General features: G+C 59.0%; 50 protein-coding genes, 4 tRNA genes and 1 pseudogene (1 of these 55 cut by a window edge). 25 read left to right on the top strand and 30 right to left on the bottom strand.

Annotated elements, in window-relative coordinates; genetic code table 11:
* Together miaA and dapF are read left to right on the top strand one after the other, a co-directional pair.
* A protein-coding gene (miaA, locus tag ABRP98_RS06260; RefSeq protein WP_349858111.1) for a tRNA (adenosine(37)-N6)-dimethylallyltransferase MiaA crosses the window boundary here: on the top strand, positions 1-505 show its 3' portion. It extends 395 nt beyond the left edge of the window; 505 of the gene's 900 nt are visible here — the last part of the coding sequence; the start codon falls outside the window, past its left edge; its stop codon occupies positions 503-505.
* A 10-nt stretch (positions 506-515) separates the two neighbouring features.
* The gene (gene dapF / locus ABRP98_RS06255) at positions 516-1,361 is read left to right on the top strand and encodes a diaminopimelate epimerase (protein WP_349858109.1); all 846 of its coding nucleotides are present in this window, start codon (positions 516-518) and stop codon (positions 1,359-1,361) included.
* A gap of 5 nt (positions 1,362-1,366) precedes the next feature.
* Here dapF and ABRP98_RS06250 read toward each other — a convergent pair whose 3' ends face one another.
* Positions 1,367-1,915 carry a hypothetical protein gene (locus tag ABRP98_RS06250; protein WP_349858108.1) on the bottom strand — a complete coding sequence of 183 codons (549 nt, stop codon included), beginning with the start codon at positions 1,913-1,915 and terminating at the stop codon, positions 1,367-1,369.
* Between the two features lie 10 nt (positions 1,916-1,925).
* The gene (locus ABRP98_RS06245) at positions 1,926-2,735 is read right to left on the bottom strand and encodes a hypothetical protein (protein WP_349858107.1); all 810 of its coding nucleotides are present in this window, start codon (positions 2,733-2,735) and stop codon (positions 1,926-1,928) included.
* Positions 2,736-2,810: 75 nt separating this feature from the next.
* On the opposite strand from ABRP98_RS06245, the gene hflX reads away from it, so the two are divergent.
* The 3 genes from hflX to ABRP98_RS06230 all read left to right on the top strand — a co-directional run bounded on the left by hflX (position 2,811) and on the right by ABRP98_RS06230 (position 6,802).
* A complete protein-coding gene (gene hflX, locus ABRP98_RS06240) occupies positions 2,811-4,319 on the top strand; it encodes a GTPase HflX (protein ID WP_284796044.1) in 1,509 nt (502 codons plus the stop codon).
* A gap of 32 nt (positions 4,320-4,351) precedes the next feature.
* The gene (locus ABRP98_RS06235) at positions 4,352-5,632 is read left to right on the top strand and encodes a uracil-xanthine permease family protein (RefSeq protein ID WP_349858106.1); all 1,281 of its coding nucleotides are present in this window, start codon (positions 4,352-4,354) and stop codon (positions 5,630-5,632) included.
* 126 nt (positions 5,633-5,758) lie between these two features.
* Positions 5,759-6,802, top strand: a complete 1,044-nt coding sequence (locus tag ABRP98_RS06230) for an HNH endonuclease signature motif containing protein (protein ID WP_349858105.1) — start codon at positions 5,759-5,761, stop codon at positions 6,800-6,802.
* 129 nt (positions 6,803-6,931) lie between these two features.
* Here ABRP98_RS06230 and ABRP98_RS06225 read toward each other — a convergent pair whose 3' ends face one another.
* Genes ABRP98_RS06225 through ABRP98_RS06215 form a run of 3 tightly spaced genes read right to left on the bottom strand, consistent with a single transcriptional unit; the run spans position 6,932 to position 10,337 of the window.
* The gene (locus ABRP98_RS06225; RefSeq protein ID WP_349858103.1) at positions 6,932-7,201 is read right to left on the bottom strand and encodes an HPr family phosphocarrier protein; all 270 of its coding nucleotides are present in this window, start codon (positions 7,199-7,201) and stop codon (positions 6,932-6,934) included.
* A gap of 55 nt (positions 7,202-7,256) precedes the next feature.
* Positions 7,257-9,356, bottom strand: coding sequence for a PTS fructose transporter subunit IIABC (locus ABRP98_RS06220; protein ID WP_349858102.1), 2,100 nt, complete (start codon positions 9,354-9,356; stop codon positions 7,257-7,259).
* 18 nt (positions 9,357-9,374) lie between these two features.
* Positions 9,375-10,337, bottom strand: coding sequence for a 1-phosphofructokinase family hexose kinase (locus ABRP98_RS06215; protein ID WP_349858100.1), 963 nt, complete (start codon positions 10,335-10,337; stop codon positions 9,375-9,377).
* A 209-nt stretch (positions 10,338-10,546) separates the two neighbouring features.
* On the opposite strand from ABRP98_RS06215, the gene ptsP reads away from it, so the two are divergent.
* A complete protein-coding gene (gene ptsP / locus ABRP98_RS06210; RefSeq protein WP_349858098.1) occupies positions 10,547-12,235 on the top strand; it encodes a phosphoenolpyruvate--protein phosphotransferase in 1,689 nt (562 codons plus the stop codon).
* A gap of 69 nt (positions 12,236-12,304) precedes the next feature.
* Here the strand turns inward: ptsP and sugR are convergent, their stop codons facing one another.
* Entirely contained in the window at positions 12,305-13,087 is a 783-nt protein-coding gene (gene sugR, locus ABRP98_RS06205; protein WP_005278900.1) for a transcriptional regulator SugR, read from the bottom strand.
* Between the two features lie 482 nt (positions 13,088-13,569).
* Positions 13,570-14,280, bottom strand: coding sequence for a transcriptional repressor LexA (gene lexA, locus ABRP98_RS06200; RefSeq protein WP_349858096.1), 711 nt, complete (start codon positions 14,278-14,280; stop codon positions 13,570-13,572).
* Positions 14,281-14,533: 253 nt separating this feature from the next.
* Here lexA and ABRP98_RS06195 point away from each other — a divergent pair, with 253 nt between their 5' ends.
* Positions 14,534-14,938 (top strand): hypothetical protein, encoded by a 405-nt coding sequence (locus ABRP98_RS06195; RefSeq protein WP_139027189.1) that lies wholly within the window; start codon positions 14,534-14,536, stop codon positions 14,936-14,938.
* A 207-nt stretch (positions 14,939-15,145) separates the two neighbouring features.
* A complete protein-coding gene (gene nrdR / locus ABRP98_RS06190) occupies positions 15,146-15,604 on the top strand; it encodes a transcriptional regulator NrdR (protein ID WP_023017363.1) in 459 nt (152 codons plus the stop codon).
* A 192-nt stretch (positions 15,605-15,796) separates the two neighbouring features.
* Here nrdR and hrpA read toward each other — a convergent pair whose 3' ends face one another.
* A complete protein-coding gene (gene hrpA / locus ABRP98_RS06185) occupies positions 15,797-19,699 on the bottom strand; it encodes an ATP-dependent RNA helicase HrpA (RefSeq protein WP_349858093.1) in 3,903 nt (1,300 codons plus the stop codon).
* Positions 19,700-19,820: 121 nt separating this feature from the next.
* Here hrpA and ABRP98_RS06180 point away from each other — a divergent pair, with 121 nt between their 5' ends.
* The gene (locus ABRP98_RS06180; protein ID WP_349858092.1) at positions 19,821-20,738 is read left to right on the top strand and encodes a hypothetical protein; all 918 of its coding nucleotides are present in this window, start codon (positions 19,821-19,823) and stop codon (positions 20,736-20,738) included.
* A gap of 109 nt (positions 20,739-20,847) precedes the next feature.
* Here the strand turns inward: ABRP98_RS06180 and ABRP98_RS06175 are convergent, their stop codons facing one another.
* The gene (locus tag ABRP98_RS06175) at positions 20,848-21,795 is read right to left on the bottom strand and encodes a LysR substrate-binding domain-containing protein (RefSeq protein WP_349858090.1); all 948 of its coding nucleotides are present in this window, start codon (positions 21,793-21,795) and stop codon (positions 20,848-20,850) included.
* A 162-nt stretch (positions 21,796-21,957) separates the two neighbouring features.
* Here ABRP98_RS06175 and ABRP98_RS06170 point away from each other — a divergent pair, with 162 nt between their 5' ends.
* Both ABRP98_RS06170 and ahpD read left to right on the top strand, forming a co-directional pair.
* The gene (locus ABRP98_RS06170) at positions 21,958-22,551 is read left to right on the top strand and encodes a peroxiredoxin (RefSeq protein ID WP_023017366.1); all 594 of its coding nucleotides are present in this window, start codon (positions 21,958-21,960) and stop codon (positions 22,549-22,551) included.
* Between the two features lie 99 nt (positions 22,552-22,650).
* On the top strand, positions 22,651-23,175 hold the full coding sequence (gene ahpD, locus ABRP98_RS06165; protein ID WP_349858089.1) for an alkylhydroperoxidase, AhpD family: 525 nt from the start codon (positions 22,651-22,653) through the stop codon (positions 23,173-23,175).
* A gap of 119 nt (positions 23,176-23,294) precedes the next feature.
* Here the strand turns inward: ahpD and ABRP98_RS06160 are convergent, their stop codons facing one another.
* Together ABRP98_RS06160 and ABRP98_RS06155 are read right to left on the bottom strand one after the other, a co-directional pair.
* The gene (locus tag ABRP98_RS06160; protein ID WP_349858087.1) at positions 23,295-25,838 is read right to left on the bottom strand and encodes a DEAD/DEAH box helicase; all 2,544 of its coding nucleotides are present in this window, start codon (positions 25,836-25,838) and stop codon (positions 23,295-23,297) included.
* A gap of 34 nt (positions 25,839-25,872) precedes the next feature.
* Positions 25,873-26,886, bottom strand: coding sequence for a PAC2 family protein (locus tag ABRP98_RS06155; protein WP_349858085.1), 1,014 nt, complete (start codon positions 26,884-26,886; stop codon positions 25,873-25,875).
* Positions 26,887-27,146: 260 nt separating this feature from the next.
* On the opposite strand from ABRP98_RS06155, the gene ABRP98_RS06150 reads away from it, so the two are divergent.
* Positions 27,147-28,232, top strand: coding sequence for a DUF4192 domain-containing protein (locus tag ABRP98_RS06150; RefSeq protein WP_349858083.1), 1,086 nt, complete (start codon positions 27,147-27,149; stop codon positions 28,230-28,232).
* A gap of 9 nt (positions 28,233-28,241) precedes the next feature.
* Here ABRP98_RS06150 and galE read toward each other — a convergent pair whose 3' ends face one another.
* The 9 genes and pseudogenes from galE to ABRP98_RS06105 all read right to left on the bottom strand — a co-directional run bounded on the left by galE (position 28,242) and on the right by ABRP98_RS06105 (position 37,901).
* The gene (galE, locus tag ABRP98_RS06145; protein ID WP_349858081.1) at positions 28,242-29,225 is read right to left on the bottom strand and encodes a UDP-glucose 4-epimerase GalE; all 984 of its coding nucleotides are present in this window, start codon (positions 29,223-29,225) and stop codon (positions 28,242-28,244) included.
* A gap of 3 nt (positions 29,226-29,228) precedes the next feature.
* Complete coding sequence (locus ABRP98_RS06140) at positions 29,229-29,906, bottom strand: metal-dependent transcriptional regulator (RefSeq protein ID WP_023017369.1); 678 nt, start codon at positions 29,904-29,906, stop codon at positions 29,229-29,231.
* Between the two features lie 234 nt (positions 29,907-30,140).
* The gene (locus tag ABRP98_RS06135) at positions 30,141-31,154 is read right to left on the bottom strand and encodes a sigma-70 family RNA polymerase sigma factor (protein ID WP_349858080.1); all 1,014 of its coding nucleotides are present in this window, start codon (positions 31,152-31,154) and stop codon (positions 30,141-30,143) included.
* A 191-nt stretch (positions 31,155-31,345) separates the two neighbouring features.
* Positions 31,346-32,110 carry a helix-turn-helix transcriptional regulator gene (locus tag ABRP98_RS06130; protein ID WP_502878786.1) on the bottom strand — a complete coding sequence of 255 codons (765 nt, stop codon included), beginning with the start codon at positions 32,108-32,110 and terminating at the stop codon, positions 31,346-31,348.
* 129 nt (positions 32,111-32,239) lie between these two features.
* Positions 32,240-33,613: an L-serine ammonia-lyase gene (locus ABRP98_RS06125; protein WP_349858076.1), complete on the bottom strand. Its 1,374-nt coding sequence runs from the start codon at positions 33,611-33,613 to the stop codon at positions 32,240-32,242.
* Positions 33,614-33,650: 37 nt separating this feature from the next.
* Positions 33,651-35,045, bottom strand: coding sequence for an SLC5/6 family protein (locus ABRP98_RS06120; RefSeq protein ID WP_349858074.1), 1,395 nt, complete (start codon positions 35,043-35,045; stop codon positions 33,651-33,653).
* 362 nt (positions 35,046-35,407) lie between these two features.
* Positions 35,408-35,850, bottom strand: a pseudogene (dtd, locus tag ABRP98_RS06115) (D-aminoacyl-tRNA deacylase).
* Between the two features lie 41 nt (positions 35,851-35,891).
* Positions 35,892-37,469: a DUF7782 domain-containing protein gene (locus ABRP98_RS06110; RefSeq protein ID WP_349858072.1), complete on the bottom strand. Its 1,578-nt coding sequence runs from the start codon at positions 37,467-37,469 to the stop codon at positions 35,892-35,894.
* A 48-nt stretch (positions 37,470-37,517) separates the two neighbouring features.
* Positions 37,518-37,901: a DUF3099 domain-containing protein gene (locus tag ABRP98_RS06105; RefSeq protein ID WP_349858071.1), complete on the bottom strand. Its 384-nt coding sequence runs from the start codon at positions 37,899-37,901 to the stop codon at positions 37,518-37,520.
* Positions 37,902-38,039: 138 nt separating this feature from the next.
* Between ABRP98_RS06105 and ABRP98_RS06100 the strand changes: the two genes are divergently transcribed.
* Both ABRP98_RS06100 and ABRP98_RS06095 read left to right on the top strand, forming a co-directional pair.
* Positions 38,040-38,291, top strand: a complete 252-nt coding sequence (locus ABRP98_RS06100) for a DUF3039 domain-containing protein (protein ID WP_349858069.1) — start codon at positions 38,040-38,042, stop codon at positions 38,289-38,291.
* Positions 38,288-40,051, top strand: coding sequence for a DEAD/DEAH box helicase (locus ABRP98_RS06095; protein WP_349858067.1), 1,764 nt, complete (start codon positions 38,288-38,290; stop codon positions 40,049-40,051). Before ABRP98_RS06100 ends, ABRP98_RS06095 begins: the two co-directional genes overlap by 4 nt.
* Positions 40,052-40,197: 146 nt before the next feature.
* Here the strand turns inward: ABRP98_RS06095 and ABRP98_RS06090 are convergent, their stop codons facing one another.
* Positions 40,198-41,676 carry an RNA polymerase sigma factor gene (locus ABRP98_RS06090; RefSeq protein ID WP_284769679.1) on the bottom strand — a complete coding sequence of 493 codons (1,479 nt, stop codon included), beginning with the start codon at positions 41,674-41,676 and terminating at the stop codon, positions 40,198-40,200.
* A 196-nt stretch (positions 41,677-41,872) separates the two neighbouring features.
* On the bottom strand, positions 41,873-42,631 hold the full coding sequence (gene ppgK / locus ABRP98_RS06085; RefSeq protein WP_349858064.1) for a polyphosphate--glucose phosphotransferase: 759 nt from the start codon (positions 42,629-42,631) through the stop codon (positions 41,873-41,875).
* On the opposite strand from ppgK, the gene ABRP98_RS06080 reads away from it, so the two are divergent.
* On the top strand, positions 42,630-43,517 hold the full coding sequence (locus tag ABRP98_RS06080) for an inositol monophosphatase family protein (protein WP_349858062.1): 888 nt from the start codon (positions 42,630-42,632) through the stop codon (positions 43,515-43,517). The two genes, ppgK and ABRP98_RS06080, sit on opposite strands and share 2 nt — an antisense overlap.
* A gap of 111 nt (positions 43,518-43,628) precedes the next feature.
* Positions 43,629-43,919, top strand: a complete 291-nt coding sequence (locus ABRP98_RS06075; RefSeq protein WP_023022651.1) for a DUF4193 domain-containing protein — start codon at positions 43,629-43,631, stop codon at positions 43,917-43,919.
* A gap of 705 nt (positions 43,920-44,624) precedes the next feature.
* On the opposite strand, the gene ABRP98_RS06070 is transcribed toward ABRP98_RS06075, so the two are convergent.
* Positions 44,625-45,095 carry a DUF3093 domain-containing protein gene (locus ABRP98_RS06070; RefSeq protein WP_284771497.1) on the bottom strand — a complete coding sequence of 157 codons (471 nt, stop codon included), beginning with the start codon at positions 45,093-45,095 and terminating at the stop codon, positions 44,625-44,627.
* Between the two features lie 103 nt (positions 45,096-45,198).
* On the opposite strand from ABRP98_RS06070, the gene dut reads away from it, so the two are divergent.
* From dut to dxs, 5 genes are all read left to right on the top strand, one after another.
* Complete coding sequence (gene dut / locus ABRP98_RS06065; RefSeq protein WP_349858060.1) at positions 45,199-45,672, top strand: dUTP diphosphatase; 474 nt, start codon at positions 45,199-45,201, stop codon at positions 45,670-45,672.
* Between the two features lie 13 nt (positions 45,673-45,685).
* Entirely contained in the window at positions 45,686-46,657 is a 972-nt protein-coding gene (locus ABRP98_RS06060) for a DUF3710 domain-containing protein (RefSeq protein ID WP_349858058.1), read from the top strand.
* Between the two features lie 25 nt (positions 46,658-46,682).
* Positions 46,683-47,390 (top strand): DUF3159 domain-containing protein, encoded by a 708-nt coding sequence (locus tag ABRP98_RS06055; protein ID WP_349858118.1) that lies wholly within the window; start codon positions 46,683-46,685, stop codon positions 47,388-47,390.
* Positions 47,383-48,639, top strand: a complete 1,257-nt coding sequence (locus tag ABRP98_RS06050; protein WP_349858056.1) for a class I SAM-dependent RNA methyltransferase — start codon at positions 47,383-47,385, stop codon at positions 48,637-48,639. Before ABRP98_RS06055 ends, ABRP98_RS06050 begins: the two co-directional genes overlap by 8 nt.
* Before the next feature lie 106 nt (positions 48,640-48,745).
* On the top strand, positions 48,746-50,644 hold the full coding sequence (dxs, locus tag ABRP98_RS06045) for a 1-deoxy-D-xylulose-5-phosphate synthase (RefSeq protein WP_349858055.1): 1,899 nt from the start codon (positions 48,746-48,748) through the stop codon (positions 50,642-50,644).
* On the opposite strand, the gene ABRP98_RS06040 is transcribed toward dxs, so the two are convergent.
* Together ABRP98_RS06040 and ABRP98_RS06035 are read right to left on the bottom strand one after the other, a co-directional pair.
* Positions 50,641-51,861, bottom strand: a complete 1,221-nt coding sequence (locus ABRP98_RS06040) for an HRDC domain-containing protein (protein ID WP_349858052.1) — start codon at positions 51,859-51,861, stop codon at positions 50,641-50,643. The two genes, dxs and ABRP98_RS06040, sit on opposite strands and share 4 nt — an antisense overlap.
* Position 51,862: 1 nt before the next feature.
* Positions 51,863-52,537 (bottom strand): DUF3000 domain-containing protein, encoded by a 675-nt coding sequence (locus ABRP98_RS06035; RefSeq protein ID WP_349858050.1) that lies wholly within the window; start codon positions 52,535-52,537, stop codon positions 51,863-51,865.
* Positions 52,538-52,687: 150 nt separating this feature from the next.
* Between ABRP98_RS06035 and hemQ the strand changes: the two genes are divergently transcribed.
* Positions 52,688-53,389: a hydrogen peroxide-dependent heme synthase gene (gene hemQ / locus ABRP98_RS06030; protein WP_349858048.1), complete on the top strand. Its 702-nt coding sequence runs from the start codon at positions 52,688-52,690 to the stop codon at positions 53,387-53,389.
* Positions 53,390-53,480: 91 nt separating this feature from the next.
* Here hemQ and msrB read toward each other — a convergent pair whose 3' ends face one another.
* The 5 genes from msrB to ABRP98_RS06005 form a co-directional block, all read right to left on the bottom strand.
* Positions 53,481-53,897, bottom strand: coding sequence for a peptide-methionine (R)-S-oxide reductase MsrB (msrB, locus tag ABRP98_RS06025; RefSeq protein ID WP_023022629.1), 417 nt, complete (start codon positions 53,895-53,897; stop codon positions 53,481-53,483).
* A gap of 10 nt (positions 53,898-53,907) precedes the next feature.
* Complete coding sequence (locus tag ABRP98_RS06020) at positions 53,908-55,059, bottom strand: glycosyltransferase family 87 protein (protein ID WP_349858046.1); 1,152 nt, start codon at positions 55,057-55,059, stop codon at positions 53,908-53,910.
* Positions 55,060-55,065: 6 nt separating this feature from the next.
* Positions 55,066-55,764, bottom strand: a complete 699-nt coding sequence (locus ABRP98_RS06015) for a pyrimidine reductase family protein (protein WP_349858044.1) — start codon at positions 55,762-55,764, stop codon at positions 55,066-55,068.
* Positions 55,765-55,809: 45 nt separating this feature from the next.
* Positions 55,810-56,712: a DMT family transporter gene (locus ABRP98_RS06010; protein WP_349858042.1), complete on the bottom strand. Its 903-nt coding sequence runs from the start codon at positions 56,710-56,712 to the stop codon at positions 55,810-55,812.
* 87 nt (positions 56,713-56,799) lie between these two features.
* Positions 56,800-56,874 (bottom strand) — tRNA-Val (locus ABRP98_RS06005).
* 255 nt (positions 56,875-57,129) lie between these two features.
* On the opposite strand from ABRP98_RS06005, the gene ABRP98_RS06000 reads away from it, so the two are divergent.
* The 3 genes from ABRP98_RS06000 (at position 57,130) to ABRP98_RS05990 (ending at position 57,445) form a co-directional block, all read left to right on the top strand.
* A tRNA-Gly gene (locus ABRP98_RS06000) sits at positions 57,130-57,205 on the top strand.
* Between the two features lie 54 nt (positions 57,206-57,259).
* Positions 57,260-57,331: transfer RNA gene (locus tag ABRP98_RS05995), tRNA-Val, on the top strand.
* A gap of 38 nt (positions 57,332-57,369) precedes the next feature.
* A tRNA-Gly gene (locus ABRP98_RS05990) sits at positions 57,370-57,445 on the top strand.

Below are 57,445 nucleotides of genomic sequence, written 5' to 3'. Positions count from 1 at the left end.
GGACGCACTCCACACCGAGCTGGCGCGCGTCGATCCAGCTGCGGCCGCAATCATTGAGGATAAAGACCCTCGCCGCACCGTCCGGGCGCTGGAAGTCATCGAGCTGACCGGCAAGCCTTTTAAGGCCAGCCAGCCGCCGAAGAACGGCCCGCCCCGGTGGGGGATGCAGCTGCTGGGGCTGCGGACGGATAGCGAGTGGTTGAACCCGCGCATCGAAAAGCGCACGCGCCTCATGTTTGAGCAAGGCCTCGTCGAAGAAGTAGAGCGCCTGCAGGATAAGGGGCTTGTGGCCGATTCCACCGCGGGCCGCGCGATTGGCTATGCGCAGGTGCTACAAGCCCAGCGCGGCGAACTGACGTGGGAGGATGCGGTAGAACGCACGATTACTGGCACCCGCCGGTACGTGCGCCGCCAGCGTTCCTGGTTCAACCGCGATAAGCGCATTACCTGGCTCGATGCCGCGGGCGATACTACCGCCGAGGCTTTGCACGCGCTTCGGCGCTAGGGTAGAAGGCATGAAATTTGCCAAAGGCCATGGAACCGAAAATGACTTCGTCATCGTAGAAGACTTTGACGCCGAGGCGCCGCTCTCACCAGAGCGCGTGGCGGCGCTGTGTGACCGCCGGGCGGGCATCGGCGGCGATGGCCTGTTGCGCGTTGTGCGCGCCGGCGCCCTCGTGGACGCGGACGAGTTGGCGGCACTTCCGGACGGGGTGGATTCCGCCGATTGGTTCATGGATTACCGCAACGCCGATGGGTCCGTGGCGGAAATGTGCGGCAATGGCACCCGCGTCTTTGCCCACTGGCTGCGCTCGCACGACTTGGTAGGCGAGGACGCATTCACCATCGGTACCCGGGCGGGCGCCAAGCAGGTGACGGTGCATTCCTGTGACGCTACCGACGCTAGCGTCACCGTGGAGATGGGCCCCGCGCGCGTGACCGGGGTATCTACCGCGTCCGTGGACGGTGAGTCCTACGCCGGCCTCGGGGTGGATATGGGTAACCCACACCTCGCGGCCGTCATTCCGGGCTTGGAGTCAAGAGATTTGGCCGCCAAGGAACTCACGGCGCCGGTCTACGACGAGTCCTTCTTCCCGGGCGGGGTGAATTTTGAGCTGGTGACCCCGCTGCGGGAGGGGCACGTGCACATGCGCGTCTTCGAGCGCGGGGTTGGGGAGACGCGGTCGTGCGGTACGGGCACGGTCGCGGCAGCTACCGCCGCGCTTGCCGATGCCACCCAAGCCCTCGGCACTGTCCACGTCCACGTTCCCGGCGGCGAGGTTACCGTCGAGGTCTATGAGAACGGTACGCGCTTGACGGGCCCGTCCGCTATCGTCGCGACGGGCGAAACGAGCCTGTAGAAGCCTTAGTTTTCGTCGTCGATCTGCCGCGTGCGGTAATCCGGGCCGAGCCGGAAGGCCGCGCGGCGGGCCGCCAGCCACGATTCTTTTAGCTCGCGGGCGCGCTCATCGGTGACGCGGAGGAGGGCTTCCAAGTCCTGCGTGCGCATGCCGTGGGCGTGGATGCGGATATTGAGCCGGCGGAGAAAGCGGCGCGCCCCAGCTAATTCGTAGTGGAACGCATCGATGGCGGGGTGGGAACAGTCGAGGTCCAGCAGCGCGGGCCGGTACAGCGTGCGATCCGCCAGCGGCTCGGCCTCCGTGGACGTTTCGAATTCCTCGAATTCGGCGATGACGTCCTGGATATCGTCCGCCGAAAGCGAAATGGAGCTGCGCAGGGCCCTCCGTTCCGCGGTATCGGGGCGCGTGCGCAGCATAAACCACCCCGCGCCCACCAGCATGGCGGCGATGATGAGGCCGGGCAGTTTTAGCGTGGCAACAATCGCGATCGCGCAAAGGACCAGGAGGATAAAGACAAGTGTCCTCCGGTTTTGCGGATCGCTAAGGAAAGCCATGGCCTAAAATCTAGTGCCCGCCGCAGCCGCAACCGCCGGATCCACAACCGCATCCGCCATCGCCGCAGCCGCCAGACGGCATGTCAATAGCGGCGGTGAGCAGGGCCGTACCGGAGATTACGGTATCCTTGGCCGGCAATTCGCCACGGTCCGCCGGCAGGCAGAGATCGAAGGGGAATAGCCCGTCCATGACGAGGTGCGCGAACTTTTCGCCGGTGAGTTCATTGGTGCGCCATTCGGCTTCCATCACCCGGGCGGCAAAGGTAGCTGCGGGCGTGGGGGCCTGCGCGCCGGAGCCAGAGGCGATGACGCGTGCGCCTTCGGAGTCAAAAAGGGCGGGGTACTCACCGGTCTTGGCCTCGTAGGCAGAAGGGGAGTCGTAGGTGGTGATATCAAGCCCCATTGCGGTCAGCGATACCTGCTGCCACTCCTGGCGCGGTTCTTCTACCAACAGTGGACCCTGCGCGAGATTCGCCGTGACTTGAGCCAGCGGCGTGCCGAAGGGATCGATGATGTCCATGATCGCTAGCACGTCATTAAACATCTCCACGTGGGCAAAGCCCTGCGTGACCGCATCGAAACCAATAAAGGTGGCGTAGGGCTCTACCGCCAAGATATTAAGCTGGGCGCCCGAAGGATCGCCGTATTGGATGAGTTGGCCACCTCGGACCTCACCGGTGACGGCAAGGCGGTCCGTGGCGATGGCTGCCTCGACCGCGTCCTGCCAGCGTTCGAAATCCAAGCCGATGGCCTGCATTTCGGTATTCTTTTTCTGGGTAGTAGTCGTTGGCCTAGGCTGCGTGGTTTCCATAGGCACCATTGTATCGCTTTGTCCAGTACGCCCGGAAACCGCAATTCCCGTTTAGCCGCCTAACGTGCCAAAATAGATAGCAATATGAACAAATTTTCCCCGCAGAATTCTGATAGCTCCGCGAGCAAGGACGAACTTCTCGCCCAGGCCTTCCGCGACCACGCGGATACCCCGCAGGAAACCACGCCGACCAGCGGCGATCTAGATTTGGCCGAGCGCAACGCCTTCCGTCGCGTTACCCGCGACACCTCCATCCGCGCTGAGGACACCACCGATGGCTACGAGGTGGAGTACCGAAAACTGCGCCTCGAGCGCGTCATTCTCGTGGGCGTGTGGACCGAAGGCACCGTAGCGGAGGTCGAAGCCACGATGGATGAGCTGGCGGCCCTAACCGAAACCGCTGGTGCCGACGTCGTCGAAATGATCTACCAAAAGCGCGATAAACCCGACCCGGGCACCTTCATCGGCTCGGGCAAGGTAAAAGAGCTCCACGATATTGTCGAGGCCACCGGGGCCGATACCGTCGTGTGCGATGGTGAGCTGAACCCAGGCCAGCTCACGGCATTAGAGCGCGCGCTCAATACCAAGGTCATCGACCGCACCATGCTCATCTTGGACATCTTTGCCCAGCACGCAAAGTCCAAGGAAGGCAAGGCGCAGGTCTCGCTGGCGCAGCTGGAATACCTCTATACCCACACCCGCGGTTGGGGTGGCAACCTTTCGCGCCAGGCCGGTGGCCGCGCCGGTTCTAATGGCGGCGTGGGCCTGCGCGGTCCCGGTGAAACCAAGATCGAAACCGACCGCCGGCGCATCCGCACTGAAATGGCGCGCCTGCGCAAGGAATTGCGCGGGATGAAAACCGCCCGCGAGGTAAAGCGCTCTCGGCGCCAGTCCTCCACGATCGCCCAGATCGCCATTGCGGGCTATACCAACGCTGGCAAGTCCTCGCTCATTAATGCCATGACGAACGCGGGCGTGCTTGTGGAAGACGCACTTTTTGCCACCTTGGATCCCACCACGCGCCGCGCCTCGCTTGCCGATGGCCGCCAGGTCGTCTTCACCGATACCGTCGGCTTCGTCCGCCACCTGCCCACCCAGCTGGTGGAGGCCTTCAAATCCACCCTGGAAGAGGTGCTCGCCGCCGATATCATGCTGCACGTCGTCGACGGATCGGACCCGTTCCCGCTCAAGCAAATCGAGGCGGTCAATAAAGTCATCTACGATATCGTCAGCGAGACTGGTGAGCAGGCCCCGCCGGAAATCATCGTGATCAATAAGATCGACCAGGCCGATCCGCTCGTGCTCGCGGAGCTGCGCCACGTCCTGGATCATGAGGACGTCGTCTATGTTTCGGCGCGCACGGGGGAGGGCATCGACGAGCTGAGCGCGCGCGTGGAGCTCTTCCTCAACTCCCGCGATAGCCACGTTAAGCTGCAGGTTCCCTTCACCCGCGGCGATGTCGTCTCCCGCGTGCATGCCGAGGGCACCGTGCGCAGCGAGGAATATACCGAAAATGGCACGCTTGTCGATGTCCGCCTGCCCGCCACCACCGCCCGCGAGCTCGCCGAATTCATCGTGGACGACGATTCCTAAAATTCGTGCTCCATGGCCCATAATGGTGGTTCGTGAGCATACTAGGTTGGACCGTCTACGGCGACGGTAAGAAGATTGCACCAGGCGCCGTGGTCGCGCCCGAGGAACGTTTAAGCTGGGGCCGAACCATTGGCATCGGCATGCAGCATGTGGTGGCGATGTTTGGTGCCACGCTGCTGGTGCCCACCCTGACCGGATTTCCGGTCAATACCACGCTGCTATTTTCCGGCATCGGCACCATCCTCTTCCTGCTGATTACGCGCAATCGCCTGCCGTCCTACTTGGGCTCGTCGTTTGCTTTCATCGCTCCGCTGACAGCCTCGCAGCAATACGGGATTGCGGCGCAGGCCGGATCCATTCTGGTGACCGGTTTGGTGCTGGTGGCGGTCGGTATCGTGGTCAAGGCTGCCGGCAGGCGGGTGCTCGATGCTGTGATGCCACCGGCGGTTACCGGCGCCATCGTCGCGCTCATCGGTCTCAACCTGGCACCGAATGCGGCCGAAGACTTCGCCAGCCAGCCGTTGGTAGCAGGCATTACGCTGCTGGTTATTCTCTTGGCCACTGTGGCCGGGCGCGGCATGGTCTCGCGCCTATCCATCCTCATCGGAGTGGTCGTCGGCTGGATTTTCGCCGCCCTGACCGGCAACTTGGGCGAGGATGCCAAGGCCGCCATCGATGCCGCCCCGTGGGTAGGACTGCCCGAATTCCATGCCCCTGAGTTCCATCTTTCGGCCATCGCCGTGGCCCTGCCGGTGCTCGTGGTGCTGATTGCGGAAAACGTCGGGCACGTTAAGGCTGTCTCCGAGATGACCAACCGCGACTTAGACGATCTTGCCGGCGATGCGCTGATTGCCGATGGCCTCGCCTCCTCCCTCGCCGGCGGCTTCGGCGGCTCCGGTACCACGACTTATGCCGAGAATATCGGTGTCATGGCAGCTACGCGCGTGTATTCCACCGCCGCGTATTGGGTCGCCGCCCTCACCGCCATCTTGCTGGCCTTCGTCCCGAAATTCGGCGCATTGATTTTCACCATCCCCACCGGCGTGCTCGGCGGTGCCACGCTCGTGCTCTATGGGCTTATCGGCATGCTGGGCGTGCGCATCTGGATGGATAATGAGGTCAACTTCAATAACCCGGTGAACCTGACTGCAGCCGCGGTGGCCTTAATCGCGGGCATCGGCAACCTGACCCTGACCGTGGGCGGGGTGAGTCTGGAGGGCATCGCCTGGGGCTCTGTCGGCATCATTGTTGCGTATCCGATTATGAGGCGGTTGTACGAAACCGTGGGCGAAGGCCACGATGCTAAATACTAATTTCTGTGGATAACTTTGTTGACTCCGCCGCGAAATAGGGCCGTGGCGGCAGGCTGGGCCGCGTAATCCACAAGCTTTGATGTGCGCGGTCGCCGCGGCGCGCGATCCTGCGCTGTACTAGGTGGCATGAACGCACTCGACCGTTACCTATCTGCGCTCGGCCAAGGAATGGATATCATTGCTGCTGCCCAGGGCTTAAGCGAGCGCGAATTGATGCAACGCGGCGCCAGCGACATCGCCGCGCGCGATTTAGTGCACCTTTGCCAGGTCTATTTTGAACGCTGTGCCTTTAGTGCCAAGCAACGCACGGCGCGCTCGACAACGCACCCGCTTGACGTGCTCACCCTGATTGAAAAATTCGCGCTGCGAGCCCGGACCCAGCGCGATGCCTGGGCCATACGCTCTGAGTTATGCGAGTTTCGCGGAAGTGCCACGGCTTTGCGCAAGCGGGCGCGCGATCTATTGCGCGATGTGCAACCGCCTCGCACTCCCAAGAAGGGAGTGCGGATAACCCGCCGGCCCCGTGGACCGTGGTCGTTGACCATCACCGGGGAATCCGCCGATGTCGCCGATATGCACGCTGCCCTCGATAACCAGAGCCCACTGGAATCGGTCAAGTCCATCTTCTTTGGCGGGAAGGTTGGGGCGCGCACCACTGCGAGCACGCAGGTGGTCATCACCTTGGACGAGCTCGATCGCATCGTTGACGGCGATGGCGAGGAAATAACCCTGCAGCTCACCAATGGCTCGCGAATCAGCGGCGCTGACCTCGTGAGCCGGGTTTTAAGCGATCACGGATACATCACGCTTGTGCATCCCGTTGAAGGGCCGGTCAATTTGTACCGCACGTCCCGGTTCGCCAACGCGAAGCAGCGGTTGATGGCTGCCGCAGTCAATCCCGTATGTCCCTGGGAAAAGTGCAACTATCCTGCGGATGAGTGCCAGATCCACCACCTAGAAAGCTGGCAGCACGGTGGCAATACCAATGCCGCTAATCTCGCTACCTGCTGCCCGTACCACAACGGCGTTAACGACGATGACCCGAAGGCGCCACCGCGGCGCGGGCGATTGACCCGAATACAAGGAAAGGTTCGTTGGCTTCCTCCCTGGGCCACGCCTCCCGGAAGCCCTAACGGAAACGACCGGCCGACGACCGATGGCCGCAATTGAGTGCTGCACTAACGAGTTAAATCTGCTCACAGGGGTAGCGAAGAACTGCCTGCGGATCGCAAAAGCTCCCCGCCATCAAGGCGAGGAGCGTACGAATCGTGCTTAAACGCTAGTTATGAGCAGCAGCGTTTAGGAAGCATCAAGATCCTGCTCGATGAGGCCGGCGATCTTCTCAACGGCTCCTTCGTTGTCAGAGGTAACGGTGACCTCGTCGCCCTGCTCAGCACCGAGGGCCATGATCATCAGGGAAGAAGCGGCGTCGGTTTCGTTATCGTCATCTTCACCAACAAGGTTCAGGAAAATGTCCTCGTCGAATTCGCCGGCAGCGTCAGCAATGATGGAGGCAGGACGTGCGTGCAGTCCTACGGAGGAGCCGACCTTTACAGTCTTGGAAGCCATGGAATTTATCCTTTCTGTGGTTAATTTATCGTGATCCAGTGTACGAGTGTTTGGTTTATGCCGCCACGTTCTGGGAACTGGTCTTGGACTCTGGAGCAGCCTTTTGAGCAGCTTGCTGGACGGTTTTATTTGGCCAGAATTGCTTCATGGCCAAGACTGCGACGGTGGATACCGCCACGCCGGCAAGGATTGCGACCAGGTAAGCCCAGAACGGATCGATAGCGAAGGCGACGAAGACACCACCGTGCGGGGCACGGGACTCGACCGACAGCGCCATGGAGATAGCACCCGTCACGGCACCACCGGCCATCATAGAAGGGATGACGCGGAACGGATCGGCCGCGGCGAACGGAATGGCGCCTTCGGAGACGAAGGACAGGCCGAGCAGCCAGGCGGACTTACCGTTTTCCTGCTCAGCAGGAGTAAACAGTGACTTGCGAATGAAGGTTGCCAAGGACAGTGCGATGGGCGGAACCATGCCGGCGGCCATGACCGCGGCCATGATTTGCATGGAGGCTACATCGCCAGTGGACAAGCCCGCGGTGGCAAAGAGATAGGCGGCCTTGTTGACCGGGCCACCCAGGTCGACGCACATCATCAGGCCCAAGATGATGCCGAGCACTACGGCAGAAGACCCGGACATGGACGACAGCCAATCTTGCAGGCCCTCCATCAGCGCAGCCAGTGGGGCGCCCAGCAACAGGTACATCGCCAGGCCAACGACCAGGGAGGTCAAAAGCGGAATGATGACCACCGGCATGAGGGAACCGAGCCAGCGCGGGACTTTCCAATTGCCAATCCACAGGGCGATAAAGCCGGCCAACAAACCGGTCACCAGGCCACCGATAAAGCCCGCGTCGAGGGTTACGGCGATAGCACCGCCGACGAAGCCCGGCGCAATACCCGGGCGTCCGGCCAAAGCGTAGGCGATATAGCCAGAAAGTGCGGCGACAATAAAGCCCATCGCGGCCTGGCCAATGGCAAAGAGCACTGCGCCTATATAAAGCGAATAGCCGGAATGCTCGAACGACATCGTCTCGCCGTCGACGGTGATTTCATTGCCCGGCAGGTTGGACAGGGAGTAATTGGTGGAAAGTGCCTGCCAGCCATTGGCCATATCGGCGCCACCGAAGAGGAATCCGAGGGCGAGCAGCAGGCCGCCAGCGGCGACGAACGGCACCATGTAGGACACACCGGTCATAATCGCCTGCTGGATGCGCTTGCCCCAACCCAGCGACTGGCCCTCTTCTTCGGCGGAGGAAGAAGTAGCCGTGCCAGAAACCTTGCGGGCATTCGGGTTCTTTGCCGCCGCAATGGCTTCATCGAGCATCTTTCCGGGCTCGTTGATGGCGCGCTTGACACCGGATTCGATGACGGGTTTGCCCGCGAAGCGCTCCCGGTCGCGCACGCCGACGTCCGTGGCAAAGATGACGGCATCGGCAGCATCGATGGTGGACTGCGAGACCGATTCATTATTGGACGAGCCCTGGGTTTCGACGGTGAGATCGACGTCGTCGCGCTCGCCGGCGGTCTGGGTGAGGGCATCGGCAGCCATGTAGGTGTGCGCGATGCCGGTCGGGCAGGCCGTGATGGCAACGATGCGGGTAGCTTGTGCCGAGTCTCCCGCGCTTTCCGATGCCGCTTCCGCGGCCCCACCTGCAGCAGCCTCCGCGTTGTCCTGCTTTTTCTTCTTCGGCTTTTCCGCGTTGACGACGGCGAGGATTTCCTTGACGATTTCTTCCTTCGTCGTCGCGGTGCGCAGGGCCTCTAGGAAGTCCTTGCGCACGAGAGCGCGGGCGAGCTTGGAAAGAATCTGCAGGTGGGCCTTGCCGCCGCCAGCAGGTGCGGCGATGAGAAAGACTAACTGGGCATCGCCGTCGGGGCCGGAAAAATCCACGCCACGGGACAGGCGGGCGAAAGCCAACGTCGGCTCGGTGACGGCCTCGGAACGGCAGTGGGGGATGGCCACGCCGCCGGGCACGCCGGTGCCGGCCTTGGCTTCGCGGTCGATGGCGGGCTGGGCGAGGCCTTCGACCTCGGTTGCGCGCCCGGTATCGTGCACCAAGGTGGCGAGGTTTGTGATTACGGAATCGACGCTATCGCCGAAGTCGGCGTCGAGCGCTACCAGTTCGGTAGTGATGAGATCGGATGCCATGATGGAAGGCTCCCTTAGTTATAGAGCGGAAATGGAGGTATGGGCGGTATCGAGTTCTTCGGGACAGGGGAATTGGGTGCCGGGTTTGGCGGCCGCGGCGGTGCCATAAGCCACCGAGAGTGCGAGGGAATCTGCTGGGCCTTGCCCCTGCGTGCGCCCCAGTAGGTATCCGGCCAATGCGGCATCACCTGCGCCAACGGTCGATTTCACCGTGACGGGAGGCGGGGTGGCAGCCCATGCGCCGTCTGCGTTTACCAGCACGGCGCCGGCGCCGCCGAGGGTGACAAGGACTTCCTTGATGCCGCGCTTTACAACATCCCTTGCAGCCTCCACGACCGGGCTATAATCCCCGGCCGCAGCGGCGCGCTCGAGGGCGAGGCCATCCTGACCGGTGAGCTGCCCCAGTTCGAAGCCGTTGGGTTTGATGAGGTCTGGGGCTGCGGAATCGAGCTGCTCGGCGATGGCCTTCATCGGGGCATCGGAGGTATCGACGGCGATGCGCGCCTGCGGGGCGGCAGTGCGGATTTCCTTGATGAGGTCGGTATACCACCCGGCGTCAACACCCTTGGGCAGCGATCCGGCAAGGGCCACCCAATCGGCGGATTCGGCGTGGTGGGTAAGGGTGGCGATGAGGTGGTCTTGGGTGGCATCGGAAAGCAGCGGGCCAGGGCCGTTGACCTTAGTGGTCGTGCCATCTGGCTCGGTGATGGTGGTATTGACGCGGACGCCACCGTCCATGTCCACGTGGACGTAGGGGAGGTGGACCTCCTGGATGAGGTTGATGAATGGATCGGCCGCGCGGGCGGGGAAGAGGGCGAGGGTTTCTTTCCCGGCGAGGTGAACCGCGTGGGCGACGTTGACGCCTTTACCGCCGGCAACCTGGGTAACACTGGCGGCGCGGTGGACATCGCCTGAGGTCAGTTGCTGATTGAGCGCCAGGGTGGCGTCAATGCTTGGGTTTGGGGTGAGCGTGAGGATCATCGAGAACTTATCCCTTTCGCAGAGTGCGTATATTGGGGGCCACACGCAGTCGGTCCGGTTGAAACTCGCGCTTAAGCCCGCCATTAATGTTTATTCTTGCCCGATTGTGTTGGAAAGTCAACAGAAACCGTGTGGCATACATTGCATTTCTGTTGGATTTGTGATGATCTGGAAATAAATAAGCCGCTATCTTCGAAGGAAGTATCGCCATGGAAAATACGCTTCAGTCCACTGTTAAAGGAACCGGCGTTGTCGCTGGAGTTGCCTATGCAGAAGCCGTATGGGTGCGCCCCCGGCCGGACCTGCCTACTGAAGGAAGTATTGACCAAGAGGCCAGCAGCGAAGCCGAATACGATCGCTTCCTCGAGGCAGTCGATATCGTTGCCAGCCGCTTGGAAAACCGCGCCGCAGCCGCGGAGGGCCAAGCCTCGGAAGTGCTGACCGCAACCGCCGGCATGGTCAAGGACCGCGGCTGGCACAAGGCCGTGCGCAAGAACATCCGATCCGGCAAGAATGCCGAGTTCGCCACGGTGGGAGCCACGGACAAGTTCGTCACCATGTTTGAGGCGGCCGGCGGCGTTATGGCTGAGCGCACCACCGATCTGAAGGACGTGCGCGACCGCGTCATCGCCCAGCTGCGCGGCGAGCAGGAGCCCGGTTTGCCCATGGTGGAAGGCCAAGCGGTACTTTTTGCCGATGACCTTGCGCCTGCCGATACCGCCACCCTGGATACCGCACATATCCGCGCGCTCGTTACCGAGTTGGGCGGGCCCACCAGCCACACCGCGATCATCGCTCGCCAGCTCGATATTCCGTGCATCGTTGCCGTGGGAAACAAGCTGCGCGAGATTGAAAGCGGCACGCTCGTCTTCGTCGACGGTGCGCTTGGAACCGTGACGCTGGGCGCGGACGAGGCAGAATCCACCAAGGCGGTCGAAGAATATCGCGAGCGCGCCGCCCGCGTTGCCGAATGGACTGGACCAGCGCAAACCAAGGACGGCCACCGCGTGCAGCTTTTGGCCAACGTGGCCGACGGCAACGCCGCCCGCATTGCCTCCGACTCGCAGGCAGAGGGGATTGGCCTCTACCGCACGGAGCTGTCGTTTCTGTCCGCGAGCGAGGAGCCTTCCGTTGACGAGCAGGCAAAGATTTACAGAAAGGTCTTCAACGCCTACCCCGATTCCAAGGTCGTGGTGCGCACCTTGGATGCTGGCTCCGATAAGCCGATTTCTTATGCCACGCTGTCCTCTGAGGAGAACCCGGCATTGGGTGTGCGCGGCCTGCGCATTGCCCGCGATAATGAGTCCCTGTTGACGCGCCAGTTGGACGCCATCGCCCAGGCCGCGGAGTCCCGCGGCGACGATGCCGAAACCTGGGTCATGGCACCGATGGTGGCGACGTCGAAGGAAGCCCAGTGGTTTGCGGAGCTGTGCCGGGAGCGCGGCCTGACCGCGGGCGCGATGATTGAGGTGCCCGCAGCAGCGCTGATGGCAGATAAGATCATGCCGCATCTGGACTTCGTATCCATCGGCACCAATGACCTCACCCAGTACACGATGGCCGCTGACCGCCTGTCACCGCAGCTTGCGTACCTCACCGACCCCTGGCAGCCGGCCGTGCTGCGGCTTATCCAGCACACCTGCATTGCGGGGCACGAATACAACGTACCGGTTGGCGTGTGCGGCGAGGCCGCGGCCGATCCGCTATTGGCCTGCGTATTGACCGGCCTAGGCGTCAACTCCTTGTCTGCTGCATCGACCGCAGTCGCCGGCGTTGGTGCCCAATTGGCCGAGCTGACCTTTGACCAGTGCCAACAGCTTGCCGATGCCGCCCTCAACTCCGAAGGCCCCTCCGCCGCCCGCGCCGCAGCGATGGAGCAGATAGAAAAGTTCAACTAACGGCATAGAGCTTCGCCCTCCCTACCTAGGTGTCAAGGTAGGGAGGGCGAAGTCGTGCGCATGCTGGAGCTATTCGCTGGCGAGCACGACATCGATCTCTCGCTCGCGCAGGGCATCGACGAAGGATTCCGGCGCGCCGGAATCGGTGATGACGACATCGATATCTGCAATGGAGGCGAAGCTCACCAAGTAGTCGTTGCCCAATTTGCTGGAATCACACATGACCACGACCTTGTGGGCATTCGTGACGAAGGCGGATTTGATGGCTGCTTCTTGGGAATCGGCCGTCGACAAGCCGTGATCGAGGGTCAACGCATTGGTACCGATGAAGGCGACATCGGCGCGCATGAGCGCCATGGTGCGCAGGGCGGTATCGCCGACGACGGCCTGGGTGATAGCGCGTACGGTCCCGCCGAGGAGCTGGACATCGGGAACGCCGCTATTGGCTAGCGACAGTGCGATGGGCAGGCTATTGGAGACGATATTGAACTGCGCCTGCGGGTATTGCTGGCTAATGAGCTCGGCAAAGGTATTAATCGTGGTGCCGGCGTCCAGGAATATGCTGCCGCCGCCAGGGGGAAGGAAGTCGAGCGCGGCGTGCGCGATGGCGGCCTTGGCCCCAGATGCGGAACGCTGGCGGGTATCGAGGGTGAGCTCCGCGGTCTGGAAGGCTTGGGAAGCCACGGCGCCGCCGTGAACGCGGTGGACAACGCCCTCACGATCCAGTACGGCTAGGTCGCGCCGAATGGTTTCAGCAGTCACCTCGAAACGCTCTGATAAATCGGTTACGTTAACGCGACCCTCAACTGCAGTTTGGGACGCGATCTGGCGGCGTCGCTCCTCTGCGTACACGGACCCTCCTTGCTCCTCGCCTTCGGCCGGGCGGTTACTCCATCTGCGAATGCAGGCGCTCGGTGAAAGCTAACTGATGTGGGATTTCTCCCTCCATTGTGTCAAAATTCGGCGGTAATCGGACGAAAACAAAAATTAAGGTGTGCGCTGTTGTCTGGTTTGGGATAAAAGCGCAGGTCAGTCAGCTTTATTTGCCCTAGTTGAAAGCCAACCCTAGTAGCGCTTAACTTACGGATCCGTTATTTCGGGGGTGCTTTCTCAATAAACCCCGCGCGCTTAAGTTGGCTTTTTGGGGCGCGATTGCGAGGCAGAAAGGCGCGGAATGCGTTAAAAATCGTATGGCCCTGCTCCCTATGCGGGGAACAGGGCAGCGTACGAAGTGCAAAGAGCGGGTTTCAAGAAAGCGGGCGCAGAGTGTCGGCGGCGACAACAACCGCAGGCGAACACCCGCGTGCGGCTTGGTTAAAGTAGCTGGCCGGGGCCTAGAGTTTGCGGAAGACGGATACTACCTTGCCCATAATTTCCGCATCATCGCCGTTGATGGGCGGATAGGCATCGTTGTGCGGAAGGAGCCATACGCCAGAGGAATCGCGGTGGAATTCCTTGACGGTGGCCTCGGAGCCATCGAGAAGCGCGGCGACAAACTCGCCTTCCTCAGCCACCGATTGCGACCGGATGATGACCCAGTCGCCGTTGAGGATGCCGGCATTCTGCATGGAATCGCCCACGACCTGCAGCATATAAAGCTCTCCTCCGCCGACGACCTCGTCTGGCATGGGGAAATACGTGTCGATATTTTCCTCTGCAGTGATTGGTGCACCGGCGGCGATGCGGCCAACGACGGGAATATAAGCTACGGCGGCAGACTCTTCAGGGCCGCGGGCAGAGGTATCGGGGACGTCCTTAGCCTTGCGGCCCGGCTTCTTTTCGGCGTCGTCAGTGTTGAGGTGGCGTACGTCGACCGCGCGGGGTTTATTGGGATCACGGCGCAAGAAGCCCTTTTCCTCCAGTTGCTTGAGCTGATAGGCCACGGACGAGGTGGATTGCAGGCCGGCGGCGTCACCAATTTCGCGGATGCTGGGCGGGTAACCGCGGAGCATCACTGCATCGCTGATGACGTTAAGGATGCGGCGTTGCCTTTCGGAAAGGGAGGCGTAATCGTTCTTTGCGGTGCTTGCTTTCTTGCGGCCCATGTGCGGCTCCTAGCTAAGGGGTCTGAGGTTCTGCGTTCGTAGCTTGAAAAGGGACTGGGTGACACCTGCGTGCCATAACTCATTTGTAGCACGAAAAGTACAAGCGTTCGAGATTTACGCGAAAAACTGGACAGGTTTTCGAAGTGGTGCTATAAATCGAACATAGAAACAATCTCGAACACAGGAGCGACATTGAGCTCTTGTTGTGTCAAGGGACCGCTTTAGACTTACGGCGGTCGTCGAAAGGAAAGCAATGTCTCAACTACTTCACTCTCGCAATAACATGGTCAAACAGCGCGCGGCACGTCCACAGATCGTCCCTTCAGCCGCTATTTGGGATATTGATGATCAAAGCTGGGGCGTGCAGCATTCTCCTTCCGAAAAGGGGGAAATCAGGACTTTAAATTCCGTATATCGAACGAATCGTGAAGGTTATTCGAATACGTGGACTGATGAACGTTCCTTACCTGATTTCGCGAACAGGCCGATGAAAGAAGACGATGCGCATAGTTCGCGCAAGAATTACCTCCTCGGTGCAGTATTTGGTGCTGCCGTATTTTTCGGCACGGTTGCCGGCGGGCTGATGGGTACGAGCGCTGAAACGCCGACTGATCCTGGCGCTTCGGTACAGCAAGTAGAAGCAGCGATCGGTCAGTAGTGCTGCGTGTACTAAAGCAGGCACTTCGGGGGTTTAAGGCTTAGAGCCTTTTAGGCAGCAGCTTGTCTTCCCGGCCGCAGATAAGGCCCGCTTGCTTCACGGAGACAGGGACTCGAGCAGGAGGAGTCTGGCGCAATGGTGTCAGGTTTTTGGCTTGGCCGTGGGAGGTAAACTAAACCGAGAAGCTAAATTAGCGAAAGGACTAGTGTGTACTGCCCGTTTTGCCATAACGAACAATCCCGCGTTATTGACTCGCGCGTGGTTGATGCCGGCGCATCGATACGGCGCCGGCGGGAGTGTGCTTCCTGTAAGGGACGCTTCACCACTGTGGAAAAGGCCGTACTGCTGGTTGTTAAGAGAAATGGCCTCGCTGAGCCATTTAGCCGGGATAAACTCATTCGGGGGGTTAGGCGCGCATGCCAGGGTCGCGACGTTAGCGATGATGCCTTAAAAAAGTTGGCCCAAGAGGTTGAGGAAACGGTGCGGGGGCACGGGTCCTCGCAGGTAAACGCCAACGAAATCGGGCTAGCGATCCTTGAGCCGCTGCGTGACCTAGACGAGGTTGCATATCTGCGCTTTGCCTCGGTGTATAAATCATTCGAGAGCGCGGATGACTTTGAATCGGAGATTCGTTTGATGCGGCGGCGCGATCGCGGGGACCTTTAAACTGAGCAGTGTAGGACGATTTCTCAGCAGTTATACAACCGTTCTTGCGCAGGATCGGAGCAGCCTTAACTGGCCTTTTGGGTGCATGGTTTCGCTAGGGCCTGCCCAAGGTTCACGCCGCCGGCGGCCGAGTAAGCAGATTTTTAGCTTAGGTATGGCCGGCCGGGCGGCGGGAACGTGAGGTTGGGGTGACTAGCGCAATTTATCCACTGCCTTTTGGATCCTCCGCAGGGACACCGCGTGCGCCGTGCCGAGGCGCTGGGCAAATAGCGAGACCCGCAATTCCTCGATCATCCAGTGGATGTCCTTGACCTCGCGTGTCTTTTCGCGACCCGCGGGAAGGTTGCGCATCCGGTTTGCCAGGTAGGCCTTGGCGTTATCGACCTCGGCCTGGCAGTCGGCATCGCGATCCGGATCGAGCGACATGTCCTCCAGACGGATGCGCATTGCCTGAATATAGCGGGGAAGGTGGCGCAGGTGCGCGGATCCGTGCACGGTGATGGCATTCGGCGGAAGAAGGAACGCGAGTTGCTTTTCCATATCGTCGATGGCGGGACCATCCCACTGGGAAAGCTCGGCGCGGAGGTTGGAGTACTCAGCCAAGCCAGGCGCGATCGAGACGATTGATTGTCGCACGCGGCCGGGAACCTGCGGTTTCACGGTATCCTTGAGCTCGGAAAATGCCTCTGGCGAGCGCACGGGGCCGCCGGCCTCGAGCATGAGGTCGCGGATCGCCGCGACGCGGGCGTCATTGACCAGCCCGTCGGCGCCGCCATGCGGATAAGAATCCACGGCGACGCGCTGCTGCAAGGGAAGCCCCTTGACCATTTGCGCGGTCGAGACGGAAATTTCGCGCATCAAAAGCGTGAGGGTGGTAGTGACCATGGCGGCATCGGCAGCTGCCTTGGTGGGATGAACCTTAAGCTCAACGCCTTCCTTGGTGGCCACCAACGCTGGGTAAGCGGTGACCTCGTGGCCATCGACGGTGGTGGTGATGGTCTCGTCAACGGTGCCGAGGGTATCGTCGGTCCACTCGCTGACCGCGGTGGATTCTGCGGTGCGGCTTACCCGTGAGACGGACGATTTAATGTGGCCGGCCTGGCGCTCGCGCAGGGCGGCAAGGTCCCTATCGGAATCGATGATGGTGCCACTCTTGTCGATGGCCGCGTAGTTCATCCGCAAATGATCCGGCAGCTTGTCCGGTTGGAAGTCGGAGGCGTTGATGCCGTGCCCGCCGAGCTCGCGCAGGACATCGGCAAGCTGCTGGGTAAGGGGGCCTTCGAAGGGGATGAGGCGTTCCATGGCGCGCTCGGCAAATTCCGGGGCGGGCACGACGGTGCGCCGTAGGGCCTTGGGAAGGGAACGAATAAGTTCGTTGACGAGCTCGAATCGCAGGCCGGGGACGAGCCAATCGAAGCCTTCGGTATCAAGCCCGGCAAGCATGGGCACAGGCACCATCACGGTGACGCCATCGAGCGGGTCGCCGGGTTCGAATTTATAGGCCAGCTCGTAATCGATGGAGCCCTTGCGCCAGTGATCGGGGAAGGAGACTTCGGTGACGTCGTGGGAGTCATCGACAAGCGTGGCTGGATCGAAATTCAGCAGATCGGGTTCCTGGCGGCGCTTTTTCTTCCACCAGGAATCGAAATGGCGGCCCGTGGTGACCTTGGCGGGAATGCGCTGGTCATAGAAATCAAAGAGGGTATCCTCATCCACGATGAGGCCGCGGCGGCGGGCCTTTTCCTCGTATTCGGCCGCCTCATCAAGGGCCTGCGCGTTTGCCTTGAGGAATTCGTGGTGCGCATTCCACTCGCCGGCGATAAGCGCATTGCGGATGAACATATCGCGCGCCGCGACGGGGTCCACGCGGTGATAAGGCACGGTGCGGTCCGCGACGATGGGCACACCGTAGAGCGTGGACTTCTGGTGCGCGATGGCGGCCGCGCGCTTGCGGGACCACGTGGGATCGGAATAGTTGTGCTTGAGCAGGTCCGCGCCGAGCTTTTCCACCCAGGCCGGATCGATGGCGGCAACGTCGCGTGCCCAAAGCCGAGAGGTTTCGACGAGCTCTGCCGCCATGACGAACTCGGGTGGCTTTTTGGCCAAGGCGGAGCCTGGAAAGACAAGGAAGCGGGTATTGCGCGCGCCGTGGAACTCCTTGGAATTGCCGTCGCGGGCGCCGATATTGGACAGCAGGCCAGATAGCAGCGCGATGTGAATATCGTCGGAGCGGCGTTCGGTGCCTTCTTGGTAATCCCACCCCAGCTGCTTGGAGACGTCTTTGAGCTGGCGGACCAGGTCGAACCACTCGCGGATGCGCATGTAGTGGAGGAACTCCTGCTTCATGCGCTTGCGGAACTTATTGCCCGATTGCTCATTGCGGGTCTGCTTGATGTAATCCCACAACTTCAGCATGGACAAAAAGTCAGAGGTTTTGTCCTTAAAACGCGCGTGCGCCTGATCGGCTTGCGCTTGGTACTCCAGCGGGCGTTCGCGCACGTCTTGGATGGTCATGGCGGCAACAATGACGATGACATCGTGGAGGCAGCCGTTGGTATGGGCCTCGATAAGCATGCGCGCCATGCGCGGATCGAGTGGGATGCGAGCCAAGTTGCGGCCGGTTTCGGTCAGCGCCGGTTTCTTGTGCTTGTCCTGGAGCGCACCGAGCTCGTGGAGGAGGTTGAGGCCATCGCGAATGGCCTTGAACTCGGGTGGCTGGAGGAAGGGGAATTGCTCGATATCGCCGAGCTTGAGCGAGACCATCTGCAAAATGACGCTGGCCAGGTTGGTGCGCAGGATTTCCGGATCAGTAAATTCCGGGCGGCTTTGAAAATCTTGCTCGCTATAGAGACGGATGGCGATGCCATCGGCGACGCGGCCGCACCTACCGGAGCGCTGGTTGGCAGAGGCCTGCGAAATGGGCTCGATGGGCAGGCGTTGCACCTTGGTGCGCGTGGAATAGCGCGAGATTCGCGCGGTGCCTGTATCCACGACGTAGCGGATTCCGGGTACGGTCAGCGAGGTTTCGGCGATATTGGTGGCCAAAACGATGCGCCTTCCGCGGTGATTGCTAAATACGCGGTGCTGTTCCTGGTTGGATAGGCGCCCGAAGAGGGGCGCGACCTCGACGTTTTTCCATTTTTTGGCCTCGATTGTTTCCATGGCATCGCGGATATCGCGCTCGCCTGGGAAAAAACAAAGGATATCGCCGTCGCCTTCTGCCATGAGCTCCTCGATGGCCTCGGTTAAGCCATCGAGCGGGTCTTGATCCACCAGCTTTCCACCGGCCTCGAATTCGAGGGGGCGGTAGCGAATTTCTACTGGGTACGTGCGTCCAGAGACCTCAATGATGGGCGCGGGAGTGCCATCGGGTTGGGCGAAGTGCTCGGCAAAGCTTTCCGGATCGATGGTTGCGGAGGTAATGATCACCTTGAGATCGGGCCGCTTGGGCAGCAGCCGCTTGAGATATCCCAAGAGGAAGTCGATATTCAAAGAGCGCTCGTGTGCTTCATCGATAATGATGGTGTCGTATTTATTAAGGAAGCGATCGCGCTGCATTTCCGCGAGCAGGATTCCGTCCGTCATGAGTTTTACGGCGGTGGTATCAGAAACCTGGTCATCGAAGCGGATGGCGTAGCCTACCGATTCCCCGATATCTTGGTCCAGCTCGGAGGCGATGCGCTCGGCGACGGTCCGCGCGGCGATGCGGCGCGGCTGGGTGTGGCCGATAAGTCCGCGGCGACCCCGGCCGATGTCGAGGCAGATCTTGGGGATCTGCGTGGTCTTACCAGAACCGGTTTCGCCGGCGATGATGACGACCTGGTTTTTTTCAATCGCGGCGGCGATATCGTCCTTGCGGGCGCTGACCGGCAGGGAATCGGGGTAGGTGAGTGGGGGAACGGCGGCATCGACAAGCGCGAGGCGATCTGCGGCAGCCTGGATATCCTGGCCGATTTCGCGCAGGGCCTTGGGGGCGCGTGCCTTCGATAGGCGGCGCCGGAAGCTGCGGGCCTCGGCGATGGTGACGTTGTCTAATGCTGCAAAAAGTTCATCGCGGCTAGGGGCCTGCGACGTCGTGGTTTCATGCTGTGTCATGGCTAATTTACGAGCTTACCCCGGTTACGTAGAGTGGAAAAAGTTGCTATTGTGAAAATACTTATCGCAACGATACTTTTCTCGTTGCGCCCAACCCGAATGCAGAAGGAAGGCACCGCTGATGAACGACGATAAATCCGGTGGAAATGACGATTTTCCGCGCTATGAACCGACTGACCACCCAGAAGACCAGCCGAGCTATGGAAACCTGCCGTCCTACGGTGGCAGCCACGAGAGCTCCGGCAACCAAGGATATGCGGGCTACCAAGCACAGGACAATACCGTAAATCCTGGCGGTTTTACCGGAAAGCCCTCGGCCATCGATTCGATTTCGTGGGGCTTTCGTACAGTATTTAAGAATTGGAAATTGTGGATCCTCGGTTCCTTGCTCGTTGGTGTGATTGCCATCGCTTTCTCCATCGTGGGCATGGCCGTTGCTCCCGCAGAGGGTGCGGATGCCTCCAGTGGGGGAGTCATTGTACAGATCGTGTCCTACGTGATCATGGCCGTCGTCACCTTGTTGGTGATGCGACTGGCGCTCTTCCAGATCGATGATCCGCGCACTGGATGGAGCTATGTGGGCAAGGACGTGCGGTGGTGGCAGCCGCTGGCGATCATGATCATCATCGGCATCATTACCTCGATAGTAATGTTCATCTTCGTTGGTGGCTCAATTTTCCTCGGCCCAGACGCGGGTGCCGACGCCACCGAGGAAGAGGCGTTAGAGGCCATCGCGGGCTTTTTCGGAGTCTTGGCTGTAGTGACTCTCATCGGCCTATTCATCCAACCGCTTTATATGCTGATGCAGTGGTTTGCTGCCGACGGTGACGGGGTCGGCCAAGCCATCAAGAACGGATTTAAGGCCGGTAAAGGAAACTACGGTCAGCTCTTGCTGCTGACGGTGCTCAACGCGCTGATTGTGATTGCCGGCGGCATCCTGCTCCTGGTTGGCTTGATTGTCGCCGTACCGGTTACCTTACTGTCTACGGCTTATTTGTTCCGCCAGTGTGCAGGCCGCGCAGTCGGTCAAGCTGGGTAATCGCTTTGCCATTGTGTAAGGCCACCGAGGCACTGCTTCGGTGGCCTTACACTTATGTGGCGGGAGTAATCGAGCTGAGAGCCCGTGGGGAATCGAAGACGCTTAAGTTTTAGCCCTCCAGCGAGCGCGCGAGGGCATTTTCATAAGCTGCGGTTATCAGGGTGCCGAATTCGCGGAATTCTTCACTGCGTGCGGCAGAGGAGCGGAAGACGAGGCCGACCTCGCGCTCTGCGGTGACATCGGGGGAAAAATAGGCTACACCGAGGTTCTTGCCGTGGCATTCGGTGGCCAATGCGGACTTGGGGATAAGGGTGCAGCCGAGCCCGCCCATCACCAGCTGCATAATGGTGGTCAGTGATGAGGCGCGCGTGACGGAATTGGTTGCCTCTGCCGGGTTGACGTGGGCGTGCCGGCAGAGATCGACGACTTGGTCGCGGAGACAGTGGCCATCGTCAAGCAGCAGCAAGTCTAGGTCCCGCAGCTCCGCCACCTGGACGTCCGTACGCCCGGCGATGGGGTGATCGGGCGGGCTGACGATGGCGAAGTCCTCGGTGTACAGAGGGCTGTCGACCATGCCCGTGGCCTCAGAAGGCAGGGCGAGGATGGCTAGATCGAGGTTGCCGTTGCGCAGGCGCGCGATGAGGTGCTGGGTTTGCTCCTCCACAAAACGCGGCTCAAGTTCTGGGTAGGTCTCCGTAATCATCGCCAGCAAGTCCGGGAGGATATACGGGGCGATGGTCGGGATGACACCAATGGTCAGCGGGCCGGACAGGGTGCCGTGGGCGCCGCGGGCGTGCGCGAGGAAGGTGTCGGCGGCCTCGAGGGTGGACTTGGCATAGGGCAATAGGGTTTCGCCGGCCGACGTCACGATGACCTTGCGGGTGGAGCGCTCGATGAGCTGTACGCCGAGCCCCTGCTCGAGTGCCACGAGGCCCTGGGAGAGGGAAGGCTGAGAGATCTCCAGCTTGGCGGCAGCGGTGCCGAAGTGCTTATTTTCCGCCACGGTGACAAACGTGCGCAGCTGGGCAAGTGTTGGTCGATACTCTTTATTATGCATGCCTATCACTCTAACATTTATCTATAGGATTAGCTATTGACGTGACCGGAATTAATGGTATTGTCTTTGGTGTTGGGCCGGAGAGGGTCCGGCCCGTGGTCCTCGGTACGGGACTGTCGGAAACTTGAAAAAGATTACCCTTTTAAGAAGGAGTTGAAGAACATGCCTATCATGACCGTTGGCGAAAAGTTCCCAGAATTCGACCTCACCGCCCTGACCGGCGGCGACCTGCACAACGTTAACGCTAGCCAGCCAGAGGACTACTTCGAGCAGGTCTCCTTGGACAAGTACGAGGGCAAGTGGAAGGTTGTCTTCTTCTACCCCAAGGACTTCACCTTCGTGTGCCCGACCGAGATCGCTGCCTTTGGCAAGCTGGACGAAGAGTTCCAGGACCGCGACACCCAGGTGCTGGGCGGCTCCACCGATAACGAGTTCGCTCACTTCAACTGGCGCGCAACCCACCCGGACCTGAAGGACGTTCCGTTCCCGATGTTCTCCGACGTGCGCCACGACCTGATCCGCGCACTGGGCGTAGAAAACGCTGACGGCGTTGCTGACCGCGCAACCTTCATCATCGACCCAGATGGCGTCATCCAGTTCGTCTCCGTTACCCCGGACGCTGTGGGCCGTAACGTTGACGAAGTTCTGCGCGTCCTCGACGCCCTGCAGTCCGAAGAGGTCTGCGCCTGCAACTGGGAGAAGAACGATCCAACGAAGAACATCGACAAGATGGACGTCGTTCAGTCCCAGCTTTAAGCCTTAGTTATCAGTTGGTGCTTTCCCCGCCGTTCTGACGGGGCACGCACTTGCCTTGCAATTTAAGTTACTGAGACAAGATTTAGAAGGAGAAAGACCGTGTCTATCGAGAACTTGAAGTCAGCACTGCCTGAGTACGCCAAGGATCAGAAGCTCAACCTTGGTGCGTTGACACGCACGACCGAGCTCAATGAAGAGCAGCTGTGGGGCACCCTGTTGGCTTCGGCGGCAGCTACCCGCAATGACACCGTGATTTCTGAAATCGCGGAAGAGGCGCAAGAGCACCTCTCTGAGGAAGCTACCAACGCCGCTTACGGCGCTGCCACCGTCATGGCGATGAATAACGTTGCCTACCGCGCCAAGGGTTGGTTGGGCGATGACTATGCACAGGTTAAGTTCGGCCTGCGAATGAACTTCATCTCCAAGCCTGGCGTGGAGGACGCTAACTTCGAGCTGTGGAATATCGCCGTGTCCGCCATCAACGGCTGCGAGCACTGCTTGGGCGCCCACACCCAGAAGCTCAACGATACTGGCGCGACCAAGGAACAGGTCTGGGAGGCCATCAAGGTTGCTTCTGTCATTCAGGCAGTCGCACAGGCCGTCCAGATTGAAGCTGCACGCTAAAAGCGCTGATTAATTAGCCTTTAGAATAAGCCACCCCCGCGCGCTGCTTTCGGTTTCCCATAGGATTCCAGATACAGCGCAGGGGGTGGCTTTTATCGTTTTAGCTAACCCGCGTGTGATTAATACTCGACGCGCAACTCTGACAGGCGGACTTCGCCGGCTTCATCGGAGGCGTCCAGATCGACGGTGGCGACGAATTGATAGGCGCGATCGCCTGCTGGGTCCTTAATGATTTGCCGCACGGGCCAGCTGCGGGAGCTTGATTCTTCCAGCCGGAAGTACTCTGGCCCGCGCGCCTCAGGGCCGGTATCAATATCGTCGTATTCGTCGAAGTAGTCATCTAAGACGGCACCAAAATCGGGAATTTCGTCCAGATAATCCAATACCTCGGCGAGGCGGTCTTCTTCCTCCAACGCGAAGAGTTGCGCGAGGCGGAACATGTAATTGCGGACCATAATGCCAAAGGCGCGGCGATTGGCGGTAAGGGCTGTTGGGTCTTCGACGCCGAAGGCCAGCTCGCGGTCGAGCGTATCTTGATCGATGGGGGAGTCTTCACCGGCCATCTGCGCCCATTCATCGACAAGCGAGGAATCCACCTGGCGGATAAGCTCACCTAACCAAACAATGATGTCTTCAATTTGGGGCGTCGTATATTCATCAGGGATGGACTGTTTCAGAGTCCGCCACGCGTCGGTGAGATAACGGAGGATAACTCCCTCAGACCGGGCTAGGCCGTAGGTGGCCACCAAATCCGAGAATGTCATGGCATTTTCTACCATGTCTCGCACTACGGATTTGGGCCGCAGCTCGAATTCCTTTACCCAAGCATTGGTCTCCGCAAAGGTATCGTAGGCCTGTTCGAGCAGCTCCTCTAGCGGCTTGGGCCAGGTGATATCCTCCACGATATTCATGCGGTCGGTATAGTCCACCCCGTCCGCCTTGAGCGCGGCAATTTCTTCCCCGCGCCGCTTCTTCTGTTGGGCCTGCAGCACCTGCCGGGGGTCATCGAGGATCGCCTCAAAGACCGAGATCACGTCCAGGTGATAGCTCTCCGCCTCCGGGTCCAAGAGGGAGAGCGCGGCCAACGCGAAGGGGCCGAGTGGCTGGTTCAAGGCAAAGTCTCGCGGCAACTCCCGCACGAGGTGGTACGGACGGCCGTAGATATCGAGCCCCTTCGTGGATTTTTGGACCACGCCGGAATCCACCAATCCGCGGAAGAGGTCGAGGGCGGTGAGGATGTCCTTGTTCTGCTTGCTGCGGGGATCGTGATTATCGCGCAAGAGGTGGCGCATATGCGCATAGCCATCGCCGTGGCGGGCTAAGACATTGAGCAGCATCGAATTCGAGACCCGGAATTGCGAGGTCAACTGCTCTGGTTCTGCTTCCGTGAGCCGCGCAAAGGTCTTCTCGGACCAAGAGACTTCGCCCTCGCGTGCTGATTTCTTCTTAAGCTTCTTCAGCCGCTTCGGGTCATCGCCAATGCGCCTGCGGGCCTTGGCATTTTCAATCTCGTGCTCAGGGGCCTCGACGACGACGGTGCCTTCTGTGTCATAGCCCGCGCGCCCTGCGCGCCCCGCAATCTGGTGGAATTCGCGGGATTTCAAGATGCGCTGGCGTTGCCCATCAAATTTGGCCAGGCCGGTCATCAATACGGTGCGGATGGGCACGTTGATGCCCACGCCCAAGGTATCGGTGCCGCAAATAACCTTGAGGAGGCCGCGTTGCGCGAGGCGCTCCACAAGCCGCCGGTACTTGGGCAGCATTCCCGCGTGGTGGATGCCAATGCCCTTGCGAAGCAACTTTGAGAGGTCTTTGCCAAAGGCAGTGGTAAAGCGGAACCCGCCGATTTCTTCAGCGATGTTTTCCTTTTCCTCTTTGCTAATGATGCCAGACAGCGAGGTCAGTGCTTGGGCACGCTCGGCTGCCTCGCGCTGGGAAAAGTGCACGACATAAATAGGCGCCTTATTATCGGCGAGCAGCTCTTCGATGGTTTCGTGCACCGCGCTGAAAACATAAGAAAACTCCAGCGGGACCGGGCGGGTGGAGCCGGCTACCAGATTAGTCTCACGCCCCGTGCGGCGGGTGAGGTCTTCCTGCAGCCAGTCTGTATCACCGAGCGTGGCGGACATTAAGAGGAATTGCGCCTTGGGTAGTTCCAAGAGCGGAACCTGCCACGCCCAGCCGCGATCTGGATCGGAGTAGTAGTGGAATTCATCCATGACCACTTGGTCGATGTTGGCCTCGGCGCCATCGCGAAGCGCGATATTGGCAACGATCTCGGCGGTGGCGGCGATGATGGGGGCGTTGCCGTTTACGGTGGCATCGCCAGTCATCATGCCCACATTCTCTGCGCCGAAGATTTCACACAGCGCAAAGAACTTCTCGCTGACCAGCGCCTTAATGGGCGCGGTATAAAAACTCCGCTGTCCACGGGCTAGGGCGATGAAGTGGGCGGCGTTGGCCACCATGGACTTTCCCGAACCCGTGGGGGTCGCGAGGATGACGTTATCTCCGGCCAAGATGCCGAGCGAGGCCTCCTCCTGCGCGGGATATAGATTGATTCCCTTGCTGGTGGTCCACGAGTTAAAAGTATCCCAAATGGCCTCATCGATGAGGGACTCGGGGACTTCCGTTAAATCTGCCAGCTGCTGAGATAAGTTCACCCCCACCACCTTAGCGGCGATGGGGGCGGGTTCGTTAGATATCGTCGCCTAAGTCTCTGTCATCATCGGCAGAGTCTTCGCGGTCATCAATATCAGTATGGATAATCTCCTCGCTATCGGACTCATCGAGCGAGGCGAGGAAGGCTTCGAATTCTTCGCTGATTTCCTCCGCGCTGGGCACGGCTTCCTCGCCCGGCATAATGGCCTGTGGGTGCTCTTCGCGGTAGCGGTCCATGAAGGCATCGTATTGCTGCTCCAATTGCTGGACCACGCCCTCAATCTCTTCCGAACCATTGACCTGCTCATCCAGCTGGCCCTCGACGCGGGAAATATCAGCCTCAATGCTGCCCAGCGGAATATTGAGCTGTGCGGCTTTAGCCACGGAGTCAAGGAGCTCCAAGGTGGCCTGCGGGTACGGGGACGCAGCCAGGTAGTGCGGCACGTGCGCGGTATAGCCCGCGACCGTCCGGCCCTTATCCGCTAAGGCCTTTTCTATATAGAGCGCCGCGGCTCCCGGAACCATCATCGTCGAGTCCATCTTGACCATGCCTTCCGTCAGGCGGGAGGCAGTACCGTGTGCGGTGACCACGGTGGGGCGGGTGTGCGGCACGGGCATCGGCGCGGCGTAGAGCATGATGGTGTCTTCAATATCAAATTTCTCCACCAGTTTTACCACCGCCGTAGTAAAGGCTTCCCAGCGCATATCCGGCTCAGGACCGGAGAGAAGGAGGAAGGACTTCCCGGAATTATCCCGGAGGACCTTCAAGCCCAAATCCATGGGTTCTACCTCTAGGGCCCGGTCATTATCGATGGTGACGGCGGGGCGGCGGGAGCGGTAATCGATGAGCTCATCAGAGTTAAAGGAGGCTAGCTGGCGGTTTTCCAGCGCCGCCTTGAGATGATCGGCGCTCGACTCAATAGCCTGGCCTGCATCGGCATAGCCGTGCATGGCAACAATCATGGTGGGGCCTTTTCCTTCACCGGAATTGTCCTTGACCACCGGAGCGGGGTACTCCAATTCGTACATGCTGCGCTCTTCTTCGTGCATGATGTGTTACCTCCTTGGTCTCTTAATCTAGATCAACGACCGCCAAGACCGTACTATTCCCACACGCACTCAGTTCAGTGTTCGCGGAGTAGTTAAATAACCCATTATGCCCTAACTCGGCAACCCGCGCTAGGCCCGGTGCGATGGGGTTGTGCATAACTGCTTGCCGATGCCCCCTTCCACCCACCTTATCCACAGATTTCGGCCCTCTGCCTGTGGTGGGCTTTCGGTACTTGCCGCAGGCCCCGAAGCTAGGAGCCATGAAGATCACAACACCACAACAGCCCATCCGTACACCCGGCGATATCCTTGCCAATATTCCAGGAATCCTCGGATTCTTTCCAGCAGAATCCATCGTCCTCATCTCCATCGAACCAACTCCAGCAGGCCGCACCATGGGGCCAGTCGCGCGTGTAGACCTGTCCGATGTCCCTGCGGCCCTTCCAGAGATCATGAGCGCCTTTCATTGCGGCAACCCCGAAGTCGTCCTCGGTTTTATCATCTCCCAGCGCGAGGAAGTAGAGCTCTGGGAGATGATCGAGTCGCTCTACCACTTCGAAGATGACCAGGGCACCGGAATTGATGCCTGCTGGCTGGTGGAGGAAATTGCCACAGCCACTGCCTACGACCTCGTATTCGGCTTTAGTACCGGCAACGGCAAGGGCCCCATGCAAGCCTGGACCGAAGGAACTATTCCCGCTATTTCTACTAGCTCTTCCATGCGCGCCTGCGTAGAAAACGGCACTTTGCCGGAACTTTCCCGCAATGAGCTGGTCCAGCAATTCGCCCCGCACAATCCGTACTTCGGGCAAGAAGAAATCGTGTCCATGCAGCGTTGCGCTGAGGAATTGTCTCGGCAGATGCGCGCCGGCCACGGCTACGGCACGACGGATCCAACCCGTGTGGTCCAGCACCTCATCGCGGATGCGCAATATGTATTAAGTGAGGTAGAAACCCTGGAAGAGACGTTGGATAACGAAGAATTACTCTGCGTGGGGGCAATGTGGATGTCGACGACGTGGATGCGAGACCTAGTCATCCGGGACCTCGTCGAATCCCCGCACGCGGCCGGCACCTTGCTTTTGGCCACGGCGCGCACCTTTGGCGGCCCCATCCGCTATAACGCCCTAGCGTTATATGCAGCGACCCAGGTGGCGCAGAAATTCGGACTCTATGCCGGCCCGGCGCTGACCGTCGCCATCGATGAGGCGCCGGGGCACAATTTGAGTCAGCTCATCGCCCGGGCCTATCGCAGCGGAATGGGGGAACGCCTCATTACTAGCTTGAGCCGCGGTTGCGACGCGGCGCGGGAGGCAGCGGGAATCGATGCCGATGGCTTTGTGTAGCCCCGCGCTTTAGCGCCGCGCCGAATGCGCCCGGTCACCGAGCTGGCGCGTGAAATTCCACGCGTCGGTCACGATGGTTTCCAAGTCGGTGCGCTGGGGGTTCCAGTCCAGCTCCCGCTTGATCTTGTCTGAGGATGCAATGAGAGTGGCTGGGTCTCCGGCACGGCGCGGGGCGATCTCCGCCGGAATCTCGTGGCCGGTGACTTTCCGGCACATCTCGATGACCTGCTTGACGGAGTATCCCTCGCCGGAACCCAAGTTATAGATCCGGTGGGTGCCGGGGGCATTGCTGTGGAGGGCAAGCACGTGGGCATCGGCAAGATCGCGGATATGGATGTAGTCGCGCACCGGCGTTCCATCCGGGGTATCCCAATCCGTGCCAAACATGAAAATCTTATCGCGGTGCCCCAGAGCAACCTGCAGGACAATGGGGATTAGGTGGGTTTCAATCTCGCGGTTTTCGCCGATGGAGCCGTAGGCACCGGCGACGTTAAAATAGCGCAGGGACGTTGCCCCGAGCCCAAAGGCCTGTGCAAAAGAGGTAATCATGTAGTCGATAGCCAATTTGCTAGCGCCATAGGGGTTCGTGGGCTGGGTCGGCATGTCCTCAGTAATAGGAACCTGCTCCGGCTCGCCGTAGGTGGCCGCGGTGGAAGAAAAGACGAGGCTTTTCACATCGTTATCGCGCATGGCATTGAGCAGGCGCAGCGTGGTCACGACGTTGTGCTGCCAGTATTCGTCCGGCTTTTCCACGGATTCACCGACGAGCGAGCGGGCGGCGAAGTGGAGGACCCCCTCAAAGCCGCCTTCGCCCAGTACCTCTGCGGCCTTGTCGGCCACATCGCCTTCTACCACGCGGGCTGCGGGCGGCACGGCATCCCTATTACCCGTGGAAAAGTTATCGATGATGGTGACATCGTGGCCCTGCTCTACGAGGACTGCGGAACACACGCTGCCGACATAGCCGGCACCGCCAGTAACCAAAAGCTTCATGGCCTAGACCTCCACGCGCACGGCGTGTGCGAGATCATCTGCCAAGGTGATGACCTTACCCGAGGGAGTGGTAAGCGAAATCGTGCCGCCATTATTGACCACGGTGACCTCGGTACCGATGCGGATGCCAGCCTCTGCGAGTTCCCGGAAGGTGGCCTCATCCACCTGCAGGATCTCGTTAATCTGGATAATCTTTGCGGACTTCTCTTCGCCATCGGGGAGATCGATAGCCCGCGTCCCAATCGATGGCTCGGGGACCTGGAAACCCAGTTCCGCTAGCGCCGGAATGGGGTTGCCAAAAGGCGAGCGGCTGGGGTCATCGAGGACCGATACCATGCGCTTTTCCACCTCTTCGCTCATCACGTGCTCCCAGCGGCAGGCCTCATCGTGGACCTTGCTGATATCGAGCCCGAGGACATCAGTAAGCAAACGCTCCGCGAGTCGGTGCTTGCGCATCACTGCCGTGGCCAATTCGCGTCCCTTTTCGGTTAGATCCAAGCTCCTGTCCGAACGAACGTGGAGGAGGCCATCGCGCTCCATGCGAGCAACGGTTTGGGATACGGTAGGTCCGGACTGCTCTAGGCGTTCCGCAATCCGGGCGCGCAGGGGAGTGATGCCTTCTTCTTCCAATTCATAAATGGTCCGAAGGTACATCTCAGTAGTATCAACGAGGTCCCTCACGTGGGCATACCTTTCTTTGAAAACAGTAATGCGTGCCGTGCGCAAAGCAGACAGCGCTTTTTACATTCTGTATCCAGACTAGCTTAAGTTGCCCTAAGTTTGCTGGAGAGATTTTAAGGAGACGAGTTCGTACTCGCCGCTTGCATAGAGAATGCGACCTCGAAAGTACACTGGAAAAATTCTCGGCGGCACAGTCGAGGTCGCGATTAAATAAGGTTCAGGAGGCGAAAAGTTTTACAGCGCGTACTCGCGCAGGCGGTCGGCGCGGTTGCCATCGCGCAACTTTGCCATGACCTCACGCTCGATTTGGCGTACGCGTTCGCGGGAGAGCCCGAACCGGCGACCAATCTGGTCGAGGGTGCGTGGCACGCCGTCATCCAAGCCGTAGCGCAGGCGAATGACGTCCTGCTCGCGCTTTTCTAGCGTATCGATGACACCGCGAATATCGGAGTGGCGCATGGAGGCCACGACGGCGGTCTCAGCATCGGTAGCCTCAGCATCTTCGATGAAGTCGCCCAACGGGGCTTCCTCGTCGGTGCCGACGGGCATGTCGAGCGAGACGGGATCGCGGGACTGGCGCAGCAGCATCTCGATCTTGTTCTCATCGATGCCGGATTCCTCCGACAGCTCCTCATTGGTCGCCTCGCGGCCCAAGGACTGATACATCTCACGTTTGATGCGGGAAAGCTTATTTACCTGTTCCACCAAGTGGACCGGGAGGCGGATGGTGCGCGACTGATCGGCCATACCGCGGGTAATGGCTTGGCGGATCCACCACGTGGCGTAGGTGGAGAACTTAAAGCCCTTGGCATAATCGAACTTTTCCATGGCGCGGATAAGGCCAAGGTTGCCCTCTTGGATGAGGTCCAATAGTGGCATGCCGCGGCCGGTGTAACGCTTGGCCAAGGAGACTACGAGGCGGAGGTTTGCCTCCAGCAGGTGGGAGCGGGCCTTCTTGCCTTCGCGAGCCAAGATCTTCAGGTCGCGCTTTTCTGCGCGCGTCAGCTTCTCTGCGTTATTGAGCTTGTATTCTGCATACAGGCCCACCTCAATGGTTTGCGCGAGTTCAACCTCGTCCTCGGCGCTGAGCAGGGCGGTCCTACCGATTCCGTTGAGGTAGACGCGTACCAAGTCCGCAGAGGGATTGTCATTGGTTTGATTGCGGCGAGATCCGCGGTCTACTTCCTGTTCCTCATCAGTAGCGGCAGTCGAAGTGCCATTGGCGGTGTTGGCAGATGGATTCGTCATCTTTCAGCCTCCTGAAATTGTCGCCTGTTTCAAAAAGTACAACGGTGTTAGGCCGCATTTAGTTCCCGCGCATCCTGAAATCTTTAAAACGGCGACGTGCCGGGCGTTTTGCCCCACCTTTTTGGGGGCGTCGGCAAGCGCATGCGCCACGTGAACGCGGTAAAACCGCTCATCCACGTGGCGGGGGCGTCTTAGCCGCGGACTTGTACGAGGTAGCGATATACCGTGGGCTCAGACACGCCGAGCCGAGCGGCCGCGGCGGCGATGCCACCTTTGAGGAGGAAGAAACCAGCGTCTTCAAGGGAAGCGATGACTTCGAGCCGTTCGTTGCGCTGCATCGCCTCGACCGGAGTGGAGTGCGTGGAAATCGCGGAATCCAGCATGGAGTCCAGAAGGTGCTCGACATTGGAACGCAGTGATTCGCTATAGGGCGCTTCCGGCTTTTTATTCGCCGTCGCTTCAGATGCCGGAGTTTTTGGCGGTGTGGTGGTGTCGGGGTAGCCACTGAAGGCCTTCGCCTTATCGATGGCCGGTTCGGTGCCACCGATCATCGCGTTAGCGGCATCGCGGATTTGGATCAGCTCGGATAATTCCACATTGATACAAAGCATGCCGCGCATATGGCCGGTGGTATCGCGCAGGAAATAGCTTGAGGAGCGGCACACTTTCCCCTCGCCATTGACCGCGCGGTATCCCGTCATCATTGGAACGGCCGCCGCGTCGCCCTGTTTCATGAACCAGAGGGCAAAGTCTGTGACCGGGCCGCCTAGTTCGCGTCCAGAGATGTGGCCGTTGGCAATGGCAATGATGGATTTATCGGGTACATCGAGATCATGAAGCACGATTTCGGTGTTAGGGCCCATGGCCTGACCGAGGAAATCGACGAGTGGTATGTACTGCTCGAGGAAGTTTTCTTCGGGGGCATGGCTGCTAGAAAGGTTCATTAGCTGAAGCATGTCCTTATAATTCCTGTCAGATTATTGATAAGGTACCACAAAGTAACGACAAAAGGAGGCGAGTAACCGGCCGTGGCCAAGTACTCACCTCCTTATATGGCGCTCTTTCCGGAGCCTAGGGTGCCGACATTAACCACATACCGGAATGGGCGGGTGCACCGCTAGGGCGAGGCCGCCTTGTGAGGTTTCCCGGTATTTGGCGTTGATGTCCTTGCCGGTGTTGTACATGGTCCAGATCACCTCATCGAGGCTGACACATGGCTTGCTTTCGCGGTCCAAGGCCATGCGCGCGCTGGTAATTGCGTCTACCGCGGCTACGGCGTTGCGCTCGATGCAGGGGACTTGCACCTGGCCTAGGACCGGGTCACAGGTCAGGCCCAATTTGTGTTCCATGCCGATTTCGGCCGCCACGCAGACTTGTTCCGGTGTCGCCCCCATCAGTTGGGCCAGCCCGGCTGCTGCCATGGAACAGGCGACGCCAATTTCTCCTTGGCAGCCTACTTCCGCACCGGAAATGGAGGCATTCATCTTGTAGAGCGCGGCGATATGGTTGCAGGCGAAGATATAGTCCGCGAACATGCTTGGAGTAACCGGCTCAACGAATTCATCGAAATAGGCCAGTACCGCAGGCACGACGCCGCATGCGCCGTTGGTAGGCGCGGTGACGACGCGGCCACAGGCGGCATTTTCCTCCGAAATGGCCAGGGCAAACATATTCACCCAGCTCAAAATGTTGAGGCCATCGTGGGGGTCGGATTGTTCCAGCCTGCGCTTCAGGGCGGCGGCGCGGCGCGGCACGAGCAGGGCGCCGGGCAGGGGGCCATCGGTTGTGGAGCCACGCTTGATGCCGGTGTACATGACATCGCGGACCTTGCGCAGGTGCTCGTCGATGTCCCCCTCGCTGTGCAGCGCCTTTTCATTAGCCCTGCCGAGCTCCGGAAGTGTCATATTATTGGTTTCGCACAGCGCCAGTAGTTCTTCCGCGCTGGCATAAGCGAATGGGACGTCGACTGTGTCTTGGGTGCGCATGGCGAAGTCTTCTTGCTTGACGATGAACCCGCCGCCCACTGAGTAATAGGTCTTGTGCAGGATGTCTTCCTCGCCGGCAAAGGCGATAAGGCACATGCCGTTTTCATGCATGGGGAGGTATTCGTCGTGGAAGTAGAAGCCGCCGTCTTTGGGGAAGCTCACCTTGTGCGTGCCTCCGAGAAGGAGCGTTTCGCTCTGGTTGATCTCTTTCATGAAGGCGGAGATGCCGTCGATATCGACGGTTTCTGGTTCTTCGCCGGCCAGTCCCAACAGGATGGCTTTATCGGTGGAGTGGCCCACACCGGTCAAGGATAGGGAGCCGTAGACGTTGGCCTGGACGCGGGTGACCTTATCCATGAGGCCTTTTTCTTTGAGCTCATCGACGAAGGCCTTGCCGGCTTTCATTGGCCCAAGGGTGTGTGAGCTTGAGGGGCCGATGCCGATCTTGAACATATCGAAGATGCTGATGAACATGGTTTTCTCCTGGAAAATCCTGAGAAGCAAGTGCTGCTTAGAAAGCCTGCACGATGGAGTAGATGATGGTGGCCAGGGCAACAAGGCCCATGGTGAAGACGAAGTAGTTGGAGGCCTTGCCCTTGAAGCGGGCGAGCGCTGGGACCTTGTGGATGGCAATCATCGGAATAAGGAACAGCATGATGGCGATGGTCGGGCCGCAGAGGGTTTCAATCATGCCGAGGATGGAAGGATCTGCCCAGGCAACGAGCCATGCGGTTACCAGCATGAAGACGAGCGTGATGGTGTCGAGCTTGTGGCTGGATTCTGCATCATCTTTATTGGCATTTTTGCTGCCTTTGACCAGGAGGCCTTCAAAGCCTTCTGCAGCGCCGAGGTAGTGGCCCAAAAAGGACTTGGCTACGGCAATCATGGCGATGATGGGGGCAATCCACTGGATGACGGGGTTATCAAAGTGGTTGGCCAGGTAAGACAAGATGGTGATGTTTTGTTCCTTGGCCTCGGCCATATCCGCAGGCGATAGGCTGAGCGCGCAGGAGAAGACGAAGAACATCACGACGACGACCATGAGGATTTCCGCGCGGAGCAAGATCTTGCGGGACTTGTATTCCGCGTACTTGCCGTAGGTCTGGCGGCGGTCAACGGCGAAGGAAGAAATCATGGGCGAGTGGTTGAAGGAAAAGACCATAACTGGGACCAAGAGCATCAAGGTAATACCCATGCCGTGGCCGGAAGCTTCGCGCGCGACGTCGAGGTCGAAGCTATCAAAGAGTGCGGTATTCCACTTGGGGATGAGGTACAGCGAGAGCAGGACCAGGATACCGATGAACGGGTATACCAAGTAGGACATAACGTGGACGACCACGCTTTTGCCCATGCGTACGACGAGGATGAGTCCGCCTACGAGAACCAACGAGGTAAGCCACCGCTCCGGTGGAGTGATACCTAGCTGGTGTTCCAAGAAGGAATTGACCGTGTTGGTGATGGTTACCGAGTACACCAACAGGATGGGGTAGACGGAAAGGAAGTAGAGGATATTCATCAGCACGCCGGCTTTAACGCCGAAGTGTTCCTCCACGACGTCGGTGAGATCGCCATCTGGCTTCGAGCTTGATAGGACCAAGCGGGTCATGCCGCGGTGGGCCCAGTAGGTCATCGGCAAGGCGACGACGGTCATGATAAGAAGCGGGATGATGCCGCCGATACCAGCGTTAATAGGAAGGAAGAGCACGCCGGCACCAATGGCGGTGCCGAATAGGGAGAGCATCCAAACGGTGTCTTCCTTGTTCCACGCCGGGGCGCCTTCTTGGCCTGCAAATGGGGTCTCTATGCCGTCAGCAGGTGGCTTTTCTTCTGCGGGTAGTTGTTCCGGAATTTGCGCACTGTGTTCCGGGTGTTCGACTTGTCCGTGGCGCAAGAGCTTGTGGGACATTTTCTTTCCTCCTCTGCATGGGGTTGACCGAAGCTTGAGGGCTCCTGTCACCCTGGAGTGAGAAAATATTTTCTCTCACCAGCGTGTGCGGGCAAGGGCCTGAAACTAAACTTTCAGCTTGTATCCAGCCCATTCACTTCGTTACGCGTTAAGTATAAGCCCGCGGTAATGCCACGTGATAATAATTTATTACATTTTGGGATAGGTTAATTATCACTCTAAAAAAGCTTGCGCGGCACCCAGCGATATGCATTGTTGAACAATATCGAACTCTCTGCGATCTAACTCATAAATAATCGTGGGTGTGAGTGAGCGCTCGTGCAGGTAATTGCCAGATGATGAGAAAAATGCGTTAGAGGAGATTAGGTCTCGACCAAAACCGTAAACGGGCCTTCGTTGACGGAAGATACGCGCATCATAGCCCCGAATTGGCCTGATTCAACCGCGATATTGCGCTCGCGAAGGTGCTCGATGATGTACTCGATGACCGGCTCGGCCTCTTCCCCGGGGCCGCATCGGCCCACGATGGGCGCCGCCCCTTGGCGGTGCGGCCATAGAGCGTGAATTGGCTGACTACCAATACCGGTGCTCCAGCATCAGCGACCGATACTTCACCTTCCAGGATGCGCAGCTTCGCGATCTTGCGGGCCATCTTTTCCGCGCGCGGTGCCCAATCGTCCAAATCCTCCCTGGAAACACCGACGAGGGCTAAAAGTCCGCCGGTCTCAGGGCAATCGATGGCGCCGACGGTTTCGCCTGCAACCGTGACCGCGGCTTCGGATACGCGGGTTAGTACTGCGCGCATAAAAGTCTCTTCCTTTCTCAGCTATACGGCGCTATTCGGTGTTAATCGGCGTGGGTAGCCGGGGAAGCGTCGTCCTCGAGCAGCAGATCGGCAGGGATGAGCAGGCCGTGGCGGACCATATCGATAATGGCGGGAAGCGCCGCCGCGGTCAGTTCTGCTTCATCGAAGCCGTGCGCGGCCGCATAAAGGCCCACGGTCTCGGCAAGGTTGAGCCCGTAGGGAGATAGGCCCGCAACGATTGCGGCCAAGTGCTCATCAACTTCGTGGCTCCACCGGGGCCCATCGGTACGGGTTAGCCGGATTACCGCCCGGTTAAATCCTTGTTTGTTATCGGTATCGGCCACACTGACTTCTTCCTTGGCCACCTGTGGGCGTACCTGGAAGTGCTTGCCCTCCAGCTCACCAGGAACCAAATCGCGCAGCCACGCCACGCGGGCGAAGTATTCTTCCACCTCGGGTCCCAAAGGATCACTAAAGTGCTGCGGCATTTCTTCGGCCAAGATATCGGAGGGCTCATCATCGGCGATTTTTTGGATGGCGACGAATCCAAACCCGATACCCGTGACATCGTGGTCGTGGAAATGATCCAGCCACGCCTTGGAGCGAGCCTTGCCCTCATCGCTGCGCACATCCAACGATTCATCCTTGAGCCACGTAGATACGTAGAGGGAAGGATCGGCGATATCGCGCTGAATGATCCAAGCGGCTATACCCTTATCCGGCAGCCACGAGGCCACGCGCTGCTGCCAGGTCTGCCCGCTGGTATGTACCCAGGCGGCGAGCAAGTGTGCGGTTCCGCCCGGGGTGAGGTGATCCACCGCCTGGGATACCACCAATTCGCTGGCCCCATCCAAGTTCAGGCCAGAATCGCGGTAAACATGGCCCACCTCAGGGAGGCCAACGACAAATGGGGGATTGGCCACGATGCGGTCAAAGGTGCGTCCCGCAACGGGCTCGAACCACGAGCCCTCAACAAGTTCTACCTCGGTGCTGGACCCCGCAGCAGCGACTGTCGCCGCTGCCAAATCAAGCGCGCGCCGGTGGACATCTGTCGCGGTAATGCTGTGCGCGTTCTCGAGCTGACCCAGCAATTGCACGCCCGAGCCGGTGCCCAAATCGAGCACCGTTGATACCGGGCTTACCGGCGTCGATTGCAAAAGCGAAAGGCTTGCCGCCCCGACGCCCAAGACGTGATCCGCGCCGGGGACGTGGTCCACCAGCGAGGCATCGACATCGGAAAAGACGAGGCGGTTGGAGCCAACGATGATATGGGGCCGGATATCGAGGGCAATGTAGATGCTGCCGCGATCATCGGAAAGCGCCACGCCGGCATCCAGGAGCTTGGTGGCAAGGCGGGCCCCGAGGGCATCGGCAAGCAACGTGGCAGGCAGATGCTCATGCAGCAGGAAGAAGCGAATGAGCGTATCCAGCTGGGTATTACCCGCAGTCCCGCGCGCCACCGCGGCAGGCTCACCGCGGTAGAGGGCCTCCGCAAGCTCCGGGCCCAAATGCCCCGCTAAACCATCGGTAGTAAAACCGGCCTGCGAAAAAGCCTCCCCCAACTCTGGGGCAAGATCACGCAGCCCGGCGGCATCGAAGTGGGGGCCAAAGGACGTCATACTGGGAGAAGTTCCTTTCCAGTCGTACTATTCATGCTGATGATGCGGTTAGTCGGAGGCAGTATCGTCATGGTCAATAACGGAATGCTTAGATTCGATTGCCGTGGAGCCGCCGCGGGAAATCTGTTGGTTCTGATACTGCGAATATAGCTGACGATTCATCGCGGGTTTATAGACATTTTTATCGCGCTTATCCTTCTTCTCCCCGCGGCTATTGCCAATGACCACGGCAATCCACGGCAAAGGAAAAGTCACGCCCACGATAATCGCCGCGAGGAACCACCAATGCAGGTATAAAAAGACCCCGGCAACGAGCAGGGACGGCACGCGCAAGAATTGAAAAAAGCCGTACCACAACTCCCGGCGCCTGCGATCTTGTGCGGGCGAGAGCTTGGCATCCGTAATGAGAAAACGTTCCTTTTTGCGAAACACTTAAACTACGCACCTCCCTGGAGCACGGCGCGTAGCCCTACAACAGGGGACGGGAAAGCCGGCGTTGGCGTGCGTAGAGTGTGCATGTTCTCCAAGGGTAGACGCATGACTCGCAAAGTTCGATGCTGATGCGGCAAAATGGGGTGCGTGACTACGACTACGAAGACAATTGAACGGCCAGATATTCGTGAAGACACTTCGACGACGGATAATGACACGCCGAAGTTCTTCCACTACGTCAAAAAGGAACAGATCCTCGATTCCGCGGTCAACGGCAAGTACGTCGTTGCCCTGTGCGGTGAGACCTTCCCGGTAACTAAACAGGCAAAGCCGGGCTCGCCGGTCTGCCCCGATTGCGAACGCGTTTTTAAGGGTCTTCGCCGCAAGTGAGGACGTTTAAGAAGACGAACCTCCGCGCGTGGCAGCAATCAGCCCTCGATAAATTCCTCGCCACCAAGCCACAAGACTTTATGGCGGTGGCGACCCCAGGTGCGGGTAAAACCACCTTTGCTCTGCGCATCGCGACGGAGCTCATGGAAGACCGCACGGTGGAGCGCGTCATCGTCGTGGTGCCTACCGAGCACCTGAAGACGCAGTGGTCTGCCGCCGCCGCGCGGGTGGGCTTGGCCTTGGATCCTGCCTTCACGAACTCTTCTGCTGTTAACCCCAGCATGGATGGCATCGTGGTGACCTATGCCCAAGTGGGTATGCACCCCTTCAAGCACCGCGCCGTTGCGTCCGCGCGGCGCACGCTCGTGATCTTGGACGAGATCCACCACGCCGGCGATGCCAAAAGCTGGGGCGATGGTGTGAAGGAGGCCTACGACGACGTCAACCACCGCCTTGCGCTGACCGGTACGCCGTTTCGCTCCGATGAATCGCCCATCCCCTTTGTGCGCTATGAGGACGATGGGGAAGGCCATAAGGTCTCGCGCGCCGACCACACTTATGATTACGGCGATGCGCTTGCCGATGGCGTCGTGCGCCCCGTCGTCTTCCTGTCCTACTCCGGCGAGGCTCGCTGGCGGGACTCCGCCGGGGAGGAGCACTCTGCGCGCTTGGGTGACATCATGAACGTGGAACAAACCGCGCGTGCCTGGCGCACCGCGCTTGACCCCAAGGGCGAATGGATCCCGGCCGTACTGCAGGCGGCGCATACCCGCTTGATGCAGATGCGGCGCAATATGCCGGATGCCGGCGGGCTCGTGCTCGCTTCCGATACGACCACCGCTCGCGCCTACGCGAAAATCCTCAAGCAACTCTCCAATACCCCCGTCTCGGTTATTTTGTCCGATGACCCAGGCTCCTCGGACCGCATTCAAGAATTTGCGGACTCCACCGATGAATGGATGGTTGCCGTCCGCATGGTGTCCGAGGGCGTCGACGTGCCCCGCCTCGCAGTGGGCGTCTACGCCACCTCCGCGTCGACCCCCTTGTTCTTCGCCCAGGCAATCGGCCGCTTCGTGCGCTCCCGCATGCCTGGCGAAACCGCCTCGGTCTTCCTTCCCTCCGTCCCCGTGCTGCTCGGCCTTGCAGAGCACATGGAAAAATCCCGCGACCACGTCTTGGGCAAAGAGAAGACGGAGAAAGAAGGCTGGGACGACGAGCTGCTTGAGCAAGCAAACCAGAAAAAGACCGAACCAGATATGCTGGAAAAGTCTTATGAGTCCTTAGGCGCCGAAGCCGAGTTTTCTGGCCTGCTCTATAACGGCTCGCAGTTTAATACCGGCGATATGACCTCTGATGAGGAGGCCGATTTCCTTGGCATCCCTGGGCTCCTCGATGCCGACCAGGTCAAAGACCTCTTGCGCAAGAAACAATCCGCGGAAATGGACCGCCGCGAGGCTGAGGAAAAGGCACGCCGGGCCGCCGAGGCAGAAGAGGCCCACCGCCGCAAGATTTACGGCATGGGTCATGCGCCAGCCGCGAAGCAACAAGAGTCCGATGCCGCGGAGGATACCGGCGTGGTTGATGAGCTCGGCGCGCTGCGCAAGGAGCTTAACACCGTGGTCTCCATCGCCGCGCAGAGCTCTGGCCGGCCGCACGGTGCCATCCACACCGAGGTCCGCAAGGCCTGCGGTGGACCGCCCACCGCGTTATGCAGCGCGGAGCAACTGCGCGAGCGTATCAATTACCTGCGCAAGTGGTAGAGCGCCTCTCCGTCGCTGGTTGGCTGCTGGCCGGCGGTTGGCGCTGCGCCCCTTTCGTCGCGCCAGCCCGCAGGAGGGAATTAGGCACATAAAAAGGCCGCACCATGGTGGTGCGGCCTTCATTTTGTGCAGGACGGGCGAGTTATCTAGTCGAGGTAATCGCGCAATACCTGCGAACGAGAGGGGTGGCGCAGCTTCGACATCGTCTTGGACTCGATCTGGCGGATGCGCTCGCGGGTAACGCCGTAGACTTGGCCGATCTCGTCTAAAGTGCGCGGCATGCCATCGGTAAGCCCAAAGCGCAGGCGCACGACGCCGGCTTCGCGCTCGGACAACGTCGTCAGCACGTCCTGGAGCTGGTCCTGCAGCAAGGTGAAGGACACGGCATCGACGGCGATGACGGCCTCAGAATCCTCGATGAAATCACCCAGCTGGGAATCGCCCTCATCACCGATGGTCTGGTCCAGCGAGATGGGCTCACGCGCATACTGCTGAATCTCCATCACCTTTTCTTCAGTGATGTCCATTTCCTTCGCGAGCTCCTGTGGAGTGGGCTCGCGGCCCAAGTCCTGGAGTAGCTCGCGCTGGATGCGGCCCAGCTTGTTGATGACCTCCACCATGTGAACCGGGATGCGGATGGTGCGGGCCTGGTCAGCCATGGCGCGGGTAATAGCCTGACGAATCCACCACGTGGCGTAGGTAGAGAACTTATAGCCCTTGGTGTAGTCGAACTTTTCCACCGCACGGATAAGGCCCAAGTTGCCTTCCTGAATAAGGTCCAAGAAAGCCATGCCGCGGCCGGTGTAGCGCTTGGCCAAGGAGACCACAAGGCGAAGGTTGGCCTCCAACAGGTGGTTCTTAGCCTTGCGCCCGTCCCTTGCGATGCTGCGCAGGTCGCGCTTTTCCATGGGGGAGAGCTTGGCAGCCTTATCGCCCTCCGCACGAGCCTTTTCCATCTCATCCATGCGGTGCTGCGCGTACAGGCCAGCCTCAATGCGCTTTGCCAAAGAGACCTCCTGCTCCGCATTCAGCAGGGCAACCTTACCGATCTGCTTAAGGTACGCGCGGACGGAGTCGGCGGAGGCGGTCAGCTGTGCATCCTTGCGCGCCTGGCGCAGGGCGACGGATTCTTCCTCATCCCAGACCGAGGACGTATCTTCTGCTTCGTCCTCGTCTTCTTCTTCGCCCAACTCTTCCTGGATATCGTCTTCATCCAGGTCAGTGGGGGCATCGAATTCATCTTCTTCGATGTCCTCATGGGTGGGCTCGAAGTCGACGTCATCCGCAGGGGCGTCTTGCTCAACGGCGTCGAGCTGATCCTCTGCGTCCTCAGCTTCCGACGGTGCTTTCTCCGCGGAGTTTGCGGGGGAGTCTTGCGGTTCTGCCGCAGAGGCTCGCACGGTCTTTTTGACAGCTTTTTTGGCTGATTTCTTCGCCGACTTCTTGGCGGTCTTCTTAGCCGTTTTCTTGGCAGTCTTTTTCGCCGTCTTTTTAGCTGTCTTCTTGGCGGTTTTCTTCGCCGTTTTCTTTGCCGTCTTTTTGGCGGTCTTCTTTGCAGGAGTAGATGCCTCGACTGACTTGTCGTCCTCGCCGAGTGCCTGGTCTGAAGAATCAGTGGCTGCCACGTACGCCCTTTCGACTTACTACTTGATGGAAATAGCTCACCGCACCCGCACAGGGTGGCAATAGCATTATGAATGCTAGCGGGTGTAGGCCTTATGCAGGTCAGACACGCCCGAGAGCCATGCAATTTTGGATCGACCGCCCAGTATAGGCGATTTTTGCACAATGCCGGTAGATAGGGTTAATGCAACGGCGAATTTATGGCTCTAGGCCTTCCAATACAGCCATCGCTGCACCTACAATACCTGCACGATTTTGCAGTTGTGCAGGCATAACGGGGGTATCAATAGTTAAGTGGGGTCCCCATTTGTGGAATTTGCGAGATATGCCACCCCCGATGAGGAAAGCTTGGGGGTTAAATAACTTCTCGTATTCCTGCAGCACGCGATCGAGCCGAACCGCCCACTCCTTGTACTTCAACCCTTCGCGTTCTTTGGCTGCGGAGGATGCGATCGCTTCGGCCTCGTCAGTTCCCACAGTGAGGTGTCCAAGCTCAGTATTGGGAAAGAGCTGCCCGTTGAGGAAGAAGGCCGAGCCGATGCCGGTTCCCAGCGTCAAAAAGATGACTGGCCCGGTTTTAGCCAACTCGTTTCCATACGCGACTTCCGCAAGGCCTGCAGCATCGGCATCATTTAAGACCACAAAGTCAACGTCTAGATAACGAGAAAACAACTCAGTGGTATCCACACCGACCCACTCAGGTGAGATATTGGCAGCGGAGTGCACCGAGTGGTTGGACACCACCGAGGGCAAGGTGATGCCGACGGGCTTGTCCCACTCTTTTTCGCCCACAATCTGGGCCACTACCGTGGCTACCTCATGTGGCGTGGACGGCTGTGGGGTGGGGATCTTTAGCCGTGGGCCCACGAATTCACCGTTTTTGAGGTCGACTTCGGCGCCCTTAATGCCGGAGCCGCCAATATCGATGCCAAAAGAGTGGCCAGTATGAGTAGTCATGCTCGCAAGTGTAGAAGAAGGCACAATGGATGGCATGGATCATGACATAGATTTTCTGCAGCTGCGAGATTTTGCGGAATCTACCGCAATGCGTGCGGCGGAACTTATTCGCGCGCGCCGTGCGGACTTGGTGGCTGGAGACGGTATTGCGGCACATACTCAGACAAAGTCGAGCGCCGTCGACCCGGTAACGGAGGTTGATACCGCCACCGAGGAGTTTATTACGCGCACGATTAAGGAAAGCCGCCCTGGCGATGGCCTATTGGGTGAGGAAGGCGCGAGCTTCGACGGGACGACCGGGGTGAGGTGGCTCGTGGATCCCATCGACGGAACCGTAAATTTCCTTTACGGCATTCCGGACTATGCGGTCTCGATTGGCGCGGAATACGACGGCCGCTTGGTAGCGGGTGCAGTAGTCAATGTGGCACGGGGGCAAGTGTATTCCGCAGCAGCAGGCCAGGGTGCCACGGTTACCGCTGCGGATGGCACGCGGTCCTCACTACGGTGCGGTGAGCAAGACGATCCCGCGCTTTCCTTGGTAGCGACGGGATTTGGTTACGGCGCACAGCGGCGCAAGCAACAGGCGGAACTGCTGGCTAAGTTGTTGCCGCAGGTCCGCGATATCCGCCGCATCGGCGCAGCCGCCCTTGATTTGTGCCGCGTGGCAGAGGGGAGTGTTGATGCCTATTTCGAGCACGGTATTAACGCCTGGGATTTTGCCGCCGGTGCTCTCATCGCTCGCGAGGCAGGAGCTAAAGTCCATCACCCAGGGCTGGACAAGGGGTCCGCTGATGGTGAATTAACCTGGGCCGCGGGGGTGAAATTGGCACCCGCATTTGAGGAACTTTTGGCAGCACATGGCGCTAAGGAGGCGATGCGGGGGTGAAGGGTTAAAGAAATTTTTAGCAGCAGGATGACATATCGGTATTTGTCCTTTATTATGCGCGATCGATAAACAACTATTCCTAAAGCAACTCGACTTATAGGGGCGTGCAGTATGGCCACCGATTATGACGCACCGCGCCGCGGCGCAGAAGAAGAACTTGAAACTGACTCTTTAGAGGGACTGAAAGCAGCTGAACCCGAAAGCAATGGCATGGATGACGATGGCGAAATCGTCGAAGCATTCCAACCGCCATCAGTTGATCTTACCGGCGAGGAACTCAACGTACAGGTCGTTCCCCGCCAAGAAGACGAATTTACCTGCGGATCTTGCTTTTTGGTTCAGTCCAATAAGCGTTATTCGCACGAAGAAGATGGCATGCCCATCTGTAAGGATTGTGCCTAAGCAGCCGGTATTGGCCTAGCTAGTCGTTATTGCGCACAACCCAAATAAAGATTCATCCCTCCGCAGTTTGCAAAGGCAAGCGCGGCGGGGTTTGAAGTTTTCCTTGTTTAGCAGACACCCGATGTGCGCGGCACCTAACTGCGCGGGGTGTCTACTTTTTGAGGGTGCAAATCTTTTCAGTCATCCAGTTCTATCTAAGGCTGCTCGTCTTTGCCCTTCTTATCCGGATCGCTTCCTTGCTTTTGCTGTTTCTCCCATAGATATCTACGCACCAGAAAGATGGGCAATACTAAAACGAAGTAAAAAGCCATGTACCCCACTACGTGAAGGACGATGCCGTCAGAGCTCACTTCGCTCCAGGCAACCCCCCTCCACGTTTGATGAGGACACTCCACGCCAACCGGTTACTTGACTGACGTAGAATTCAGCGATGACCATGAGTGGCAGTATCACAAAGGAAAACCACCACGGAGGTATCCAGGGTTTCCCATCTTTCTGAGTTCTGCGTAGAGCTCCTCCGAAACCCATTGTGATCTCCTCCTAGTCCAACTTTTCACTGATGGTACAAGAACCCGCGTAAGGTGCGACCGAAAGTCTTCTTTAATGCTGTCATGCGGGGGCTTGCTCGGGGGGATGCAGTAGCAATGAAAACACTAACGGCACTCTCACAGGCGACGCCTTCCAAAAAGCAGCGACCCCTAGAATCTACGAGCCTTTTGCGTGCTGCTCTGGCAGGAAGGCGCGGAGCAGTTGGTCTGGATCTTTCGAGGCAATGAGCCAATATGGGGTGTCATCCTCCGGATCATTGAGGACCATCATGGCGTGCTCGTCAATCCACGCATGAGAGACCAAGAATGCGGCCGGATCGAATTGCGGGCCCAGTGCGTTATGGCGCGCAGACTTTGGAACGGTAATCGAACGAGAGACAACCTCATTGGGTAACTGCGCATCCTTGACTAGCAACCATCGCGTTCCATCTTCATCTTGTTCCACCTGCACAACGGTCCCAGACCACGTGATGAGCACCCAGATAGCGATGGCTCCGAGCAGGACTGCGGGAATGACAGTCCACCACACAGAGCGGTTGAGTCCTGCCGTAGCTGAGGTTAAAGCCACAACGATCGCTGCAAAAATCCAGAAGTACCACGGCACCCATTGGCGTTCGCGATACAACACTTTCGGGGCAGCGGGTTGAGGAGCAGAAATATCAGACACGCCTAGGCATTCTAGTCCACTCCACGCACAGAATGAACCGACTGGGGCAGGTAGGATTGGCTAAGTGACTGATTCGAATTCGCTACCGCAGGAACAAACGCCAGTAGGAGACGTCAAAATCAAGCGCCTCGATAAAGAGCTGCCGATGCCATTTCGGGCGCATCGGGGTGACGCCGGCGCCGATCTTTACGCCGCGGAGGCGCTTACCCTCCAACCTGGCGAACGCGCACTTGTCGGCACCGGTATCGCCATGGCCTTACCGCTCGGCACCGTGGGATTAATCCATCCGCGGTCCGGCTTAGCAGCTAAACACGGGCTGTCCATTGTCAATACGCCGGGTACCGTGGATGCTGACTACCGCGGGGAGATCAAGGTGTGCCTGATTAACCACGATCCCCACACCCCGATCGAGATCGAGCGCGGCATGCGCATCGCTCAACTCGTGGTACAGCGTGTAGAACTAATGGATTTTAGCGAAGTAGAAGACTTGGATGAGACCGACCGCGGTACCGGCGGCTACGGATCAACCGGGATTTAGGAAGGATTAAAAAATGGGCATTTGGCCATTTGGAAAAAAGAAAAACGATGACGGTCGCAAGGAAGAGCCGGAGAACTCTCAGCAATCGCAGCCGCAAGAGTCTGCCGCTGATTCCGCAGGATCGGCTTCGGCTGACTCGAATTCTTTTGAATCCGTAAAAGATACGGCTGCCGATGCCGCCGCAGCCTCGGGACAGGTGCCAACGGAGTTTGCCCACGACGCCGTGAATGGCGAAACCGGGCCCTTCGATGGCGATTCCGTCAATATCGAAGACTTTGACTTTTCTGATTCTTCCATCGGCATCCTCGACCTTGGCTCGATGCGCATTCCGCTGCCAAAGGACTCCCAGGTCCAGGTGGAAATGGGCGAACAAGGCCCAAAGATGCTGCACATTGTCACCAAGGCGGGCCGTATTACTCCCGTTGCCTTCGCAGCTCCGCGCAAGCCCGGTCAGTGGGCAGAATCCGTGGAAGAAATCAAGGAAGGCATGAGCCGCGATGGGCTTTCCGTTACCACCGAGCAAGGCCCTTGGGGGCTGGAAATCGTTGGCAAAAATGACAACGGCCAACTCCGCGTCATTGGCGCTGAGGGCCCGCGGTGGATGCTGCGCTTGACTCTTGCAGCACCTACCGGCCTTGAAGAAGATTTGGCGCAGATCGCGCGCGACGTAGCATCGCGTACCTTTGTCTACCGCGGTGAGGATCCCATTTTGGCGGGCAATGCACTGCCGGTCATCATGCCAAAGCAGCTGGTGGAACAGGTTAAACAAGCCATGGAAAAGCGCCAGCAGGAACAATCCGGCGCAAATGCCCAAGGTCAGCCGGCCCAAGGCCACCCAGAAAACGGAGTAGGCGGCCCCGATCCTGCCGCTGAGGCGGAAGCGGAAAAGCAACTGCGCGATTTGGGCGCGCAGCCACCCGAGGGGGACAATGAATCTCCCGCACATGACAAAGACAAGGGGTCTAACCCCGATACCGATAAGTAAAGCAGAACGCTACGTGAGTAACTCTTTGCCGGAGCCGCAGGCTCCTCAGCTAAGCGACGACCAGGACCGCGATACTGAACCAACTCTGTTGGAACAAATGGGAGGCCTACCCGGCCTCGTCGCGGCCACATTGCCCATCGTCGTCCTTATTCCGGTCAACAGCCTCTATGGCCTCACCCCAGCGCTCATCTCCGCGCTGGGTGTGGCGGTAGTGATCGCCATCTGGCGCATTGTTCGCAAACAGACTGTTCAGCCGGCCATATCTGGCCTTATCGGGGTGGCCATTTGCGCCGCCATCGCATGGTTAACCGGGGATGCCAAAGGCTACTTCCTATACGGCATTTGGATGTCGCTGGCCTTGTTTATTGCCGCAGCGCTCTCCATCCTTTTCCGGTGGCCGGCCGTAGGCGTTATCTGGAAGGGCTTGAACGGCGATGATATGGCCTGGCAGAAGGTAAAGCTTGCGCGGAGGGCCTATTCCATCGCCACCGCCGGGTGGGCCGTTATCTTCTTAGCGCGGTTTATCATCCAGCGCGCGATTTATGATGCCGGGGAGACTACCGCATTGGGAATTACCAGGATCGTCATGGGCTGGCCCTTGACGTTGTTGGTGACCGCATTAACCGTGTGGATGGTGCGCCGCGCAGACGCTTCAGTAGAAGAGGCAGAAAATGTCGGACGTGCCACAAATTCAAATCGCAGTACACAAGAGCTCGAGGCAGAAAATGAATGAGTTCGCAGTATCTCGCGGGGACACCGTAGAGGTCACCATTGACCGCATGGCCCATGGTGGACTCGGCATAGGCCACGCCCCGGATGGGCGCGTCGTCTTCGTTCCCCGGGCTTTTCCTGGTGACACGGTTCGCGCAACCGCCAGTAAGGTGAAAAAGTCTTTTATCAAGGGCGAACTCGATAGCATCGTCACCGCAGGGCAACTGCGCGTACCCAGTAGCTGTCCCGCCGCGGAGCTAGGCGCTGGGTGCTGCGATTTTGCTGAGTTGGATCCCGCAGCGGAAATAGACATCAAGATGGATGTCTTCCGCGAACAGCTGCGCCGCAGCGGCATTGAGGGGCTCGAGTCCCTCACCATTGAGCAACATGATCTGCCGCCGGTACGGGGCTGGCGGACGAGGGTCCGGTTGGGCGTCGACAAGCAAGGCCGCGCCGGATTGCGGAAGTACCGCTCGAATGAGCTGGTCACGTCCGTCGGTTGTACCCAATTAGCAGATGGCTTGATTGATGGTCTGGTTGGGGATGGCGCACGGCGTTTTACCCCTGGGGCCGAAATCGTCGCGGTTCTTGATGGCGCCGGCAACCGGTATGTGGTGGAAACGCGCAAGGCCCCGCGAGGCAGGCGCGTGGAGACCATTCGTGAGGTCATCGAGGGCTCTGGCACGGTGGCCGAATACGTCAATGGCCGCGAGTTTTCCTTCCCCGCCACGGCATTTTGGCAAGCGCATGTGGCGGCGCCGGAGATTTATAGCGCTGTGGCAGGGCAGTGGCTGGCCGGCCGAGATTACCAGCACAAGATCGCTTGGGATTTGTACGGCGGCGTTGGACTATTCGCGCCCGCGTTATCAGAAGCCACCGGCGGAAAAGTCATTTCCGTGGACTATTCGCCCGCGGCAACGGCGACTACGCAGCCGGGGTTGCGCGATATCGATATTGCCGTGAAATCCGCCAAGGTAGAACAGGTTGCTGCGCAATTGCCCCAACCAGGTGCCGTGGTGCTCGATCCGCCGCGAACCGGGGCAGGCGAGCAGGTGGTCCGCGCCGTGGCGGAGGCAAAGCCCCAAGCCGTGGTGCATGTGGGATGCGATCCAGCGACCTTTGCCCGCGATCTGTCCCTATGGCAAAGCGCTGGGTATAAGCCCGAGAAAATGGCGCTGGTCAATGCCTTCCCCGGCACCCATCACTTTGAGGTAATCGCTCTTATTACCCCAGATAAGGCGGCGTATAACCCGGCGCAGGACGCTGTTTAATGCGAAAATACCCCGCCTGAATTAAGAAGCCGATATAAAAGAAAATACGGACCACGGGTACGGTGGATAGGAAGAACTAAGCACAGAAGGAGTTGAAGGCCGCTCCATGACTATCTTGGATACCATAAACTCGCCGCAAGACCTGAAGGCACTGCCTGCAGAAAAGTTGGAGGAACTTGCGGCGGATATTCGCCAGCGCCTCATCGATAAGGTATCGGTGACGGGTGGGCATTTGGGGCCCAATTTGGGCGTGGTGGAATTGACCATTGCGCTGCACCGGGTCTTTGATTCCCCGCGCGAGCCCATCATCTTTGATACCTCCCACCAGTCTTATGTGCACAAGATGCTCACTGGTCGCACGGCCCAATTCGATACCCTGCGCCAAAAGGGCGGCCTGTCCGGTTATACGGACCGCGGTGAGTCCGAGCATGACTGGACGGAATCCTCGCATGCTTCCGCCTCGCTTTCGACTGTGGATGGGCTGTCCAAGGCCTTTAAGATTCGCGGGGAAGGCCACCGCAATGTCATTGGCATTGTGGGCGATGGCGCCTTGACCGGCGGCATGTGCTGGGAAGCGCTCAATAATATTTCTGAAGATAAAAAGCGCAATGCAGTCATCGTGGTCAATGACAACGGCCGCAGCTATTCGCCCACCATTGGCGGCATTTCTGAAAACCTGGGGCGAATTCGTTCCCAGCATGGCTACGACGAGCTCATGGAGCAGGGCAAGCGCCGCTTAAAATCCATGGGCTGGGTGGGCGAGCGCGCCTTTGATGCGCTCCATGCCATGAAGGAAGGCGTCAAGTCCACCGTCTTGCCCACGGAGATTTTCCCAGAGCTGGGGATTAAATATATTGGCCCCATCTACGGCCATGACATCGATGGCTTGGTGCATGCGCTTTCCTATGCCCGCGATTATGAGGGCCCCATTATCGTGCATGTGGTCACGGAAAAGGGCCACGGATTTGCCCCGGCGGTCAATGAGCCGAAGGACCAGATGCACTCGACGGGTGCTATCGACCCAGTCACCGGTGTTGCCAAGGGCACCAAGCAACCAGGGTGGACGGCCGCATTTTCTGAAGAATTGATTGCGGCGGCGGAAAAGCGCGAGGACATCGTCGCGATTACCGCAGCCATGGCGGGTCCTACGGGGCTAGCTCCCTTCCAGGAGCGTTTCCCGGAGCGGTTCTTTGATGTGGGCATCGCCGAGCAGCACGCCATGGCCTCTGCCTCTGGTTTGGCTTTGGGCGGCATGCACCCCGTGGTGGCTGTGTATTCCACGTTCCTGAATAGGGCCGTGGATCAAGTGATCATGGATATTGCCTTGCTTAAGCTGCCGGTGACCATCGTGCTGGACCGCGCGGGCGTGACGGGATCTGATGGCGCCTCCCACAACGGAATTTGGGATATGTCCTTAATGAGCATTGTCCCTGGCATGCACATCGCCGCCCCGCGCGATGGTGCGCGCCTGCGCGAGCTCTTCCAGGAATCTCTGGACATTGATTCTGGGCCTTCGGTCGTCCGGTTCCCCAAGGGAAACCTGCTGCCCGATATGGAAGCCGTGGATACGCTTGCCGATGGCGTCGATATCCTCTACTACGGCGAGGCTGACGCCGGTGAGGACACCCCCGAGGTGCTCATCGTCTCTATCGGTGCGATGTCCGCGCGGAGCATCAAGGCAGCGCAAGAGCTGGAGAAGCAGGGGCTCAACGTCACGGTCATTGACCCGCGATGGGTCGCGCCAGTGGCAAGCTCCGTCATCGCTATGGCAGCAGATCACGATTTGGTCGTAACGGTAGAAGATGGCCTCATTCGCGGCGGAATTGGATCCATGATTGCTGAGGCTCTCGGCGCCGCAGAGGTGGACACCCCAGTGCGCCGCCTGGGTGTTCCTGGTTACTTCCCCAAGCACGGTTCCCGCGGCGAGGTTTTGGAAGAATTTGGCCTAAGCCCTGAGCTCATTGCTACATCGATTACCGAGTGGGTAGAAAACCTGACCGCTTAATGTGGCTGGGAGAATAGGCTCGCGATCAATGCCGGGGCAACGAGGTTGACCTGCCACGACCGCGCGCCTTCGCGCTCTAGGAAGGCGGGCACATCTTCAGGCTGGCTGATGGTTCCGCTCCCGCCAATGGCTGCCCACACGGTGGCGCGAAGGGTTGCGGGTCGAAGCAGCAGCTCCTGTGGCAGCCCGAGCTCTTCGGCGATATCCCCAATGGCAGCGCGGATCTCCTGATATTCCCCCCACTGCTGTGGATACTCCCTAGACCACACCGATTTCGAGGGAACGGTTCTTTCCTGGCGAAGCGGGCCCGGGCGCCCGCGCGGTGGAATATTCTGGGACTGCTGCACGGCCAGCAACCAGCGGTGCGCGACGCCCTTGCTCCGCCGTGGAAACCCCTTGATGCGGGTTAACTGCGGCTGCGTGCTGGGCAGGATCCGGGCTATCTCTACTAGTACCTTATTGGGCAGCACGCGCCCGGGCGCGGTATCGGTTCGCCGGCTAATATCATCGCGCAGGTTCCACAAAGACTGCGCCGCGGCGCGCTGCTTCCCATTCTTTAGGCTCGATACTCCCTTGATATCGCGCCAAGAGTGCGGCTGCGGGGCGGTGTCATTCGCGTGCTTGGCGACGATCGCCGCACATTCCTCCACCATCCAGTCCAGCTTTTCTTGTTCGGCCAAGATATCCCGCAGCGTCGTAGCCAATTCCAGTAAGAGCTCGACATCGAGTGCGGCATAAGCACGCATTTCTTCGCTGAGCCGCGGGATGGACCAGTCATCGTCGCCGTGGCCTTTCTCCAGCTGGACATCGAGAAGCTCCGCGATAATGGCGCCCAAATTGGTGCGGTGAAATCCTGCAAACCGGGCGGCTAATTCCGTATCGAAAAGAGTGCCAGGGAAAAGCCCGAGCCACCCAAGAGACGGGAGATCCGAGGGCGCGGCGTGAATGATCCAGTGCTGCCCATTGAGCACCGGAGCAAGCTCCCGGGTCAATTCCGCGCGGTGGCCTTCGGGGGCAAAAAGCATCGTCCCAGCGCCGTGCCGGCGAATCTGGATGAGAAAGGCGCGGTCATCGTACCGGTAGCCTGAGGCGCGCTCGGTATCGATGGCAAAGGGCCCTGTACCAGCGTGCAACCGCGCGGCGGCAGCGGCGAATTCCGCTGGTGTGGATAATACCTTCGGAATACCCTCTTTCGGCTGCTTCCGAAATTCCACCATCTTAACGGGCGAGTTCAGTAACGCCTTCAGGCGGCAGCCCCGCGACGTTGGCTAATACTTGTGCGAAGGCCTGCACGTGCGGTGCTAAATCCAGCCCCTCCGCCGTCCACGATGCGCGCATCTCAATCTGATAAGCGCGCGGGGGACCGCCGATCTCGCCGAAGCGGACCGAGGCGGTGGAGGTGACCGTACCACCGAGGTTGGTAATCTCCGCGCCTTCTTTTTCCAAGCCTTCATTGAGCCATTGCCAGGCTACGTCCGGAAGCAGCGGATCTCCTGCCACCGAATCATCCATATCGGCCTGGATATACGCCACCAAGCGCATTGGGCCCTCCCAGGCCTCTTCCGCGCCCGGGTCATGGAGGAGGATGAGGCGCCCGAAGGCATCGCCATCTGAATCGGTGGCGATGATATCCGGCTCCTCTTCCGTGCCCACCTCAAGGCCAATGGCGTGGCTAAAGGGCGCTAATCGCTGCGGTGGGCGAATGGACCCGAGGCTAATTTCTGGGCGAAGAGTGGCCGTGTGCATGGACTCAACCGCCTGAGTAAAAGCCGGTGGCGTCGTTGGCTCCTGTGCCTCGTCATTGCGGCGTAGGGAGGTAAAGGCTGCGCCATCTCCGGAGTTGGCTCCGGCATTCTTACCGGCGCTGGGCGTGCTCGATTCGGAATTACTCACCTTGATAAAGCTATAGTTTCACTACCTTGAGCTGGCGGAGGCGCGCCGATAGTGGGAGGTGCACAGGGGGGAGGGATGACAATCGGTCTAACTCCAACTTATGATGGATATGTCCGAATATTCGAATAAGCTTCTGCAAAGGAGAAGGCAATGGCGAAGCTCGATTTCAAGGAACTCAACGAGGTACAGCAATACTCCCAACACGCCGTTTTCAAGGTGATCCCCGGCGGGCTGGGCAGCGAGCGCGAGGAGATCATCTCCCAAGCCCAAGAATTCTTTGCGGAACTAGAAAAGGACAATAAGGTCACCGTCCGCGGCGTTTACGATCTGACCGCGATGCGCGATTCTGCGGACTTCATGTTCTGGTGGCACGCCGAGGAGTTTTCCGATATCCAGAAAGCCTTTGGCGATTTCCGCCGGGAGACCACCTTGGGCCAGGTGAGCGAAGTAACGTGGATTGGAAATGCCCTGCACCGTCCGGCCGAGTTCAATAAGTCCCACCTGCCTTCCTTCATCATGGGGGAAGAGCCCAAGGAGTGGATTTCCGTCTACCCATTCGTGCGTTCGTATGACTGGTACACGATGGAAGAAGAAAAGCGTCGCCGTATTTTGATGGAGCACGGAATGCAGGCACGCGACTACCCCGATGTGCGCGCCAATACCGTACCGGCATTCGCGCTTGGGGATTATGAGTGGGTCCTTGCCTTTGAAGCCGACGAGCTACACCGCATCGTAGACCTGATGTATAAGATGCGCTATACCGAAGCCCGCCACCACGTGCGTGAGGAAATTCCATTCCACACCGGACGCCGCGTGAAGGACATCGCAGAACTCATTAAGGTTCTGCCCTAAGATTTGAAATAAAAACAGCGCTGGGAGCCCCCTTAACTGGAGGGAGCTTCCAGCGCTGTCATTTGATCTCACTGCGCGTGGTAGTGAAATCCTAGTTTTCCTCGATGGGCTTTTCTTCCAGGTTCAAAGAAATAGAGTTGATGCAGTAGCGCAGGTCAGTCGGGGTATCGTAGCCTTCGCCTTCGAATACGTGGCCCAAGTGGGACTCACAGTTGGCGCATAGTACCTCGACGCGGCGCATGCCCAGGGAATTATCTTCCCGCTCGATAATCTTGTCACCGGCTAGCGGGGAGAAGAAGGAAGGCCAACCACAGTGGGAAGCAAACTTCTCGGTGGAACGGAATAGCTCCTCGCCGCAGGCCTTGCAGGAGTAGACACCCTCTGTGGTGGTATCTGTGTATTCGCCCACGTGCGGCGGCTCCGTGCCTGCTTCGCGCAATACGTAATATTCTTCGGGGCTAAGGCGCTTTTGCCAGTCGGCATCAGCAATGAGCTTAAAATCAGTCATGACTTTAAGTTTAATCCTTTATTTGCGTGGCACGCCACCAACCGGCAACGGAGGCGAAGATGATGACGATGAGCAGGCTCCACCCCACGGTGCCGGAGAAAGTGTTCATCCACCGCCCAGCATCCGGGTGCGCTTGCGACGTCCATGTCACTGGGGCCAAGAACAGGAATGCAGCCACCCATGCGCCCACCGAGTGAAAGACCGAGCGCGGTAGGAACACGGTGAAAATTAGCGGGAATAACCACATTGAATAATATTGCTGTCCTAGTGAGGACAAGAAGAAAATCCCGACCATAATCGTGCCACTCGTCGTCAGCGCCCAAAATACCGGTTCGGATTGTCGCCACCGCAGTAGTCCGAGCACCGCGCACCCGACCAAGGCGGCGAAGACTACCCACACCACCCAGTAGAGAACGGGGCCGAATTCCACATAGGCCCGCAATCCCGCCCAGGAGGAATTGGCATAATCGCGGGTCGTGGAAAGATAGGGCACCAGCTTGTCGAGGTAACCGCTAGCGCCCGGCACGAGCGGCCACGCTAGGACATTGAGAACGACCGGAATCCCGAGGCCCGCGAGGAGGTTGCGCCATTGCAGCTTGACCAAGGGCAAGAAAAGCAGGGGTGCGAATTGGGGCTTAATCAAAATGGCTAGCCCAAGGGCTATGCCGGAGACCCACGCGAGCTGCGGGGTGCGCTCAGACTCTAAGAAAGCCCATAGGAAAAGCGCCATGCAGAATAAGAGCACACCGTTGATATTGGTAAACGCCAAGGTGTTGGTGACTGATTCGGTGGCGAAGGCTAAAGCGATCGAGACTGGAAAAACCGGCGAGGTGAGCTTTCTTCCCACCACGTGGGTTAGCAGCGCCAGTGCGGCAATGATGGCAAGGGCGTTGACAACGATGAAAAGTCCGCGCGCGAGGCTGAAATCGAGCCACGCTAAAGGCGATAAGAATAGCGTTGCGCCTGGGGTGTAGAGATATAGCGGATCCACATGGTTATAAGCCTGTTCATACACCGGAATACCGTCGACCATGCGCTTAAGCGCGCTATAGACCGTAGTGAAATCATCAGTCAACGTCCCATTGCGCGCGACGATGAAGATGCGCTGAATGACGAGGAGAACGGCAATAGGCCATGCGGCGGCGTTTATTCGAGCAGTCACGACCTTTTAGTCTACGGACTCAGTAGTGCGCGAGTACCGCAGAAACACCGTGCTATCCGTATCGGCGGCAACATTTTCTAGCTGCATTCGGCGGTGGGAGTGCGTGCCATGAAAGGTAGCCACGGGTTTTTCTACGCCGGTGGAAAGGTGGGGATCCAGGGTTAAATACATCTGATCAATCGCATCGATATGCACCAGCTGGCCGAGCATTCCTGGCCCACCTTCGCAGAGGATGCGCTGGAATCCACGCTCCCGCAATACGCGGAGATAGTCCTGCATGGTGCCTTCACCGGCATCGATTACCTCTGCACCTGCTGTCTCGATGGAGCGCTTTCTCGCGGAGACCTCTGCGCTTTGCAACGCGGCGTGGGGGAGAAGGAAGAGCGGGGCAGTGGTGAAGTGCGTTAAGAATTTCGAACCCGGATCAAACTTCAAGCTTTGCGTGGGCACGGCGATGGGGGCGGGCTGTGAATCGGGAGAGTCGCGCTCTACTCCCGCATAATCTTCTGACCTGACTGTCTGCCCGCCAACGAAGACGACGTCCGCCCAGCCGCGCAGGGCCTGAAAAAGCTGTGCATCGGTGTCATTGCCCATGGCCTCTGAAAGATCGTTGATGGTGGCAGAACCGGTGAGGGTAGAAACCATATTGGCCCGCACGGCGGGCAGGTGAGCGGGTTCGGGGCCCAGAAGCGAAGCGATGTCCATGGTCTGCCAGTGTAATGGTTCTGCAGGTGTGAATCGTCCCGCTGGCTACACCAGCCGAATAAGCACCACACCGGTCAAAAGGAGGGCAATGCCCAGGACCTGGCGGGACTTAATGGGGGCGCCGCTTACGCGGTCAATGATGAGCGAGCCCAGCATCGAGCCAAGCAGGCCGGCGACGACGGTGAGGCCAGTACCAATCTGCGGAACGAGGGCGGCGTTGCCGAAGATGAAAAGCGCGCCCAATACACCGCCTATCCACATCCACCACGGGTTAGGTTTTCCTTCCGGGCGCTCGATGCGGGGGCGCCAGCGCAACACGATATTGACGATGACCAGGGCGGTAACGCCGACGGCGAAAGATACCAGCGCAGCGCTGACTGGGGAGCCCGTGACTTGGCCCAGATGTCCGTTGATAGCGGATTGGCTGGCGGTGAAACAGCCAAAGATAAACCCGGCGAGCCGCCAGAGCCACAGGGCGGTCGCGGAATCCTCGCTACTTGTTGCAGCGCTCGGGGTAGCTACCACCGCAATCACGCCGATAAGCACGATAATGGCACCGATGGCGCGCACTGCTGTGAGAGAAGATTGAGGGGACTCGAAGAGCCCGAAGTGGTCAACTATAAGACCCATGATGACTTGCCCCGCGATGGGTAAGACCACAGTCTGCACCGCGCCTAGGTGCGGAAAGAGGAGAATATTTCCGGTCAGTGCGACAACACCCAGCAAACCGCCGAACCAAATCCAAAGTGGTTCATCAAAAGCCTGTGCAATGCCGTAATCCCCGCCGGTCACGACGGTGGCCACGATAAGCAGGGTGACCGTTCCCACGGCGAAGGAAATCATCGACGAGGAAAACGGGGTACCGGTGGAGGCGCGAAGGCGAGTATTAACCAGCGTTTGTATCGGTAAAACCAGACCAGCAAGAATTCCCAAAAGTATCCACAACACGGGTGGACACTTTACTCAGTTAAGGCAAAAAGCCCACCTGAATGGGAAAAGCCCACCTAAGCGAAGAAAATAAGCTTAAGTGGGCGGTGGTGGTCCTAACTGGGATTGAACCAGTGACCTTTCCGGTGTGAACGGAACGCTCTCCCACTGAGCTATAGGACCTTGCGGGGGATAAATCTACACCCGGTGCATTCCATTTTCCTAATTGGCTGGATGGCAGGCGTGGAAGGTGGGGTAGACGCGGATATCCAGGGGAGGTTTACTCGTGGGGTAAATGACAATCCTGCAATTCACGGTGCGGAGAAATGCGTGATGTGTGTCTCGCAATAGGGGTGCTGGGCTGGGGATTTGGAAACTGACAGGGAGCACGATAATGTTTGTTCACGCACCGCAAAGCATTAAGCACTGCGGCGCGATGCGGATGTAGCGCAGTTGGTAGCGCATCACCTTGCCAAGGTGAGGGTCGCGAGTTCGAGTCTCGTCATCCGCTCCACGCTTTTCTTGAGGGTATTACACCACAAAGGGAAAGTGGAACTAAATGAATAGCGCGCGATTAGCTCAGTGGGAGAGCGCTTCCCTGACACGGAAGAGGTCACTGGTTCAATCCCAGTATCGCGCACAAGGACTTTGTCCTAGAAACCGGGCCTGGTTTCGCATGCGGATGTAGCGCAGTTGGTAGCGCATCACCTTGCCAAGGTGAGGGTCGCGAGTTCGAGTCTCGTCATCCGCTCCA

It is taken from the genome of Corynebacterium sp. KPL2838 (genome assembly GCF_040225455.1).
In the GTDB taxonomy this organism is placed as follows: Bacteria; Actinomycetota; Actinomycetes; order Mycobacteriales; family Mycobacteriaceae; genus Corynebacterium; species Corynebacterium rhinophilum.
The sequence above is the reverse complement of the archived record's forward strand: the minus strand, read 5'-3'. Positions and strand labels throughout refer to the sequence as shown.

Bases quoted from the DNA above. Each gene is read 5' to 3' on its own strand.
- ABRP98_RS06150 (WP_349858083.1), top strand. From the start codon at position 27,147: ATGAAGATCACAACACCACAACAGCCCATCCGTACACCCGGCGATATC.
- ABRP98_RS06195 (WP_139027189.1), top strand. From the start codon at position 14,534: ATGTCTCAACTACTTCACTCTCGCAATAACATGGTCAAACAGCGCGCG.
- ABRP98_RS06175 (WP_349858090.1), bottom strand. From the start codon at position 21,795: ATGCATAATAAAGAGTATCGACCAACACTTGCCCAGCTGCGCACGTTT.
- hemQ (WP_349858048.1), top strand. From the start codon at position 52,688: ATGGCGAAGCTCGATTTCAAGGAACTCAACGAGGTACAGCAATACTCC.
- galE (WP_349858081.1), bottom strand. From the start codon at position 29,225: ATGAAGCTTTTGGTTACTGGCGGTGCCGGCTATGTCGGCAGCGTGTGT.
- ABRP98_RS06060 (WP_349858058.1), top strand. From the start codon at position 45,686: ATGGGCATTTGGCCATTTGGAAAAAAGAAAAACGATGACGGTCGCAAG.
- dapF (WP_349858109.1), top strand. From the start codon at position 516: ATGAAATTTGCCAAAGGCCATGGAACCGAAAATGACTTCGTCATCGTA.
- ABRP98_RS06170 (WP_023017366.1), top strand. From the start codon at position 21,958: ATGCCTATCATGACCGTTGGCGAAAAGTTCCCAGAATTCGACCTCACC.
- ABRP98_RS06120 (WP_349858074.1), bottom strand. From the start codon at position 35,045: ATGTCCCACAAGCTCTTGCGCCACGGACAAGTCGAACACCCGGAACAC.
- lexA (WP_349858096.1), bottom strand. From the start codon at position 14,280: ATGGGCCGCAAGAAAGCAAGCACCGCAAAGAACGATTACGCCTCCCTT.
- ABRP98_RS06050 (WP_349858056.1), top strand. From the start codon at position 47,383: ATGAATGAGTTCGCAGTATCTCGCGGGGACACCGTAGAGGTCACCATT.
- ABRP98_RS06135 (WP_349858080.1), bottom strand. From the start codon at position 31,154: ATGACGAATCCATCTGCCAACACCGCCAATGGCACTTCGACTGCCGCT.
- hflX (WP_284796044.1), top strand. From the start codon at position 2,811: ATGAACAAATTTTCCCCGCAGAATTCTGATAGCTCCGCGAGCAAGGAC.
- ABRP98_RS06245 (WP_349858107.1), bottom strand. From the start codon at position 2,735: ATGGTGCCTATGGAAACCACGCAGCCTAGGCCAACGACTACTACCCAG.
- ABRP98_RS06130 (WP_502878786.1), bottom strand. From the start codon at position 32,110: ATGCTTCAGCTAATGAACCTTTCTAGCAGCCATGCCCCCGAAGAAAAC.
- ABRP98_RS06250 (WP_349858108.1), bottom strand. From the start codon at position 1,915: ATGGCTTTCCTTAGCGATCCGCAAAACCGGAGGACACTTGTCTTTATC.
- ABRP98_RS06220 (WP_349858102.1), bottom strand. From the start codon at position 9,356: ATGGCATCCGATCTCATCACTACCGAACTGGTAGCGCTCGACGCCGAC.
- ABRP98_RS06100 (WP_349858069.1), top strand. From the start codon at position 38,040: ATGGGGTGCGTGACTACGACTACGAAGACAATTGAACGGCCAGATATT.
- ABRP98_RS06075 (WP_023022651.1), top strand. From the start codon at position 43,629: ATGGCCACCGATTATGACGCACCGCGCCGCGGCGCAGAAGAAGAACTT.
- ABRP98_RS06230 (WP_349858105.1), top strand. From the start codon at position 5,759: ATGAACGCACTCGACCGTTACCTATCTGCGCTCGGCCAAGGAATGGAT.
- ABRP98_RS06040 (WP_349858052.1), bottom strand. From the start codon at position 51,861: ATGGTGGAATTTCGGAAGCAGCCGAAAGAGGGTATTCCGAAGGTATTA.
- ABRP98_RS06110 (WP_349858072.1), bottom strand. From the start codon at position 37,469: ATGACGTCCTTTGGCCCCCACTTCGATGCCGCCGGGCTGCGTGATCTT.
- ABRP98_RS06015 (WP_349858044.1), bottom strand. From the start codon at position 55,764: ATGGACATCGCTTCGCTTCTGGGCCCCGAACCCGCTCACCTGCCCGCC.
- dxs (WP_349858055.1), top strand. From the start codon at position 48,746: ATGACTATCTTGGATACCATAAACTCGCCGCAAGACCTGAAGGCACTG.
- ABRP98_RS06155 (WP_349858085.1), bottom strand. From the start codon at position 26,886: ATGCACGAAGAAGAGCGCAGCATGTACGAATTGGAGTACCCCGCTCCG.
- hrpA (WP_349858093.1), bottom strand. From the start codon at position 19,699: ATGACACAGCATGAAACCACGACGTCGCAGGCCCCTAGCCGCGATGAA.
- ABRP98_RS06080 (WP_349858062.1), top strand. From the start codon at position 42,630: ATGCTCGCAAGTGTAGAAGAAGGCACAATGGATGGCATGGATCATGAC.
- ABRP98_RS06215 (WP_349858100.1), bottom strand. From the start codon at position 10,337: ATGATCCTCACGCTCACCCCAAACCCAAGCATTGACGCCACCCTGGCG.
- ppgK (WP_349858064.1), bottom strand. From the start codon at position 42,631: ATGACTACTCATACTGGCCACTCTTTTGGCATCGATATTGGCGGCTCC.
- ABRP98_RS06180 (WP_349858092.1), top strand. From the start codon at position 19,821: ATGAACGACGATAAATCCGGTGGAAATGACGATTTTCCGCGCTATGAA.
- ABRP98_RS06125 (WP_349858076.1), bottom strand. From the start codon at position 33,613: ATGTTCATCAGCATCTTCGATATGTTCAAGATCGGCATCGGCCCCTCA.
- ptsP (WP_349858098.1), top strand. From the start codon at position 10,547: ATGGAAAATACGCTTCAGTCCACTGTTAAAGGAACCGGCGTTGTCGCT.
- msrB (WP_023022629.1), bottom strand. From the start codon at position 53,897: ATGACTGATTTTAAGCTCATTGCTGATGCCGACTGGCAAAAGCGCCTT.
- ABRP98_RS06225 (WP_349858103.1), bottom strand. From the start codon at position 7,201: ATGGCTTCCAAGACTGTAAAGGTCGGCTCCTCCGTAGGACTGCACGCA.